The sequence below is a fragment of the Mycobacterium helveticum genome (assembly GCF_007714205.1).
Taxonomy (GTDB): Bacteria; Actinomycetota; Actinomycetes; order Mycobacteriales; family Mycobacteriaceae; genus Mycobacterium; species Mycobacterium helveticum.
The window spans coordinates 1-57,671 of the sequence record NZ_VMQU01000012.1; the positions used below are offsets into that span (position 1 = coordinate 1).

Annotated in this window: 41 protein-coding genes and 3 pseudogenes (1 of these 44 running past the window's edge); 21 read left to right on the forward strand and 23 right to left on the reverse strand. The window is 69.1% G+C overall.

Features of this window, described 5'->3' with window-relative positions:
• Window positions 1-80: 80 nt before the first annotated feature.
• Window positions 81-357 (forward strand): annotated as a pseudogene (locus tag FPZ47_RS04620) (ferritin-like domain-containing protein); the annotation flags it as partial.
• Between the two features lie 367 nt (window positions 358-724).
• On the opposite strand, the gene FPZ47_RS04630 reads toward FPZ47_RS04620, so the two are convergent.
• A complete protein-coding gene (locus FPZ47_RS04630; protein WP_144949086.1) occupies window positions 725-1,741 on the reverse strand; it encodes an acyl-ACP desaturase in 1,017 nt (338 codons plus the stop codon).
• A gap of 148 nt (window positions 1,742-1,889) precedes the next feature.
• Window positions 1,890-3,242, reverse strand: coding sequence for a salicylate synthase (locus tag FPZ47_RS04635; RefSeq protein WP_144949089.1), 1,353 nt, complete (start codon window positions 3,240-3,242; stop codon window positions 1,890-1,892).
• Window positions 3,243-3,627: 385 nt separating this feature from the next.
• Here FPZ47_RS04635 and FPZ47_RS04640 point away from each other — a divergent pair, with 385 nt between their 5' ends.
• The gene (locus tag FPZ47_RS04640) at window positions 3,628-4,869 is read left to right on the forward strand and encodes a sodium-dependent bicarbonate transport family permease (protein WP_144949092.1); all 1,242 of its coding nucleotides are present in this window, start codon (window positions 3,628-3,630) and stop codon (window positions 4,867-4,869) included.
• 3 nt (window positions 4,870-4,872) lie between these two features.
• On the opposite strand, the gene hemW is transcribed toward FPZ47_RS04640, so the two are convergent.
• The 3 genes from hemW to FPZ47_RS04655 are packed head-to-tail and all read right to left on the reverse strand — an operon-like array spanning window position 4,873 to window position 7,184.
• Window positions 4,873-6,045, reverse strand: coding sequence for a radical SAM family heme chaperone HemW (hemW, locus tag FPZ47_RS04645; RefSeq protein ID WP_144949095.1), 1,173 nt, complete (start codon window positions 6,043-6,045; stop codon window positions 4,873-4,875).
• Between the two features lie 33 nt (window positions 6,046-6,078).
• A complete protein-coding gene (locus tag FPZ47_RS04650; protein WP_425461745.1) occupies window positions 6,079-6,471 on the reverse strand; it encodes a transglycosylase family protein in 393 nt (130 codons plus the stop codon).
• Between the two features lie 38 nt (window positions 6,472-6,509).
• Window positions 6,510-7,184 (reverse strand): hypothetical protein, encoded by a 675-nt coding sequence (locus FPZ47_RS04655; RefSeq protein ID WP_144949102.1) that lies wholly within the window; start codon window positions 7,182-7,184, stop codon window positions 6,510-6,512.
• 85 nt (window positions 7,185-7,269) lie between these two features.
• Between FPZ47_RS04655 and FPZ47_RS30585 the strand changes: the two genes are divergently transcribed.
• Window positions 7,270-7,362, forward strand: a complete 93-nt coding sequence (locus FPZ47_RS30585; RefSeq protein WP_425461744.1) for an Ms4527A family Cys-rich leader peptide — start codon at window positions 7,270-7,272, stop codon at window positions 7,360-7,362.
• Window positions 7,363-7,718: 356 nt separating this feature from the next.
• Window positions 7,719-8,465: a phosphoadenylyl-sulfate reductase gene (locus FPZ47_RS04660; protein WP_144949105.1), complete on the forward strand. Its 747-nt coding sequence runs from the start codon at window positions 7,719-7,721 to the stop codon at window positions 8,463-8,465.
• A 193-nt stretch (window positions 8,466-8,658) separates the two neighbouring features.
• Here the strand turns inward: FPZ47_RS04660 and FPZ47_RS04665 are convergent, their stop codons facing one another.
• Together FPZ47_RS04665 and FPZ47_RS04670 are read right to left on the reverse strand one after the other, a co-directional pair.
• Window positions 8,659-9,696, reverse strand: a complete 1,038-nt coding sequence (locus FPZ47_RS04665; RefSeq protein WP_144949108.1) for an extracellular solute-binding protein — start codon at window positions 9,694-9,696, stop codon at window positions 8,659-8,661.
• Between the two features lie 201 nt (window positions 9,697-9,897).
• On the reverse strand, window positions 9,898-10,101 hold the full coding sequence (locus FPZ47_RS04670) for a hypothetical protein (protein ID WP_246133287.1): 204 nt from the start codon (window positions 10,099-10,101) through the stop codon (window positions 9,898-9,900).
• Between the two features lie 121 nt (window positions 10,102-10,222).
• Here FPZ47_RS04670 and FPZ47_RS30885 point away from each other — a divergent pair.
• The 4 genes and pseudogenes from FPZ47_RS30885 to FPZ47_RS04685 all read left to right on the forward strand — a co-directional run.
• Window positions 10,223-10,300: pseudogene (locus tag FPZ47_RS30885) on the forward strand (hypothetical protein); the annotation flags it as partial.
• A 23-nt stretch (window positions 10,301-10,323) separates the two neighbouring features.
• Window positions 10,324-11,292 (forward strand): FAD-dependent oxidoreductase, encoded by a 969-nt coding sequence (locus FPZ47_RS04675; RefSeq protein ID WP_484213791.1) that lies wholly within the window; start codon window positions 10,324-10,326, stop codon window positions 11,290-11,292.
• A gap of 56 nt (window positions 11,293-11,348) precedes the next feature.
• Window positions 11,349-13,400 carry a glycoside hydrolase family 15 protein gene (locus FPZ47_RS04680; RefSeq protein ID WP_144949111.1) on the forward strand — a complete coding sequence of 684 codons (2,052 nt, stop codon included), beginning with the start codon at window positions 11,349-11,351 and terminating at the stop codon, window positions 13,398-13,400.
• 80 nt (window positions 13,401-13,480) lie between these two features.
• Window positions 13,481-14,065 (forward strand): PepSY domain-containing protein, encoded by a 585-nt coding sequence (locus tag FPZ47_RS04685; RefSeq protein ID WP_144949114.1) that lies wholly within the window; start codon window positions 13,481-13,483, stop codon window positions 14,063-14,065.
• Between the two features lie 30 nt (window positions 14,066-14,095).
• Here the strand turns inward: FPZ47_RS04685 and lepA are convergent, their stop codons facing one another.
• The gene (lepA, locus tag FPZ47_RS04690) at window positions 14,096-15,952 is read right to left on the reverse strand and encodes a translation elongation factor 4 (RefSeq protein WP_144949206.1); all 1,857 of its coding nucleotides are present in this window, start codon (window positions 15,950-15,952) and stop codon (window positions 14,096-14,098) included.
• Between the two features lie 129 nt (window positions 15,953-16,081).
• Between lepA and FPZ47_RS04695 the strand changes: the two genes are divergently transcribed.
• On the forward strand, window positions 16,082-16,690 hold the full coding sequence (locus FPZ47_RS04695; protein ID WP_144949117.1) for a type II toxin-antitoxin system PemK/MazF family toxin: 609 nt from the start codon (window positions 16,082-16,084) through the stop codon (window positions 16,688-16,690).
• A gap of 70 nt (window positions 16,691-16,760) precedes the next feature.
• On the opposite strand, the gene FPZ47_RS04700 is transcribed toward FPZ47_RS04695, so the two are convergent.
• Complete coding sequence (locus FPZ47_RS04700; RefSeq protein WP_144949120.1) at window positions 16,761-17,189, reverse strand: CBS domain-containing protein; 429 nt, start codon at window positions 17,187-17,189, stop codon at window positions 16,761-16,763.
• A 131-nt stretch (window positions 17,190-17,320) separates the two neighbouring features.
• Here FPZ47_RS04700 and FPZ47_RS04705 point away from each other — a divergent pair, with 131 nt between their 5' ends.
• Window positions 17,321-18,163, forward strand: coding sequence for a ribonuclease Z (locus tag FPZ47_RS04705; protein WP_144949123.1), 843 nt, complete (start codon window positions 17,321-17,323; stop codon window positions 18,161-18,163).
• Between the two features lie 52 nt (window positions 18,164-18,215).
• Here the strand turns inward: FPZ47_RS04705 and FPZ47_RS04710 are convergent, their stop codons facing one another.
• From FPZ47_RS04710 to FPZ47_RS04720, 3 genes are read right to left on the reverse strand one after another with little or no spacing between them, the layout of a single operon-like run.
• Window positions 18,216-19,055 (reverse strand): transglutaminase family protein, encoded by an 840-nt coding sequence (locus FPZ47_RS04710; protein ID WP_144949126.1) that lies wholly within the window; start codon window positions 19,053-19,055, stop codon window positions 18,216-18,218.
• A complete protein-coding gene (locus FPZ47_RS04715; protein ID WP_144949129.1) occupies window positions 19,055-20,032 on the reverse strand; it encodes an alpha-E domain-containing protein in 978 nt (325 codons plus the stop codon). The genes FPZ47_RS04710 and FPZ47_RS04715 overlap by 1 nt, the downstream gene beginning before the upstream one ends.
• Window positions 20,032-21,690: a circularly permuted type 2 ATP-grasp protein gene (locus FPZ47_RS04720; RefSeq protein WP_144949132.1), complete on the reverse strand. Its 1,659-nt coding sequence runs from the start codon at window positions 21,688-21,690 to the stop codon at window positions 20,032-20,034. Before FPZ47_RS04720 ends, FPZ47_RS04715 begins: the two co-directional genes overlap by 1 nt.
• Window positions 21,691-21,840: 150 nt before the next feature.
• Here FPZ47_RS04720 and rpsT point away from each other — a divergent pair, with 150 nt between their 5' ends.
• Entirely contained in the window at window positions 21,841-22,101 is a 261-nt protein-coding gene (rpsT, locus tag FPZ47_RS04725; protein WP_144949135.1) for a 30S ribosomal protein S20, read from the forward strand.
• 57 nt (window positions 22,102-22,158) lie between these two features.
• Here rpsT and holA read toward each other — a convergent pair whose 3' ends face one another.
• Genes holA through FPZ47_RS04740 form a run of 3 tightly spaced genes read right to left on the reverse strand, consistent with a single transcriptional unit; the run spans window position 22,159 to window position 25,569 of the window.
• The gene (holA, locus tag FPZ47_RS04730; RefSeq protein WP_144949209.1) at window positions 22,159-23,100 is read right to left on the reverse strand and encodes a DNA polymerase III subunit delta; all 942 of its coding nucleotides are present in this window, start codon (window positions 23,098-23,100) and stop codon (window positions 22,159-22,161) included.
• Between the two features lie 14 nt (window positions 23,101-23,114).
• Window positions 23,115-24,683: a ComEC/Rec2 family competence protein gene (locus tag FPZ47_RS04735; protein ID WP_144949138.1), complete on the reverse strand. Its 1,569-nt coding sequence runs from the start codon at window positions 24,681-24,683 to the stop codon at window positions 23,115-23,117.
• Window positions 24,684-24,726: 43 nt separating this feature from the next.
• The gene (locus FPZ47_RS04740; RefSeq protein ID WP_144949141.1) at window positions 24,727-25,569 is read right to left on the reverse strand and encodes a ComEA family DNA-binding protein; all 843 of its coding nucleotides are present in this window, start codon (window positions 25,567-25,569) and stop codon (window positions 24,727-24,729) included.
• 195 nt (window positions 25,570-25,764) lie between these two features.
• Between FPZ47_RS04740 and FPZ47_RS04745 the strand changes: the two genes are divergently transcribed.
• The gene (locus tag FPZ47_RS04745) at window positions 25,765-26,934 is read left to right on the forward strand and encodes an acyl-CoA dehydrogenase family protein (protein ID WP_144949143.1); all 1,170 of its coding nucleotides are present in this window, start codon (window positions 25,765-25,767) and stop codon (window positions 26,932-26,934) included.
• A gap of 74 nt (window positions 26,935-27,008) precedes the next feature.
• The gene (locus FPZ47_RS04750) at window positions 27,009-28,121 is read left to right on the forward strand and encodes an acyl-CoA dehydrogenase family protein (RefSeq protein WP_144949146.1); all 1,113 of its coding nucleotides are present in this window, start codon (window positions 27,009-27,011) and stop codon (window positions 28,119-28,121) included.
• Between the two features lie 179 nt (window positions 28,122-28,300).
• Here the strand turns inward: FPZ47_RS04750 and FPZ47_RS04755 are convergent, their stop codons facing one another.
• Window positions 28,301-30,016 (reverse strand): transposase, encoded by a 1,716-nt coding sequence (locus tag FPZ47_RS04755; RefSeq protein ID WP_144949149.1) that lies wholly within the window; start codon window positions 30,014-30,016, stop codon window positions 28,301-28,303.
• Between the two features lie 71 nt (window positions 30,017-30,087).
• On the opposite strand from FPZ47_RS04755, the pseudogene FPZ47_RS30405 reads away from it, so the two are divergent.
• A pseudogene (locus FPZ47_RS30405) lies at window positions 30,088-30,489 on the forward strand (pyridoxamine 5'-phosphate oxidase family protein); the annotation flags it as partial.
• An 11-nt stretch (window positions 30,490-30,500) separates the two neighbouring features.
• Here FPZ47_RS30405 and FPZ47_RS04765 read toward each other — a convergent pair.
• The gene (locus tag FPZ47_RS04765) at window positions 30,501-41,630 is read right to left on the reverse strand and encodes a type I polyketide synthase (RefSeq protein ID WP_144949152.1); all 11,130 of its coding nucleotides are present in this window, start codon (window positions 41,628-41,630) and stop codon (window positions 30,501-30,503) included.
• 484 nt (window positions 41,631-42,114) lie between these two features.
• On the opposite strand from FPZ47_RS04765, the gene FPZ47_RS04770 reads away from it, so the two are divergent.
• From FPZ47_RS04770 to FPZ47_RS04800, 7 genes are all read left to right on the forward strand, one after another.
• Entirely contained in the window at window positions 42,115-43,536 is a 1,422-nt protein-coding gene (locus FPZ47_RS04770; RefSeq protein WP_144949154.1) for a condensation domain-containing protein, read from the forward strand.
• 84 nt (window positions 43,537-43,620) lie between these two features.
• On the forward strand, window positions 43,621-46,611 hold the full coding sequence (locus FPZ47_RS04775; protein ID WP_144949157.1) for an MMPL/RND family transporter: 2,991 nt from the start codon (window positions 43,621-43,623) through the stop codon (window positions 46,609-46,611).
• A 40-nt stretch (window positions 46,612-46,651) separates the two neighbouring features.
• Entirely contained in the window at window positions 46,652-47,779 is a 1,128-nt protein-coding gene (pe, locus tag FPZ47_RS04780) for an acyltransferase PE (protein ID WP_144949160.1), read from the forward strand.
• Between the two features lie 57 nt (window positions 47,780-47,836).
• Entirely contained in the window at window positions 47,837-49,576 is a 1,740-nt protein-coding gene (locus FPZ47_RS04785) for an AMP-binding protein (RefSeq protein ID WP_144949163.1), read from the forward strand.
• A 93-nt stretch (window positions 49,577-49,669) separates the two neighbouring features.
• On the forward strand, window positions 49,670-50,728 hold the full coding sequence (locus FPZ47_RS04790; protein ID WP_144949167.1) for an NAD(P)H-dependent amine dehydrogenase family protein: 1,059 nt from the start codon (window positions 49,670-49,672) through the stop codon (window positions 50,726-50,728).
• Window positions 50,729-50,899: 171 nt separating this feature from the next.
• A complete protein-coding gene (locus FPZ47_RS04795; RefSeq protein ID WP_144949170.1) occupies window positions 50,900-51,343 on the forward strand; it encodes an MmpS family transport accessory protein in 444 nt (147 codons plus the stop codon).
• Window positions 51,340-54,225, forward strand: a complete 2,886-nt coding sequence (locus FPZ47_RS04800; RefSeq protein WP_144949173.1) for an MMPL/RND family transporter — start codon at window positions 51,340-51,342, stop codon at window positions 54,223-54,225. Before FPZ47_RS04795 ends, FPZ47_RS04800 begins: the two co-directional genes overlap by 4 nt.
• Before the next feature lie 11 nt (window positions 54,226-54,236).
• On the opposite strand, the gene FPZ47_RS04805 is transcribed toward FPZ47_RS04800, so the two are convergent.
• The 6 genes from FPZ47_RS04805 to FPZ47_RS04830 all read right to left on the reverse strand — a co-directional run.
• Window positions 54,237-55,067, reverse strand: a complete 831-nt coding sequence (locus FPZ47_RS04805) for a DegV family protein (RefSeq protein WP_144949176.1) — start codon at window positions 55,065-55,067, stop codon at window positions 54,237-54,239.
• A gap of 55 nt (window positions 55,068-55,122) precedes the next feature.
• The gene (gene octT / locus FPZ47_RS04810) at window positions 55,123-55,872 is read right to left on the reverse strand and encodes a diglucosylglycerate octanoyltransferase (RefSeq protein ID WP_144949178.1); all 750 of its coding nucleotides are present in this window, start codon (window positions 55,870-55,872) and stop codon (window positions 55,123-55,125) included.
• Complete coding sequence (gpgP, locus tag FPZ47_RS04815; protein ID WP_144949181.1) at window positions 55,862-56,536, reverse strand: glucosyl-3-phosphoglycerate phosphatase; 675 nt, start codon at window positions 56,534-56,536, stop codon at window positions 55,862-55,864. The genes octT and gpgP overlap by 11 nt, the downstream gene beginning before the upstream one ends.
• A complete protein-coding gene (gene rsfS / locus FPZ47_RS04820) occupies window positions 56,533-56,913 on the reverse strand; it encodes a ribosome silencing factor (protein WP_144949184.1) in 381 nt (126 codons plus the stop codon). Before rsfS ends, gpgP begins: the two co-directional genes overlap by 4 nt.
• On the reverse strand, window positions 56,910-57,545 hold the full coding sequence (gene nadD, locus FPZ47_RS04825) for a nicotinate-nucleotide adenylyltransferase (protein WP_281291807.1): 636 nt from the start codon (window positions 57,543-57,545) through the stop codon (window positions 56,910-56,912). Before nadD ends, rsfS begins: the two co-directional genes overlap by 4 nt.
• A gap of 92 nt (window positions 57,546-57,637) precedes the next feature.
• Window positions 57,638-57,671, reverse strand: partial view of a vWA domain-containing protein gene (locus FPZ47_RS04830; RefSeq protein WP_144949191.1) — the 3' end only. 1,412 nt of this gene lie beyond the right edge of the window; 34 of the gene's 1,446 nt are visible here — the last part of the coding sequence; its start codon lies beyond the right edge, outside the window; it ends in the stop codon at window positions 57,638-57,640.

The window sequence follows — 57,671 nt, forward strand, 5'->3', positions numbered from 1 at the left end:
GTCGCAGTGGCTCACCCCACAGCGGAACAGTGGCTCACCCAACCCCGGAACGGCGGCTCTCGCCAGCCGTAATATCCGACCCGACTCTGGCCGAGATCGACCGGTACTTCCACGCCGAGGAGCAACGCCACGCCAACGCCGAGATGGCGCTGATGAAGCGCTGGGGCATGCTCGATGACGGTGAGATCCCCGAGCCGAACGTCAACATCCGGCTGGCGATCGAGCGGCTGGACACGTTCGCCGACAGCATGCCGCTGTCGGTGCTGGGCACCGTCATCACCATGCTCGAGGTCGCCCTGGACGGCGCGCTGCTCAAATTCCTGCTGGACTCCGTGGAGGACCCGGTGTGCCACGGCCTGGAGACGGCCATCGTGGGCACCGGGGCCACCGAGAAGCCGCAGATCATGCCGCTCGCCGAAGTCCAACGGCTGGTTGGTGATTCGGGCGCGTGCGAGCGGCTGGTGACGCTGCAGCTGATCCGCGTCGACGGCACCCATGCCACGCTCACCCGGCCCGAACTGATCGACGCGTTCACCGAGATACGCGGCTACGGCATCGGCCCGGACAGGCTGATCGACCTGCACGAGCAGATCGTGCCCGAGGTTGACAAAATCAGCGACAGGCTGGTGCGGGCCGGCGGCGTCGATCCAATCCCACATCGAGTCGCCGGTCAGCCGCATCCTCGCCGACTACCGCGAACGGTCCGCCGAAACCGAGCCGAAGGCTAGTGCCCGCTGAGCGTCAGCGTCCCTTGGGTTTTGAGCACCTTGCTGGCGGTGATCTTCTCGGTCCTGCGGGCCTCGCGCTCCAGGTAGCGCTGCTTGGATTCCTCGAACTTGTCACAGGCCTCCTCGAGCTCCTTGATCAGCAGGCCCAGGTCGTCGCGCATCCAGGCGGCCTCGCCGGTGAAGTCCTCGCGCTCGAAGATGCGCCACTTCTTCAGCACCGGCATCACCACCTCGTCGAGATGGATGCGCGGGTCGTAGACGCCCCCGACGGCGATGATCACCGCCTTGCGCCGGAACTCCGGAACCGTGAAGCCGGGCATCTTGAAGTTGCGCAGGATCCTGTGCACCGACCGGATGGCCTGGTTCGGGGCGATGTCGAGCCCCGCGGCGCTGACATCCCGGTAGAAGATCATGTGCAGATTCTCGTCGTGGGACACCCTGGCCATCAGCTGTTCGGCGATCGGGTCACCGGCCACCTTGCCGGTGTTGCGGTGCGAGACGCGAGTCGCCAGCTCCTGGAACGAGACGTACATGACCGAGTCGAAAATGCTCGCAGCGAACATATCGCCCTGGCGGTTCTGCCCCGGGCTGAAGCCGCGGGTCATTTGCTCCAGGCGAAACTTCTCCAACTCGACCGGGTCGACGGCGCGGGTGACCACCAGGTAGTCGCGCAGCGCGGTGCTGTGCCTGGCCTCCTCGGCGGTCCACCGGTTCACCCACTGCCCCCACGGGCCGTCCATGGTGAAGTTCATCGCGATCTCGCGGTGATACGACGGCAAATTGTCCTCGGTCAGCAGGTTTTGCACGATCGCCACCCGCGCTACGTCGGAGAGCCGGCTCTGGCCGGGCTCCCAGTCCTGGCCGTCGAGCGCGTAGAAGTTCTTGCCGTCCGACCACGGAACGTAATCGTGCGGGTTCCATTCCTTGAACTTCTCGAGATGCCGGTTGAGCAGATTCTCGGCCACGGGCGCGAGCTCGTGAAGTAGCTGCAGATCGGTCATGCCCTCGGACACAAAACCCTCCCACTTATCTGTCTCTGTCAGTAACGCGCAATGTATCTGTGTCATACGGTTACATCAAGAAAGCCACGCCGGGGCACGATTAAAAAGGGTCTTTGGTCCCTATGGGTGTCACGAGCGGGTCACGCCGCCCCGGCACCGGCTACCGACGTGCGATCAGGTAGGGCGCCAGGGTGGACAGCTTCTCGCAGGTCTCCTCGAATTCGCGCTCGGGGTCGGACTCCTCGATGATCCCGGCGCCGGCCCGCAGCCAGGTCTTGCCGTCGCGCTCGTAGGCGGCCCGCAGCGTCAGGGCCGCGTCCAGTCCGCCGTCCGCCGAAACGGTCACGACGGCGCCCGAATACAGTCCGCGCGGGGCGTCGTCGAGGCGCAGGATGGCCTCGACCCCGGCCGCTTTGGGAATGCCCGAGGCGGTGACCGCCGGGAAGAGCGCTTCCAGCGCGTCCATCCGGTCGCTCGACGAGCCCAGGCGCGCGGTGATCGTCGAGCCGAGGTGCTGCACGCTCCCCCGTTCGCGCACCGTCATGAAATCGGTGACGGACGCGGTGCCCGGCTCCGCGATCTCGGTCATCTCCTGCAACGAGCTGCGCACCGAAATGGCATGCTCCACGATCTCTTTGGAGTTCGACTCCAGATCGGCGCGGGCCCGGCGGTCATGGGCCGCGCCCCGGCCGAACGCGCGCGTACCGGCCAGCGGCTCGGTGACCACCGCGCCGTCCTGGTGGACCGCGGCGACCAGTTCGGGACTGTAGCCCAGCGCCCGAATCCCGCCCAGCCGCAACAGGAACGACCGCACCGGCGTGTTGTGCCGGCGGCCCAGCCGATACGTGGCCGGAAAGTCCAGCGCGAAGGGCACTTCCACGGAGCGGGAGAGGATCACCTTGTGGTAGCGCGCCGCGGCGATCTCCCCGATGGCGACCGCCACCCGATCGCGGTATCCCGACGAATCGGCGGTCACGTCGATGCCGCGGGCGTCGCGGAGGTCGGGCACCCCGGCGCCGAGCAATCCCAGCACCGCCTCGCGGTAGCCGGGCGCCGCGCCGGCGAGACGAACTTCGCCGCGCGTCACCAGGATGCGGGTGCGCGGCCAGAACACCCGGGCCAACGGGGTGTGCGGGGCCAGCCGGTCGCCCATCCCGTAGCGGTACACGCCGAACTCGAAGGCAACCCAACCGAACAGCTGATCGGTCTCCAGCAGCAGTCGGTCGACGGCGTCACCGAGGACGGGTGCGGGCCGTCCGGACCATGGGTGGCGCCGGGTCGCCCCGTCGCGGGTCACCCGAAGCTCGTCGGCGTCCAGCTCGATCATCGCCCGCACACCGCTGGCCAGCACCCACTCGCCGGCCCGCTCGTAGAGCAGGTACTCCTCGCCGGCCCGCTCCGGCAGCACCGCGGCCAGTCCGGCCGCCAGGTCGGCGGGGTCGATGTGGGCGGGAAACGGAATCGCCGCTGACGCGCAGTCCGCGGGACTCGTCTCGACGCTGACCTCGGTCACGGTTAGTAAATGTAGCCTAACCTACCTAAGGGGTGGAACCCGGCCTGCTTTTCCCTCGGCCTCCCCGGAGCGCCGGGCCCCCTGTCGGTCGTTTTCCGGGACCGCGCCGGTCCCAGCGCCGACCCCTCAGGAAACTCCCAGCTGATTCACACCGGATTACCACTACACTTCGCGGCCTCGGATTTTCGCCGGCACACCTCTGAGCATGGGTTTTCTGCGCCGAAAGTCGTCTCGCGGCGTGCAATTCGGCCCCGTCGCGCCGGGGTGTCACGAGTGGCGGTTTGGCACCGGCGGGGCTAGATTCTTCACGATCGTCGGGATGTTCGCGGTTTGCTCGCTTGCGGACGGTGCTCCCCCTGATCATTCACGTATCACGGGAGGCATCTTGCTGTACGAGTTCTGGCACAACTTCACCCACAACCTGTTCAAGCCGCTGCTGCTGTTCTTCTACTTCGGTTTCCTGATCCCGATCCTGAAGGTGCGGTTCGAGTTTCCCTACGTGATCTACCAGGGCCTGACCATGTACCTGTTGCTGGCCATCGGCTGGCACGGCGGCGAGGAACTGGCCCAGATCGGCGCCTCCAGCGTGGGGGCCATCGTCGGGTTCATGGTGGTGGGCTTTGCGACGAACTTCCTGATCGGCGTGCTGGCCTACGGTTTGCTCAATTTGCTGAGCTCGATGCGACGGGTCGACAAGGCGACGGTCGCCGGCTACTACGCGTCCGACTCGGCCGGCACCTTCGCGACCTGCGTGGCCGTGCTGGCGTCCGTCGGTATCGCGTTCAACGCCTACATGCCGGTCATGCTGGCCGTGATGGAGATTCCCGGCTGCCTGGTGGCCCTGTACCTGGTGGCGCGGCTGCGGCACCGGGGCATGGACACGGCCGGGTACATGCCCGAGGAGGCCGGCTACACCGCGCCGGTCAAGGCCGGCATCGGCCCGGGCACGCCCGCGCGGCCCGCCGACGGCCGCAGCCTGCAGGCCGAACACGAGCGCGGTGTCGAGCAGGAGATCGAATTTTCGCTGGAGAAGTCGGACCATCCCGAGGATCTAAACCTGGGCGAGCCGCTGCCGGCCGGCAAGAGGTCCTCCCTGTTCACCCGTGAACTGTTCCAGGAAGTCTTCCTCAACCCGGGCCTCGTCCTGCTCTTCGGCGGCATCATCATCGGCCTGGTCAGTGGATTGCAGGGCCAGAAGGTCGTGCAGGACGACGACAGGTTCTTCGTGCTGGCGTTCCAGGGGGTGCTGTGCCTGTTCCTGCTGGAGATGGGCATGACGGCCTCCCGCAAATTGAAGGACCTCAGGTCGGCCGGGCGCGGCTTCATCATCTTCGGCCTGCTGGCGCCGAACATTTTTGCGCCGCTGGGAATCGTCGTCGCCCACCTGTACGCCTACCTGACCCACACCGACTTCAAGCCGGGGACCTATGTGCTGTTCGCGGTGCTGTGCGGTGCCGCGTCCTACATCGCCGTGCCGGCCGTCCAGCGGCTGGCCATCCCCGAGGCCAGCCCGACCCTGCCGCTGGCCGCATCGCTGGGCCTGACGTTCTCCTACAACGTCACGATCGGCATCCCGCTCTACATCGAGATCGCCCACGTCGTCGGGCACTGGTTCCCGGGCACCTGAGAACTACCCCAGCACGCTCCGCACCACCCCGTCGGCGAGCAGGCGTCCGCGCGGGGTGAGGACGAGCCGGTCGCCCCGGGGCGCCAGCAATCCGTCGGCGACGGCGGACTCGGCGCGTCCGCGTTCGGCGGCATCCAGAGCGGCCAGCGGAAGTCCTTGGCGCAGGCGCGTTCTCAACAGGACGTCTTCGGTGTGCAACGCGTCGGGGCCGAGTTGCTCGAAACCCGCCACCGGCAGCGCCGCATCGGCCAGTTTCTCGGCATAGGTGTTGGGGTGCTTGACATTCCACCAGCGCGTGGCCCCGACGTAGCCGTGTGCCCCCGGCCCGGCACCCCACCATTGACCCCCGTCCCAGTAGCCGAGGTTGTGCCGGCATTCACCGCCCGGGCGCGACCAGTTGGACACCTCGTACCAGCTCATCCCCGCCTCGGCGAGGCGGGCGTCGACCAGCTCGTAGCGGTGCGCAAGGACGTCGTCGTCGGGAGCGGCCAGCTCCCCGCTTCGGACCCGCCGGGCCAGCGCGGTGCCGTCCTCAACGGTCAGGGCGTAGGCGGACACGTGGTCCGCACCGGTTTCGACCGCCGTGTCGACGGAACGCAGCAGGTCGTCGTCGCTCTCCCCCGGCGTGCCGTAGATCAGGTCCAGGCTGACGTGTTCGAAGCCGGCCTGCAGGGCCTCGCGGGCCGCGGCCGCCGACCGGTTCGGCGTGTGGATCCGGTCGAGGACTCCCAGTACCCGCGGTGACACCGACTGCATGCCCAGCGACACCCGCGTGTACCCGGCCGCACGGGTCGCCGCGAAGAAGTCCGGCCAGGCCGACTCCGGGTTGGCCTCGGTGGTGACCTCGGCGTCCGGCGCCAGCGCGAAATGCTCGCGCACCATGTCCAGCAGTGTCGCCATGCGCGCGCCACCCAGCAGCGACGGCGTCCCGCCGCCGACGAAGACGGTGTTCACTGTCGGCGCGTCCAACCGCGCGGCCGCCAGCCCGAGTTCCGTGCGCAGCGCCTGCAGCCAGGCATCGGGGTTGACGCCCCCCAGCTCGGCCGGGGTATAGGTGTTGAAATCGCAATAGCCGCAACGGGTTATGCAGAACGGGACGTGCACATACAACCCGAACGGCCGGCCCGGGACCGGCTGCAGCCCGGGCAGGTCGACCGGTTCCTCGCGAAGACTCATGCCAAATGATCCCATGCCCGCGGGCCGGGGCCGTCAGTCCTCTTCCACCCCGGGGCAGCCGCCGCCCTGAGCCTCGACATAGCCGAGGAGGTATGAGAGGGCGCCCACCGGCGCCGCAGCTTGGCTGCATGCCGCGCACCGGGGCCAGGCGCCGGGCCCCTGGGTGGTCATGATCCGGTCCCCGACCTCGACCTGCGCGTCGGGGACGGCGGCCGACGGCAGACCGTTACCGCCGTTGGCATCCCACGTCGGCCGGCTGATCTGCAGGCCGCCGAACAGGCCGTTGCCGGTGTCGGCCGCCCAGTTGCCGCCGGATTCGCATTGCGCGATGGCTTCCCAGTTGACGTCGTCGGCCTTCGAGTCGCTGGTCGATACCGCCAGCGCGGTCACGAACAGGGCGCCCACCATCATGGTCTGAGCCAGCAACGCGGCCACGACGATGCGGAATCCCTCCGGGTTGAACCTCATATCACTCGCACCTTGCTGGCCAGCCAACGGCCGTCGACCTTCGTCATGACCATCTTGACTCGACTCCGCTCGAGGGTCGCTCTGGGATGGTTGCGAGTCTTGACCGACTGGTCGACGAGCATGATGATCACCGCCCTGCTGGTGGTGGCCTTCTTCACCCAGGCCTCCGTGATGGTCCCGCGCACGGTCGTCGCGTTCTCCCTGAGCATCCGGTGAAGTTCCGCGCCGGATTTGCCGTACCCAGCTTTGAAATCGCCGGTCGCGCCGTCGAGGATGTCGCCGTATCTGCCTTCGATCGTCTCGCCGTCGAAGTTGATCAGCTTGCCGATGTAGGCCTGGGCGGCCGCGAGCGCCTGCCTGGCGGCGGTGTTGCGCTCATGCTCCTGATACAGCAACTGCCCGCCCAGGCCCGCCACGGCAAGCGCGACGACGAGGACCCCGGCGGTCAGCCAGCGCAGTGCCGGACGTCTCGGACGGGAGCGGGGAGCCGCGCCGGTGCGGGTCCGGACGATCCCCGGGAGTCGTTCGGTGATCGCGAAATGCGACGCGCCGATGGGTCTTTTGCCGACTGTGTGGGCGACGCTGCCGCCCTCAACCCGCGATCCGTGCACGATGACCTCAATCCCCTTCAGTACCAAGGCGAGGTAATTATCACCGGTAGCGGGTGTCACATCGGTAACGGAGAGGCAGCTTTTTCGCACGCCGATCGGGGCCCCGCGCGGGCGCGGGGGCGTCTTACGTGACATACTCGCTGTCATGATCGTTGCCGAGCCCCGTCTGCGCGTTGCGCTGGTGGCACGTCGGCACATCGATCTGAAGCGCGTCTGCAGCTGTTGTTGTCTCCGCTGACCCCGTAGACCCGCCCACCTATCAGCAGTCGGCGCCGGATCTGCGCCGCCGCCAGGAAATCCGCGGTGAATCGCGCGTCCGCGCCTGCAAACGTTCTTGAAGGACAACGGAGCAATGATCACCACCCCTTGGGGGCGACTTCACGGCGCCGCGCGGCGTGCGCGGGAATATCACAAGGCGCCCAACGGTTGTCCAACTCGTGCGACGGGTACGCAGCGCTGCGTACTGAGCCGCATTGAAAGCGGTAGCGCGCCATGGTGTCTGCGCACGCCTATCCCGTTGGGGAAAACCGGCCACCACATCGATCCTGGTGTGTGCTCTGTCACGCACACCATTTGGACGGAGGAAGATCACCTATGACGACCACCGAAGTGACGAAACTCTCCGAGCCCGAGTTGCGTGCGGTGGCGGCGCGCGGCGCGGCCGAGCTGGAGGGCGCAACCGCCCTCGACGTGCTGCGATGGACGGACGAGACCTTCGGCGGCGTGCGGGGACCGCGCAGCTGGGCGACGTGCAACTACGTGGTCGCTTCCAGCATGCAGGACGCGCTGCTCGTCGAGCTGGCCGCCCGGGTGCGTCCCGGTGTGCCGGTGGTGTTCCTGGACACCGGCTACCATTTCGCGGAAACCATCGGGACGCGCGACGCGGTCGAGTCCGTCTACGACATCCACGTGATCAACGCCACGGCCGAGCACACGGTGGCCGAGCAGGACGCGCTGCTGGGCAAGGATCTCTTCGCACGGGACCCCGGTGAGTGCTGCCGGCTGCGCAAGGTCGACCCGTTACGCAAAGCGCTGCACGGCTATTCGGCGTGGGTGACGGGGCTGCGCCGGGTGGACGCGCCGACCCGCGCCAACGCGCCGGTGGTCGGCTTCGACGAGGCGTTCAAGCTGGTGAAGGTCAGCCCGCTGGTGGATTGGACCGACCAGGACGTCGAGAACTACATCGCCGAGCACGGCGTGCTGGTCAACCCGCTCCTCTACGAGGGGTATCCGTCGATCGGTTGCGCGCCCTGCACGGTGCGGCCCGCCGAGGGGGCCGACCCGCGCAGCGGACGCTGGCAGGGAACCGCCAAGACCGAGTGCGGTCTGCACGCATCGTGACGGCGCGGCGGGATCGGTTGTAGCTCAAGGGCTAAGCCCGACGTCGGCCCGGTCGGAGCCCGACGCGTCGGCGGCACCCGCGTCGCGCGCACCACGCGCGAGGACCCGGCGTGCCGAAGCCGGAACCGGTTGGCGCACCAGGGAACGCGGTGGGGGCCACCGCCGGAATCGCGGCGGCGCGTCGCCGCGGCCGTCATCCGGTCGCCCGCAGGTAAGCCTTGGTGATGGCGCCGGTGCCCTCGTCGAACAGCTGCGAATCCACCGCGTCCCAACCGCCGAGGTCGGCGATCGAGAAGAGCTGAGCGGGCGCCGGGAACCGGTCCGCGAACTCGGCGGCCACGGCCGGGTCGACGGGCCGGAAACCCGCCCGTGCCCACAGCCGCTGCGCCCCGGCGGTGTACTGGAAGTTCTTGAACGCGCTCGCCGCGTCCAGGTGCACGCTGGTGGTCACCACCGCGACCGGGTTGTCGACCTTGACGGTCTGCGGGGGGATGACGTGCTGCACCGGCTTGCCCCGCCGCTCGGTCGCGATCGCCTCGTTCTCGTAGCTGAGCAGCACGTCGCCGCTGCCCTGCACGAAGACGTCGGTGGCCTCCCGCCCCGATCCGGGCCGCAGTTTGACGTGGCCGCTCACCAACTTGTCGACGAAGTCGACGCCGGCTTGCTGATCGCCGCCACCGCGGCTGGCGGCCGCGTACGGCGCGAGCAGGTTCCACTTCGCGGCGCCGGAACTCAGCGGGCTGGGCGTGACCACCTCAATCCCCGGACGCAACAAGTCATCCCAGTTTCTGATGTTCATGGGGTTGCCCGCGCGCACCACCAACGCCACCACCGACCCGAACGGGACGCCCCCGGTGGCGTCCTTGTCCCAGGCGGGAGAAACCTTGCCCGCCTTGACCAGTCGGATGACGTCGGGTTCGACCGAGAAGTTCACGACGTCGGCCGGCTTGCCGTCGGCGACCGCGCGGGACTGGTCGGCCGAGGCCCCGTAGGAGGCGATCACCCGCACCCCCTTGCCGTCCTCGGAGGCATTGAACGCCGCAATCACCGGGCCCCAGCCCGGTTCCGGGACGGAGTAGGCGACCAGATCGATGCTCGTGCGCGCGGCGGCCGGTCGCCCGCCGCCGACGACATCGCCGGCACCGCCGTCACACGCGGCGACGGTAGCGACGACCAGCGCGAGAGCGAGGACGGGCCGCCGACGAGACAAGCCGACGACGTCGTTGAACATTGATGGCCTTCCGGTGCAGGGCTTACGGATGTCGGTCCCGTGGCTGCGGAAAGGCGCCGGAAGCTTCGGTTCGCCCGCCCGCGACGCGGGGCGCGCGGCTACGCCGGGGATGCGGGCCTCAGTGGGTCAGCAACCAGGTGAGGATGACGAGCACCACGAGCGCGACGAGCACCAGCGTCACATGCGAACGGGGCATGGACGTTACCGCGGCGTCGCGTCGGTGTGACGGAGGCGGCGCATCACATCGATGCCCTTGCCGAGCAGCCCGTCCAGCACCAGTGCCGTGAGGTAGGCCACCGCCAGCACGATCGGCATCACCACCACCGCCTGCAGCACGAACGGCAGCCCGGAAAGCCACAGTTCGTTGCCGTCCCACCAGTTCAGGAACGCGGTCACCGGCCCCACCCTATGCGGCCCCCGCCGCCAAAGCCAACGGGCGGCCAACGAGCCGCCCGTGTGCCAGGATCTCCCCATGGCTGCCGCCGACAGGACGACCTGCCTCATCGCCGGCGGCGGCCCCGCCGGCATGGTGCTCGGCCTGCTGCTGGCCCGCGCCGGGGTTGACGTCACGGTGATGGAAAAGCACAAAAGCACGCCGACTTCCTGCGTGACTTCCGGGGAGACACCGTGCACGCGAGCACCCTGCAGTTGCTCGATGAACTGGGATTGGGGCCGCGGTTCGCCGCGGTGCCGCACCGCCTCATCGACACCATCCACATGGAGATCCAGAACCAGCCGGTCAACCTCGACCTGACGCGGCTTCCGGGCGCGCACCGGCACATCGCCCTGGTGCCGCAGTGGGACTTCCTGGAGATGGTCGCGACCGCCGCCGAGGCCGAGCCCTGCTTCCGGTTGTTGCGCAGCACCGAGGTGCTCGGCGTGATCCGGGACGGCGACCGCATCGCCGGCGTCACCTACCGGGACCAGACGGGCGAAACCAAACAGATGCGCGCCGAACTGACGGTGGCCTGCGACGGGCGCTCTTCGACGGTGCGCTCCGCCGCCGGGCCGAACCCGCGCAGCTTCGGCGTCCCGATGGACGTCTGGTGGTTCCGGTTGCCCCGCCGGTCCGGCGATCCGCGAGGTCTGGCCGGGGTGCTGCGCGCCGGGCAGGCCGTGATCGTGATCGACCGCGGCGATTACTACCAGATCGCCTACATCATCCCTAAGGGGACCGACGCCCAGATGCGCGCCCAGGGCATCAAGACACTGCGCGGCGCGCTGGCCGGCCTGGTGCCCTGGCTCGCCGACCGGGCCGGCGCGCTGACGTCGTTCGAGGACGTGAAACTGCTTGACGTGCAACTTAATCGGCTCCAACGATGGTACGACAACGGCGTCTTGTACATCGGCGACTCCGCACACGCGATGTCCCCGGTCGGCGGCGTCGGCATCAACCTGGCGGTGGCCGACGCGGTGGCCGCCGCACGCATACTGGCCGGGCCGCTGCGCGCGGGACGGGTGCCGTCGCGGCGGCTCGCCCGGGTGCAGGCGCGCCGCTGGCTACCGACCCTGATTCTTCAGGCGGCACAACGGTTGATCCACGCCAAGGTCATTGCGGGCGAGCACGCACCGAAATTCGCCGAACGCCGCGGGTGATCCCCGGATCGCGCGAAGCGTGGACGCCGGGCGGGTCGACAGTCGATGATGTCGGCATGGTGCTGCACGCCGAACCTGCCGACCAACCCGCCCCCACCGACCGGCCCGTCGACGTCGCCGACGCGTTGGAACCGGTGCGGGATTCGCCGCCGGCATCACCGATCGACTTCAGCGCGCCGGCGCCCCTGGCGCCCAATGCCGGGCTGCGCAACCCGTTTCCGCCGATCGCCGACTACGCGTTTCTGTCCGACTGGGAGACGACGTGCCTGATCTCCCCGGCCGGGTCGGTGGAATGGCTGTGCGTACCCCGGCCCGACTCCCCCAGCGTGTTCGGCGCGATCCTGGACCGCAGCGCCGGTCATTTCAGGCTGGGGCCCTACGGGGTTTCGGTTCCGTCGGCCCGCCGCTACCTGCCCGGCAGCCTGATCATGGAGACCACCTGGCAGACCCACACCGGGTGGCTGATCGTGCGCGACGCGCTGGTGATGGGGCCCTGGCACGACGTCGAGCGCCGCTCGCGGACCCACCGTCGCACCCCGATGGACTGGGACGCCGAGCACATCCTGCTGCGCACGGTGCGCTGCGTCAGCGGCACCGTCGAGCTGATGATGAGCTGCGAGCCGGCCTTCGACTACCACCGCACCGGGGTGACGTGGGAGTACTCGGCGAACGCGTACTCCGAGGCCGTCGCCCGCGCCGCCAAGCAACCCGACGACCACCCCACGCTGCGGCTCACGACCAATCTGCGCATCGGCCTGGAGGGCCGCGAAGCGCGCGCACGCACCCGGATGAAGGAGGGCGACGACGTGTTCGTCGCGCTGAGCTGGACCAAGCACCCGGCGCCGCAGACCTACGAGGAGGCCGCCGAACGGATGTGGCAGACCACCGAGTGCTGGCGCCAGTGGATCAACATCGGCAACTTCCCCGACCACCCGTGGCGGGCGTATCTGCAGCGCAGCGCCCTCACCCTGAAAGGCCTGACCTATTCGCCCACCGGCGCGCTGCTGGCCGCCGCCACCACGTCGCTTCCGGAAACGCCTCGGGGCGAACGCAACTGGGACTACCGCTACGCCTGGGTCCGCGACTCGACGTTCGCGTTGTGGGGGCTTTACACACTGGGTCTGGACCGCGAGGCCGACGACTTCTTCGCGTTCATCGCCGACGTCTCGGGCGCCAACAACAACGAACGCCATCCGCTGCAGGTGATGTACGGCGTGGGCGGCGAGCGCAGCCTGGTCGAAGAGGAACTGCACCACCTGTCCGGCTACGACCAGGCGCGCCCGGTGCGGATCGGCAACGGCGCCTACGATCAGATCCAGCACGACATCTGGGGCTCGATCCTGGACTCGTTCTACCTGCACTGCAAATCCCGCGAGCAGATCCCGGAAAGCCTGTGGCCGGTGCTCAAGCGGCAGGTGGAAGAGGCGATCAAACACTGGCGCGAACCCGACCGCGGCATCTGGGAGGTCCGCGGGGAGCCGCAGCACTTCACGTCGTCGAAGGTGATGTGCTGGGTGGCGCTGGACCGCGGTTCCAAACTGGCCGAGCGGCAGGGCGAGAAAAGCTACGCGCAGCAGTGGCGCGCGATCGCCGAGGAGATCAAGGCCGACATCCTCGAGCACGGCGTCGACTCGCGCGGCGTGTTCACCCAGCGCTACGGCAGCGACGCGCTCGACGCCTCGCTGCTGCTGGTGGTGTTGACCCGGTTCCTCCCGCCGGACGACCCGCGGGTGCGCAACACGGTGCTGGCGATCGCCAACGAGCTCACCGAGGAGGGCCTGGTGCTGCGGTACCGGGTCGAGGAGACCGACGACGGGTTGTCCGGCGAGGAGGGCACCTTCACCATCTGCTCGTTCTGGCTGGTGTCGGCGCTGGTCGAGATCGGTGAAGTGGCCCGCGCCAAGCGGCTGTGCGAGCGGCTGCTGGCCTACGCCAGCCCGCTGCACCTCTACGCCGAGGAGATCGAGCCGCGCACCGGCCGGCACCTGGGCAACTTCCCGCAGGCGTTCACCCACCTGGCGCTGATCAACGCGGTTGTCCACGTGATCCGCGCCGAGGAGGAGTCCGACGGTTCGGGGATGTTCCAGCCCGCCAACGCGCCCATGTGAACGGGCCGCGTGTGGCCCCGGCGCCAAGGTGAACGGCCCGCCCGCGCGCAACGGCTCGGGCACCGCGATACCATGCGGCAGTGCCTGCCGCGACGCGTCGACCCTGGATCCTGACCGCATTCCTCCTTCTGGCGATCGCCGCCCTGGCCGGGTGCGGTCACAGCGGCAAGCCCGCCGCGACGTCGGGAACCAGCACCTCGGCGGGTTCGCACTGGTCGCGGCCGTCGGCTCCCCCCGACCCGCAGACGTTGCTGCAGGCCGGCGCCCTCGCCGTCGGAAAGGTACCCGGCGGCACGCTGACGTCGATCCGGACCCAGGAGACCGGGAGCTGGCGGGTCCACGTCGTCACCGCCGACGGCACCGAGCAGTCGATGGACGTGTCCTCGGACGGCGTCACGATCCTGGTCGGCCCGACCCCGAAGAACCGGAGCGACGCCGACAAGGCCCAGAACCGCGCCCTGGTGCAGGCCGCGACTCTGAACTACCGCACGGCCGTCGAGAAGTTCCTGGCCACGGTGCCCAACGGTTCGATCACCGAGATGCACCTCGCCGAGACCAACGGCACCACCGTGTGGGAAGCCGTCGTCTGGGACACCTACATCGTCGAGCACAAGATCACGCTCAACGCGGCGTCCGGGGACGTCATCGCGAACAAACAGGTCTAGCGACGGTCGCCGCCGAACACCCTGTGCGGCTTACTTCTTCGCCTTCTCGTCGCCGGTGGACAGCGCCGCGACGAACGCCTCCTGCGGCACTTCCACCCGTCCGATGGTCTTCATCCGCTTCTTGCCCTCCTTCTGCTTTTCCAGCAGTTTGCGCTTGCGGGTGATGTCGCCGCCGTAGCACTTGGAGAGCACGTCTTTGCGGATCGCGCGGATGTTTTCGCGCGCAATGATTTTCGAGCCGATCGCCGCCTGCACCGGCACCTCGAACTGCTGGCGCGGGATCAGCTCCTTGAGCTTGGTGGTCATCTTGTTGCCGTACGCCGAAGCCCCATCCTTGTGGACGATCGCGGAGAACGCGTCGACGACCTCGCCCTGCAGCAGGATGTCGACCTTGACCAGGTCGGCCTCCTGCTCGCCGGCCTCTTCGTAGTCCAGGCTGGCGTACCCGCGGGTACGTGACTTCAGCGAGTCGAAGAAGTCGAAGATGATCTCCCCCAGCGGCATGGTGTAGCGCAGTTCCACCCGCTCGGGCGACAGATAGTCCATGCCGCCCAGCTCGCCGCGGCGGGACTGGCACAGCTCCATGATGGTGCCGATGAACTCGCTGGGCGCGATGATGGTGGTCTTGACCACCGGCTCGTATACCGCGCGGACCTTGCCCTGCGGCCAGTCCGACGGGTTGGTGACGACGACGCCGCCGTCCGCCCCTCCTTCCAGGATCACCCGGTACACGACGTTCGGCGACGTCGAGATCAGGTCCAGGTCGAACTCACGCTCGAGGCGTTCGCGGGTGATCTCCATGTGCAGCAGGCCCAGGAAACCGCACCGGAACCCGAAGCCCAGCGCCACCGACGTCTCCGGCTCGTAGGTCAGGGCCGCGTCGTTGAGTTGCAGCTTGTCCAGGGCGTCGCGCAGGTCGGGATAGTCCGACCCGTCCACGGGGTACAGCCCCGAATAGACCATCGGGCGGGGTTCGCGGTAGCCGGTCAGCGCTTCGGTCGCAGCCCCGCGGTCCCTGGAGAGGCTCGTCACGGTGTCGCCGACCTTGGACTGGCGGACGTCCTTGACGCCGGTGATCAGGTAGCCCACCTCCCCCACGCCGAGGCCCGCGCTGGGCTTGGGTTCGGGCGAGACGATGCCGACCTCGAGCAGCTCGTGGGTCGCCCCGGTGGACATCATCAGGATGCGTTCGCGCGGCACGATTTTGCCGTCCACCACCCGCACGTAGGTCACCACGCCGCGGTAGATGTCATAGACCGAGTCGAAGATCATCGCGCGGGTGGGCGCGTCGGCGTCGCCCCGCGGCGACGGCACCTGGCGGACCACCTCGTCGAGCAGGTCCGCCACGCCCTCGCCGGTCTTGCCGGACACCCGCAGCACGTCGCCGGGCTCGCAGCCGATGATGTGCGCGATCTCCCCCGCGTAGCGGTCGGGGTCGGCGGCCGGGAGGTCGATCTTGTTGAGCACCGGGATGATCGTCAGGTCGCGGTCCAGGGCCAGGTACAGGTTGGCCAGAGTCTGCGCCTCGATGCCCTGGGCGGCGTCGACCAGCAGCACGGCGCCCTCACAGGCCTCCAGCGCGCGGGACACCTCGTAGGTGAAGTCGACGTGGCCGGGGGTGTCGATCAGGTGCAGGACGTAGTCGCGACCCGCGGATTTCCAGGGCAGCCGCACGTTCTGCGCCTTGATGGTGATCCCGCGTTCCCGCTCGATGTCCATGCGGTCCAGGTACTGGGCCCGCATCGAGCGCTCGTCGACGACGCCGGTGAGCTGCAGCATGCGGTCGGCCAGCGTGGACTTGCCGTGGTCGATGTGGGCGATGATGCAGAAATTCCTGATCTGCGCCGGCGCGGTGAAGGTCTTGTCGGCGAAACTGCTGATGGGAATCTCCTGGTGTACCGATGTTCGGGGGTGCGGTGCGCCCGGTCCGCGGGCACGTCCAGGGTATCCACGCGGCGGGCCCGGGACACACTTGGACGCGGTCGGGCCCGGCCGTTCGCGGCTATGCTGCAAAATATGGCTTCTCCCCGGAAGCGCCGGAAGCAGTGGAGGACCTTCCAACGCTTCGCGGAGAACCTCGTCGCCACCGGGGCTCCGCGGCTCGCCCGGCACCTGGAAAACTCGCAGACCGTCCTGCGGGAACTCCAGCAGGCCGTCAAGATCACCGCCAACGTCATCGCCGCGGTCGCGCCGCCGCCACCCGCCGCGATCACCGCGGGCCGGCCGGTGACCAGCAACAGCCTCCCCACCGCGCAGCGGGCCCGCAAGCTGGTCTACGCGCCCGCCCTCAACGGCCGCGCCGATCCCGGGGAGATCGTGTGGACCTGGGTGGTCCACGAGGACGATCCCACCCGCGGCGAGGACCGGCCGGTGCTCGTCGTGGGCCGCGACCGCGACGTGCTGCTGGGGTTGATGGTGTCCGGTGAGGAGCGCCCTAGCGCCGACCCGGGCTGGGTCGGGATCGGGGCGTGCAGCTGGGATTACGAGGGCAGGAAAAGCTGGGTTCGGCTGGACCGGGTGCTCGACGTTCCCGAGGAGGGCATCCGCCGCGAGGGCGCGATCCTGGAGCGCGAGATCTTCGACGTGGTGGCCGCGCGGCTGCGCGCGGACTACTCCTGGAGCTAGGCCGATTGCCCCTGCGTGTTGCCCCTGCGTGTTGCCCCTGCGTGTTAACCCTGCGTGTTAACCCTGCGTGTTAACCCTGCGTGATGTAGGAGTGCAGTTGCTGCTGCTGGGCCTCGAGTTCTTCCATCCGCGTCTTGACGACGTCGCCGATGCTGACGATGCCGATCAGCTTCCTGCCGTCGAGCACGGGCACGTGACGCACCCGCTGCTTGGTCATCAGCACGCTGACGGTATCGACCGTGTCGGCCTTCGTGCACGTCGCGACCGCGGCCGTCATGATCTTGGACACCGGGCGAGACAACACGCTGGCGCCGTGCGCGTGCAGTTGGCGCACCACGTCGCGCTCCGAGACGATGCCGACGACCCCGTCGGCGTCGATCACCACCATGGCGCCGATGTTCTGTTCGGCCAGCCCGGCGAGCAGTTCGTGGACCGTCGCATCGGGGTTGATCGTCACCACCGCCGCCCCCTTGTTCTTCAAGACGTCCGCGATCCGCATCTGGCCTCCCGCCGGGGGTGATCTGGTTCACATCAGGTTACCCCGTCCCGAGCGCCAGGTCGACGGCACGAGCGCGACCCGGAAGCGGCAATCGGGCGCCGCACGCGCGTGCGGCTTGCGAAGATCACGCCATGATCGAGATCACGCTGCTCGGAACCGGCAGCCCCGTCCCCGACCCCAACCGCGCCGGTCCGGCCACCCTGGTGCGCGCCGGCGGCCAGGTTTTGCTGGTGGACTGCGGGCGCGGGGTGCTGCAACGCGCCGCGGCGGTCGGGGTGGGCGCCGCCGGGTTGTCGGCGCTGCTGCTCACCCACCTGCACAGCGACCACATCGGCGACCTCGGCGACCTCCTCATCACCCGCTGGATCAGTACCTTCGCGCCCGATCCGGCGCCGCTGCCGATCATCGGGCCGCCCGGCACCGCCGAAACGGTCGAGGCGACGCTGCAGGCGTTCCGCCACGACATCGGCTACCGGATCGCTCATCACGCCGACCTCGACGTGCCGCCGGCGGTGCAGGTCCACGAGCACACCGACGGGCCGGTGTGGGACCGCGACGGTGTGTCGATCCGGGTCGCCCCCACCGATCACCGGCCGGTGGCGCCGACCATCGGGTTCCGCATCGAGTACGGCGGGGCGTCGGTGGTGCTGGCCGGGGACACGGTGCCCTGCGCCACCCTCGACGGGCTGGCCGCCGGGGCCGACGCCCTGGTGCACACCGTGATCCGCAAGGACATCGTCGCCAACATCGCGCAGCAGCGGCTGCAGGACATCTGCGATTACCACTCCTCGGTGCAGGAGGCGGCGGCGACGGCGGCCCGCGCCGGCGTGGGCACCCTGGTGATGACGCACTACGTGCCGGCGCTGGTGCCCGGCCAGGAGGAGCAGTGGCGGGCGCTGGCGGCCGGCGAGTTCGGCGGGCGCATCGAGCTCGGCGACGACCTGCACCGGGTGGAGGTCAACGGCCGGCCGTGACCGCGGTTCGCCGAAAGTCCCAGCGCCGTAACGGCAACCGGCTGCCGCCCGGTCAGGCCAGGCGGGTGACCTCCACGATGACGTCGAGGTCGGTCGCCCCCTCGCCGGAGTAGATGCCTTTCAGCGGGGCGACGTCGGCGTAGTCGCGCCCGGCGCCCACGCTGACGTACTGCTCGGTGATCTCGCTGTCGTTGGTGGGGTCGTAGCTCCACCAGTCACCGGTCCACGCCTCGATCCAGGCGTGGCTGCGCCCGTCCACGGTGTCACCGACGACGGCGTCGCTCCTGGGGTGCAGGTAACCGGACACATAACGGCACGGGATGCCCATGGCGCGCAACAGCATCAGCGACAGGTGCACGAAGTCCTGGCACACGCCCCTGCCCGCCCTCAGCGCGTCCAGGCCCGAGGAATGCACGCTGGTGGTTCCCGGCAGGTAGTCCAGCTCGCCGCGCACCCACTCGGCCGCGACGACGACGGCGTCGGCGGGCTCGTGGCTTTTCGCGAGCTTCCTGCCCACCGAGCTGAGGCGCTTGCTGGCCGGGGTGTGCGGGGTAGGACGGACCAGTTCGTCGAACCGGTCGATCACGGGCCCGGAACACAGGTCGCTCCAGCCGGCGTCCCTCGACGGCGGCTGGAGCGGCTCCGTCTCGACGACCGACGACGACATCACCGTGAGATCGGCGTGCGGCGCATGCAGGTCGAACGCCGTGACGGCGGTGCCCCAGTAGTCGATGTAGCGGTAGGACCGGCTGGCCGGGATGGTTTCGACGCGGTTGAGGATGACGTTCTGCCTGCCGTTGGACCGCGGGGTCAGCCGGGCTTCGTTGTAGGAGGCGATCACCGGCGCCTGATAGGCGTAGCCGGTGGTGTGCACCACCCGCATTCGCCACATCAGGGCTCCCCCTTTTTGCCGACCAACCCGCCGTTGTGGCCGGCATCCGACCACGCCACCCACGGGGTGATGTGAAAGTACTGCAGCGCCAATGCTTCCCCGACGTCATGACAGGTTCGCTGCAGGCTCGCCAGCCGCGTGTCCAACGACTCGAGCAGCACCCCGGGCTGCACGAATTCCAGCTCGCTGCGGGCCTGACCGAGCAGCCGCTGCGGCTCGATGGTCGCCCCGATCCGGCTTTGCGGATTGTGCAGCAACTCCTCGAGGTTGTGTTCGGCCAGCCGCAGCGAGTAGAAGACCGACCGCGGGAACAGCCGGTCGAGCAACATGAACTCGACCACCCGTCCCGCGTCCAGCACGCCGCGGTAGGTGCGCAGGTAGGTGTCGTGCGCACCCGCCGAGCGCAACAACGTCACCCAGGCCGGCGACGAGGCGCTGTCCCCGACCCGCGACAGCAGCAGCCGCACCGTCATGTCCACGCGCTCGATGGCGCGGCCCAACAGCATGAACCGGTACCCGTCGTCCCGGGAGAGCGTCGAATCGGCCAGGCCGGCGAACATCGCCGCCCGGCCCTCGATGAACGACAGAAACTCGTGCGGCCCAAGGCGTTTGGCGGCACGCTGCCGCTCACCCAGGGCATGGTAGGTGGTGTTCAGGCACTCCCAGATCTCACTCGAGGTCACTTCGCGCGCCGACTTCGCGTTCTCCCGCGCGGCCGTCACCGCGTCGACGATCGAGGATCCCCCGGAAAGGTCGGTGCTGTAGGCGACCAGGTCGGTCAGCGACCACACGTCCAGGTCATGGGCGGGAGGGTCGATGCCCAGCACCCGCAGCAGCAGCCGCGACGCCTGGTCGGGATCGACGCTGGAGTCCTCGAGCAGTTGATGCAGGGCGACATCGAGGATGCGCGCGGTGTCGTCGGCCCGCTCGACGTAGCGGCCGATCCAGTACAGCGCCTCCGCGTTGCGGGCCAGCATCAGCGGGTCCTCTGCGCGCGTTGCTGCTGTTTTTGCTGCGGTTGCTCATTCTGATGCTGCTTTTGCCTCGGGTGGCCCTCGTGCGCCGGGTCCGGCGGGGGCTCGGGCAGCGAACGCACCAACTCGGCGGCGCCCAGCTCACGGTCGGCGGCCGCCGCGCGGGGTGCCAGCACCCAGGTGTCCTTGGAGCCGCCCCCCTGGCTGGAGTTGACCACCCGGGAGCCCTCGACCAGGGCCACCCGGGTCAGGCCGCCCGGCAGCACCCACACGTCGTCGCCGTCGTTGACCGCGAACGGCCGCAGGTCGACGTAGCGGGGGGCCAGTGAGTTGTCCACCTGGGTGGGCACGGTCGACAGTTCCATCATCGGCTGCGCGATCCAGCTGCGCGGATCGTCGCGGATCTTCTTGGCGACGGCGGTCAGTTCCTTCACGGAGGCGTGCGGACCGAACACGATCCCGTAGCCCCCGGACCCCTCGACCGGCTTGAGCACCAGTTCGTCGATCCGGTCCAGCACCTCGTCGCGTTCGTCGTCCAGCCAGCAGCGCAAGGTGTCGACGTTGGCCAGCAGCGGCTTCTCCCCGAGGTAGTACTCGATCATCGTCGGCACGTACGTGTAGACGAGCTTGTCGTCGCCGACCCCGTTGCCGATCGCGCTGGAGACGACGACGTTGCCGGCGCGGGCGGCGTTGACCAGGCCGGCCACCCCCAGCACCGAGTCGGCGCGGAACTGCAGCGGGTCCAGGTACGCGTCGTCGATGCGCCGGTAGATGACGTCGACCTGACGCTCGCCCTCGGTGGTGCGCATGTAAACCTGGTTGTCCCGGCAGAACAGGTCACGCCCCTCGACCAGCTCGACGCCCATCTGCCGGGCCAGCAGCGAATGCTCGAAATAGGCCGAGTTGTGGACTCCGGGGGTGAGGACGACGACGGTGGGGTCCGCCTCGTTGGTGGCCGCCGAGTTGCGCAGTGCGCGCAGCAGGTGCGCGGCGTAGTCGTCGACGGCACGCACCCGGTGGGTGGCGAACAGGTTCGGGAACACTCGCGCCATGGTGCGGCGGTTCTCCATGACGTACGACACGCCCGACGGTGAGCGCAGGTTGTCCTCCAGCACCCGGAAATTGCCCCGCTCGTCGCGAATCAAATCGATACCCGCGACGTGGATGCGGACGCCGTTGGGCGGGACGATGCCGACGGCCTGGCGGTGGAAATGCTCGCAGGACGTGATCAGGCGGCGCGGGATGACGCCGTCGTTCAGGATTTCCTGGTCCCCGTAGATGTCGTCGAGGTACATCTCGAGGGCCTTGACCCGCTGGATGATGCCGCGCTCCAGCCGGCTCCATTCGGGCCCGGAGATCACCCGCGGCACCAGGTCGAGGGGGAATGGCCGCTCCTGACCCGACAGCGAGAACGTGATGCCCTGGTCGATGAACGCGCGGGCCAGCGCTTCGGCGCGGGCCCTCAGATCCGAGGCGTCCGACGGTGCGAGTTCGGCGTAGATGCCCTTGTAGGGGCCGCGGACGGCGCCCTGGGCGTCGAACATCTCGTCGAACGCCATCGAGTAGGAGTCCGAAGTGTCGTACCCGCCGAAGATGTGCTCGGCGGGTAGCAGGCCGCGCGGGCCGCGTTTGGTTTCCTCGAGATGGTTCGCGGCACTCACTGTTCAGATGCTGCCTCACTCGAGGAGATGGCAAGCCGGGGGTTCCCCTTTTGGGGAAAAACGTAACCGACTGATAACCTGGGCAGTCGCTGTCGGGGATATCGGATGCCGGTCCCAAGCAACCACCGAATCGAAGAAGGAAACTCAGGCGTGGCCAACATCAAGTCGCAGCAGAAGCGCAACCGCACGAACGAGCGCGCGCGCCTGCGCAACAAGTCGGTGAAGTCCTCGCTGCGCACCGCCGTTCGCGCGTTCCGTGAGGCCGCCCACAACGGCGACAAGCACAAGGCCGCCGAGCTGCTCGTCGCGACCAACCGCAAGCTGGACAAGGCGGCCGGCAAGGGCGTGATTCACAAGAACCAGGCGGCCAACCGGAAGTCGGCGCTGGCCCGCGCCCTCAACAAGATCTGAGTCTCGCCGGCACGGCCCCCGGCCGGCCTCTCCCCCTGCTTCGCCCGCGCACGGGCCTCAGTCGGCCACCAGCTCGGCCACCCGCCTGACCGCGGATTCCAGCGCGTAGTCGGCGTCCGCGGCGGCCCCCTTCACGTCGGCGTTGAGAGCCGCCACCACCTTCATGGCGGTCGCCACCGTGTCCCGTGACCAACGCCGGGCCTGCTTCTGGGCTTTCTGCACCCGCCACGGCGGCATCCCCAGCTGCGCCGCCAAGCGGTAGGGGTCGCCCGACAGCGGCCCCACCCGGCCTATCGCGTGCACGGCCTCGGCCAGCGCGTCGGCGAGCACCACCAGCGGCTCGCCCCGCATCATCGCCCACCGCAGCGCCTCGGCGGCCCCCGCGACGTCGCCGGCCACGGCCTTGTCCGCGATGTCGAACCCTTTCACCTCGGCCTTGCCGCTGTGGTAGCGCCGCACCGCGGCGGCGTCGACGACCCCGCCGGTGTCGGCGACCAGCTGCGAACAGGCCGACGCCAGCTCGCGGAGATCGGAGCCGACGGCGTCCAGCAGCGCGGTCACCGTCCGCTCGTCGACCTTGGCGCGCAGGGCACGGAACTCCTTGCGGACGAAGTCGACCCGTTCGGCGGCCTTGGTGACCCGCGCACACGGGTGCACCGCGGCGCCGAGCGACTGCAGTTCCTTGGCCAGCGCCTTGGCGCGCCCCCCACCGGAATGCACGACCACCAGCACGATTCCCGACGGGAGGTCGGCGGCGGCCGAGGCGATCACCCCGACCGCTTCCTTGCCCGCGTCGGCGGCGGCCTCGAGCACGACGATGCGTTCGTCGGCGAACAGCGACGGGCTCAGCAGCTCGGCGAGCTCGTAGGTACTGACCTCACCGGCCCGCATCCGGTTGACCGGCACGTCGTTGGTGCCGGCCCGCTTGCGCGCCGCCCGCAGCACGTCGGCCACGGCCCGCTCGACCAGCAGATCCTCGTCTCCCAAGACCAGATGCAACGACGAAACCTCGCTCACCCCACGATGGTGTCACGGGATTCTGACCGGGGAGCGACCAGTCCCGACAGCGACCAGGCCAGCAGGCACAGAAGAAAAAGCCCGCCGGCGTATCCGACCGCCATGCGAAACCGTCGCCGCCCCCCCAGCAGCTTGACCGCGACCAGCAGCACCACCGTGACGCCCCCCACCACCAGCACCCCCGGCACGCCCGACGGCACGGGCACGGCGGCCGCGGGCACCGCGGCCGACCACCGCGCCACGCCCAGGACCCACCACAGCTCGGGGCCCGTGAAGCGGATCAGCAGCCGCGCACCGGTCGGCCACAGCGGGTCCAGCACGGCCGCGGCGCTGCCCAGCACGGTGATCGGTGCGATCACGGGCGCCACCGCGAGGTTGGCCCCGGCAGCGACCAGGCTGACCCGGCCCGAGATGCCGGCCACCAGCGGGGCGGTGACCGCATGGGCGGCCCAGGCGACCGCGAACGCGTCCGCCGCAGGCCGGGGCCAGCCTCTGGCGACCAGGCGCCGCGACCAGGCCGGCGCGATCAGCACCAGCGCGGCCGTCGCCAGCACCGACAGCGCGAACCCCACGTCGACGGCCAGCTGGGGGGCGACGGCCACCAGCACCAGCACCGTGGCAGCCAGTGCCGGGAGCGCCTGGCGCCGGCGCGACGACAGCATGCCCGCCAACGTGATCGCCCCCATCACCGCCGCCCGCAGCACGCTCGCCGTCGGCTGCACGACGATGACGAACGCGACCAACGCGGCCGCGGCGAGCGCAACCGCCGCGCGCGGCCCGATCAACCGCGCCGAGAACAGCACCGCCGCGCACACGATGGTGACGTTGGCCCCGGACACCGCCGTCAGATGCGTCATTCCCGCCGCACGAAACTCCCGGCCGACCTCGGCGGTCACCGCCGAGGTGTCGCCGAGGACGAGGGCGGGCAGCATCGCACCCTGGGCGGCCGGCAGCGCGTCGCGGGCGCCGGCGGCGAAGCGCATGCGCACCGCGTGAGCCGCCCGCTGGACCGCGCCGGCGGTGCCCACCGTCGGCCGCCCCGCGGCGTTGAGCACCGCGACGGTCAAGTCGTGGCGGGCCGGCCGGCTGATCCGGGCGGTGAACCGCACCGGTTGGCCCACCATCAGGTCACCGAATTCGGACGCTCGCGCGAAAACGACTACGCGACCCGACATTTCTTCTGCCCCCAAGCACACGAGGCCGGCACGGAACATCAGCCGTCCGCCGCCCAGCGCTATCGGGCTCTCGGTGGGGGTGACCGTCACCGGTGCCGCCGTCCCGAAGGCGGCGGTGATCGGGTGCCTGCCCAGCGCATCGCAGCGCAGGGCGATCGCGAGGCCGAATCCCGCACCCACGACCGCGACGGCGAGCAGCCCGGCACTGACCGCCCGCACGCGCGGGTGCTCGCCGGAACGGCCCCCCGCATAGCAGGCCAGCACGCCCGAAGCCGCGAGCAGCACGACGCAGCACCACGCCAGCGCCCGACCCACCGGCCACACGATCCCGGCGGCGGTCACCACCCAGCCGGTGAGCGCGGCCGGCACCAGGCGAACGTCGACGCGCATCGGCGCCGGCTCGCCGGAGGTGGGTGACCCGGACCGGCCAACGTCAGACGCGGACCAGGGCACGCAGCTTCTCCAGCCGTGCCGGGCCGATGCCGTCGACGTCGGCGAGCTGGTCGACGCTGGTGAACTTGCCGTTGGCCTGCCGCCACGCCACGATCGCGGCGGCGGTGATCGGTCCGACACCCGGGAGGGTGTCGAGCTGCTCGACGGTTGCGGCGTTGAGGTCGAGCACCTGGCCCGGCTTCGGCTTCGCCGGCCCCGAGGCCGGCCCCGAGGCCGGGGCCGGTACCGGGCCGGAGGCCACCGAACTGCCCAGCCCCGCCGGCCGGCCCGGAGCGGGTGCCAGCCCGACCACGATCTGTTCGCCGTCGCCCAGTGGGCGGGCCATGTTCAGCCCGATGGTGTCCGCCCCGGCCACCGCGCCGCCGGCGGCCTGCAGCGCATCGGCGATACGCGCGCCCGGCGCCAGGGTGACCAGCCCGGGAGTGTGCACCAGGCCGACGACGCTGACCACCACCGGGTGGTCGGCGTCGGCCGGCGCAACGGCGCCCGGGCCGGCCGACGACCGGGGCGTGCCCGGGGACGTCTTCTCCACCGGGGGGAGTTTGGCCGACATCACCGGTGCGGGCCGGTCACGCAACAAGGTGAACACGGTGACCAGCACGGCCAGCGCCGCCACGACCGCCAGCGCGATGGCACCGGCCCGGCCCGGATCGGCGCGCACCCTGGCCACCCAGCTCGGACCCGGCGACGCCGCGGGAAGCCACCGCGGCAGCAGCGAATCCGGGTCCTCCGCGGGCGCGCCGCCCGCATCGGCGGGCGGGTCGGCGTCGGGGTCGGCGGCGAGTCGTCGATGTAGTCGCTCGGCGGGAAGGTCTGTGCGCATGCGCCGACCGTAGGCGCGCCGGCCGACGAAACGAGCCCGGCGAACGTCGTCGGCGAGCGAATTTGTGGATTAATCCGAGTCTGTGGACAACACTCGCACTCGATAGGTAAAGATGTAAGCCAAGCGAACGACCTTGGTCGGGAAATGTCACTCCTCGGCGGGTCGCCACGTTCCCCGAGAGGACAGGAGGCTGCCATGCAACTGGCGCTCACACCGGACGAGGCCGCGTTCCGCGACGAACTTCGCACGTTCTACACGACGAAGATCCCGCAGGAGCTGCGCGCGCGGGCGCGCGAGGGCGCGGCGTCGGTGCGCCGCGAGGACATCGTCACCAGTCAAAAGATCCTGCACGAGCACGGCCTGGCGGTGCCGAACTGGCCGGTCGAGTGGGGTGGCAAGGACTGGACTCCCACCCAGCACCAGATCTGGGCCGACGAGATGCAGCTGGCGAGCGTCCCGGAACCGCTGAACTTCAACACCAAGATGGTGGGCCCGGTGATCGCCGAATTCGGCTCGGAGGAAATCAAACAACGTTTCCTGCCGCCGACGGCCAGCCTCGACATCTGGTGGTGCCAAGGTTTCTCCGAGCCCGAGGCGGGTTCGGACCTGGCGTCGCTGCGCACGACCGCCGTCCGCGACGGCGACAGCTACATCGTGAACGGCCAGAAGACCTGGACGACGCTCGGCCAGTACGCGGACTGGATCTTCTGCCTGGTGCGCACCGACCCGCAGGCACCCAAGCGCCAGGCCGGCATCTCGTTCCTGCTCTTCGACATGAAGACGCCGGGTATCACCCTGCGGCCCATCAAGACGATCGACGGCGGCCAGGAGGTCAACGAGCTGTTCTTCTCCGACGTCCGGGTCCCCGCCAACCAGCTTGTCGGAGAAGAGAATCAGGGCTGGACCTACGCGAAATTCCTGCTGGGTAACGAGCGCACCGGCATCGCCGGGGTGGGGCGGACCAAGGTGCGCCTGGCCGAGGTGAAGAAGTACGCGGCCGAAACCGGAGTGCTCGACGATCCGCTGTTCGCGGCCCGGCTGGCCGAGGCCGAAAACGAGCTCCTCGCACTGGAACTCACACAGTCGCGGGTGGTGTCGGATTCGTCGGGCGGCAAGCCCAACCCGGCGTCGTCGGTGCTCAAGCTGCGCGGCAGCCAGTTGCAGCAGCTGGCCACCGAACTGCTCGTCGAGGTGGCCGGGGCCGATGCGCTGCCGGCCGACGGCCCGGATATCGACGACATCTCGTCGCCGGCCTGGGCGCAACACAGCGCGCCGCACTACCTCAACTACCGCAAGACGTCGATCTACGGCGGCAGCAGCGAAGTGCAGCGCAACATCATCGCGTCCACCATTTTGGGCCTGTGAAGATTTTGGGCCTGCGAATATCTTGGGCCTGCGAATATCTTGGGCCTGTAACATTTTGGGATTGTGAGGCAGCCATGGACTTTCAGTTGACCGAAGAGCAGGCACTGCTCCGCGACACCACCCGCGACCTGCTGGCGCGCACCTACGACCCGGAGACCCGCAACAAGGTCATCGGCTCCGATCTCGGCTGGAGCCGCGAGGTCTGGAGTCAGCTGGCCGACACCGGAATCCTGGGCCTGGGGTTCGACCCGGACGAGGCCGGCCAGATCGAGATCATGGTCGTGCTCACCGAGGCCGGCCGCCGGCTTGCGCCCGAACCGGTGCTGCACGCCGCGCTGGGGCCCGGCGCGTTGATCGCCGCGCTGGGCGGCCGGCAGCAGCTGCTCGACGACGTCGCGGCCGGACAGCGGTTGCTGGCCTTCGCCCACCTCGAGCCGGGTCACCGTGCGCCGTCCGCGGAGGTCGACACCAAGGCTGTGCGGCAGGGCGATTCGTGGACCGTGAGCGGACGGAAGAACCCGGTGCTGGCCGGCGACTGCGCCGACACGCTGGTGGTCAGCGCCGCGCTGCCGGACGGCGGCACCGGGCTGTTCCTGGTCGACGCGGCCGCGGAAAACACCTCCGTGGCCCGCCACCCCTACCGCACCTTCGACGGACAGCGCGGTGCCCAGATCGACCTGGACTCCGCGCCCGCCGAACCGCTGGGCGAAGCGGCCGACGCGTCGGGCGCCATCCGTGACGCGATCATCCGCATCCAGTCGGCGTTGTGCGCCGAGGCGGTCGGTGCCATGGAGGAAGCGCTGCGGCTGACCACCGATTACCTGAAGACCCGCAAACAGTTCGGCGTCACGCTCAGCAAGTTCCAGGCGCTGACCCAGCGGGCCGCCGACATGTACGTCTCACTGGAACTGGCCCGCAGCATGAGCCTGTACGCCGCGATGTCCATCGCCGACGGCAACCTCGACCCGCTCATCGCCTCGCGGGCCAAACTGCAGATCGGCCGCTCCGGCCGGCACATCGCGCAGGAGTCGATCCAGATGCACGGCGGCATCGGCGTGACCGCGGAATACCCGATAGCCCACTATGCGGCGCGGCTCACCGCGATCGAGCACACCCTGGGCACCTCGGGCGACCACCTGCACAACCTGATCGACCACCTCGGCGAGTACGACCTGGCCCGGCTCTAGGTGGCTGGTGTCGAACGGCCTTTGTGGGGGCGTTGGTTGACCGGTTGGGCTGTAGGGCGGTGCGCGCGTGGTCGTGAGTGGTTCTAGTTCAGGTGAATTCGGTTGTTGTGGTTGGCGATTCCGCTGCTTGGCTGGTCGGCAGGCTGTCCTGGTGGGCTGGTTGGTTTCGCCGACCGGCCTCAGGTCGTGGCCGCGGCCCAGTTTCCGCCTGTTCGATGTAATCCGAGCACACCCAGGCGTGCGAGGTTGATCGCGGCGGCCAGCAGGGAGAAATCGGCGGCGACTTTGGTGGTGCCCCGGACGCGGGCGCGGTGGCCACCGTGGCGGCGGCGCATCAGGTGTCCGATCTTGCGTTCCACTTTCGGGCGGGTGGCCTTGTAGTCGGCGACCCAGGCCGGATCTTTTTGGGTGGTGCGAGCGCGGGTGAGTTCGGTCTCATAGCGGCTGATCGTGATGGTGCGCCCGGCGGTCGAGCTGGTGCACTGGGTGGCCAGTGGGCAGGAGGCGCACGCCGGGCCGAACACCGCGGTGCCGCCACCGGCGGTGGCCGGGCGGATCGGCACGGTCACCGCGCCCGGGCAGGTGACCGTGCCCGCGGCCAGGTCGATGGCGAAACGGTCCTTGGCGAACCGGCCGCCCGGCGCGGTCGGCGGCTGCACCTTGGTGAAGATTTCCGCGCCCGCGGTTTCCAACCTGGCCAGCAGCTGGCCCGTACCGTAGGCGGCATCGCCATAGACCGCCGGCCCCTGCTGGTCTGCGGCGCCGCGCACGCTACGGGCATCCCCGTCACCGTGCCCGGTCGCACCGGCCGTGGTCGTCGTACCGGCACTTGCACCCAGGCTCGAGTCGTCCTGAGAATCAACGCAATCGCCGTCGGCAACGTTGGTGTCGCCGGCGATCGGGGTGGGTAGGTCGTCGGTGAGCAGATCGGCGGCGGGTTCGGCGTCGCCGGCGTTGCCCGCGGTGACCTCGGTGGCGGTGATGATCTCGGCGTCGGGGTCGATCGCGATGTGGCCCTTGTATCCGTCGAACCCGCGCGCGGAGGTCTTGTGCCCATGGCGGGCGGCCGGGTCCACCGTGGAGATCACCCGATCGGGCGCGACGCGGCGCGCGATGCGGAACATCCCGTCATCGGCGTCTTGGTCGAGGTCTTGACCGACCACGGTGGCCAAAAGCTTTGCGGCCTTGTCCAACCCGGGCTCCAGCTGCTGCTCGTCCAGGCAGGCCAGCAGCGCGTACGCGTCGCGGGCCAGCGCGTCCACCAGTTCATCGCGCGCTGTCGCGTCGTCGTAGTCGCACACCGGTTTTCCCGCCCGCGCGTAGTCATCGTCGCGGGACAGCCGCGCCCGTAGCCGAGCCTCCAAGTCAGCGTCGGCCACCGCCAACACTGCCCGGATTGCCGAGCGGATCAGCGTGACCGTGTCCATGGTGGCCACCGCGTCATAGAGCGGGGTCGAGTCCAGCACCCGCTTGCGTCCGACCAGCCCGGCAGCCTTGGCCGCCTCCAAGGTGACCTCAAAGATCCGGTCCGGCCGATCCGAGCGCGCCAGCCGGGCGCGCATGTCCACCAGCACCGTGTGCACAAACCCCGGATAATCGAAGTCCAGCCCGCCGGCGGCATACTTCCACCGCGCGTCGAAGGCGAACCGATCCACCGCCTCCCGATCCGACAGGCCCTCGATGCGCTGCAACACCATCACCACCGCCACAATCATCGGCGGCACGCTGCGTCGACCCACATCCGTGAACAAGTCAGCGAACATCTCATCCGGGAACAAGTTGAAGCACTCTCGGTGCAGCACGCTGTAAATCGAGTCCGGAGCCACCCGGCCCTCGCAGAAATCCACCGTCGTCCGCCACAAATCCGCCTGTTTCGGCGTCAAACCCAAACTCACCCAATCATTCTCGTCCACCACGCCCGACTATCGGGTCAACGCCACGCGAAAAACACCAGCCACCTAGCGGCATGGCCGGGCGGCTCGAACTCGCCGGGGAAGTCGTCGAGTTCCGGCGCGGCCGGCACCCCCGCCGGGATGCGCGATTATGCGGCCGCGCCCGTGTGGTTCGTCGTCGACGACGGACCGCTCGTGGTCAACACCGGCCGTGACACGTAAAAGGCCTTGCGCTGGCGCGTGATCCGCGCGTCGTGTGGTGCGTCGACGACCCGCATCCGCCCTACTCGTTCGCGGCAGGGTGCGGGTTGCAAATAAAGAAGCCACGGTGAGCCAGGACCCGCGAGGCCTGCTGGACACCCCGGTACATGGGCAAAGCACGCGCGGCGGAGTTCGTCCGCCGCAACGCCGTTCCGGGCGAGCCGGCGGTGCGCGTGCGCCCGGTCAGGGTCGTCACCGGATTCGATATCGCCGACTGCCCCGGGTGTCAACCCGGCTCGGGCGACCCGACAGCGTCCGGGCCCGGCTCGGGCGCCGCGGCGGGTTGCGGGCCCGGCTCCGGCGCCGCACCCGGTTCCGCCTCGCCCGCCGACTCGGGCAGCTGGCCGGCCAGATACTCGGCGAGCCCGCCGATTGTCGGATAGTCGAACACCGCGGTGGCGTTGATCGTGAACGCCCCACCGAACTGGCTGTGCAACCGGTTGCGAAGCTCGACCGCCATCAGCGAATCCGTACCGAGGTCCAGGAACCGGCTGGTCGCGGCCGGCGGTTGCGCGAGCCGCAGGAAGCCCTGCACCTCGCGCTGCAGGAATTCGGTGATGAAACCGGCGCGCCGGGCGGCCGGTATCTCCTGCAGTTGCCGGAGCAGCTCACTGTCACCGGTCGTCTCCCCGACGGCGCTCGGCAGCACGAGGTCCAGGATCGGCGGACGAGAACTGCCCAGCACCTTCGCGGCGCGCTGCCAGTTGGCCTTGATGACGGTCGCCTGCCCCGTCCCGTTGGCGACGACCTCGGCGAGCGCAGCGAGTGCGGCGGAGGGGTCCAGCGGAACCAGGCCCTGCGCGCCGATATTGGCGCGCGCGGCTTCCGACGACGCCATGCCCCCCTGCGCCCAGGGGCCGAAGTTGAGACCGGTCGCCGGCAGGCCCTGCGCCTTCCGCTGCGCGACCAGCCCGTCGAGCCATGCGTTGGCCGTCGAGTAGTTGGCCTGGCCGGGTGAACCCAGCAGGCTGGACACCGAGGAGGACACGATGAAGAAGTCGAGATCGTCGTCCTTCGTGGCGCGGTCCAGGTAGCAGGCGCCGAACGCCTTGGGCGCCAACGTGGTCCGGAAACGCTCCACGCTCTGCTGGGACAGCAGGGCGTCGTCGAGCACGCCCGCCAGATGCGCCACCCCCGCAAGCGGCGGCAGCTCCGCGCGGATTCGCTGTACCAGCTCCGCGACTTGGGATTCGTCGCCGACGTCGGCCGCGAAGGTGTGGATGCGGCACCGGTAGCGCTCGGTGATGTCCTCGATGGCCCGCTGCGCGGCCGCGTCGGGCGCGCGCCGGCTGGTCAAGACGATGTCCCCGGCACCGAATTGGGCCAGGTAGGCCGCCATGTGCAGACCGATCGCCCCGAGTCCACCGGTGACCAGATAGCTCCGGTCGCCCCGCGGCTGGAGCGGGTTGGCCATCTGCAGCACGATCTTGCCGATGTGCCGCGCCTGCTGCATCCGGCGGAACGCCGTCCTGGCCTCCGTCAGCGGGTAGATCTCGGCGGGCAGTGGCGTCCATTCGCCGCGGGCCAGCCCGTCCGACACCTCGGTCAGCAAGCCGCGAATGCGCTCGGGCTCTTCGAAAGTGGTCACGTCGAGCGCGACGATCTCGTAGGCGATGTCGGGACGCGCCGACGCCATCTGCTCGGGACTCCAGATGTCCCGCTTGGCGATCTCGGCGAATCGGCCGTTCTGGGCGGTGGCCCGCACCGTCGCTTCGACAAACCCCTCGTTGGTCAGGCTGTTGAGCACCACGTCCACGCCGGCGCCGTCGGTGTCTGCGAGGATCTGGTCGGCGAAATCCGTACTGCGCGAGTCGTAGACATACCGCACACCCAGCTTGCGCAGTGTCGCGCGTTTGTAGGTGCTCGCGGTGGCGAAGACGATCGCGCCGTGCTGCTGCGCCATCTGGATGGCGGCCAGCCCGACACCGCCGCTGGCGGCGTGGATGAGCACCCGGTCACCGGGCTTGAGCTGCGCCCAGTCGAACGCGAGCCGCGCCGTGAGCGCCGCGGCGGGAATGGTCGCCGCGTCAACCGCACTCACGCGAGCGGGAATCGGCGCCAGCAACTGGGCCGGCACATTGAAGCGACTGGAGAACGCGCCCTGCATGAAGCCATAGACGCGTTGGCCGACCTCGAGTCCGGTTACCCCGCAACCCAACTGGGTGACGACGCCCGCGAAGTCGCCGCCGATCGGGCCCGGGTCGCCGGGGTAGAGGCCCAGCACATTGAGCACATCCCGGAAGTTCAGGCCGGCGGCCTCCACCCGCACCTGCACGTAGCCGTCACCGGGCGGCGGTACTTCGGTCTCGGTCAGCCGCAGGTTGTCGATCGCGCCGCGCTCGGTGGGGGCCAGCGCGTAGTCGGCTGCGCGCGGCACCGTGAGGTGGCCGCTGCGCGACCATTGCAGTAACCGGGGCACCAGTAACTTCCCTTGGCGCAGAGCCAGTTCGGGTTCGTCGACCGGTGCGCCGAGCAGACCCGCCAGCGAGCGCACGGCCTCTTGCGAACCGTCGTGGTCGACCAGCCTGCAGTGCAGGGCCGGCTCCTCGTTGACGATGGTGCGGCCCAGGCCCCAGAGTGCCGCCTGCACCGGGTCGACCGGCTCGCCGGATTCGGTTGCCACGGCCCGCTCGGTGATGATCCACAGGCCACCGGGCAGTTTGACCGGCGCCGAGTCGTCAGCGGCCGTCAGGGTGTGCACGGCGCCGAGCAGCTGGGCGACCTCGGCTTCCAGCCGCGCGACGGAGTCGGCGCTCGACTCCGCCGCGCCCGGTCCGGCGCTGCGCCAGACGATGCCGCAGAACGGCATCCCGCGCTCGCGGGCCTGCGTCAGCAGCTGGCTCACGGGCTCCGGATCCGTCACACGGTCGAAGGGGATGCAGCCCGGCAGTTCGGCCGCCAGTTCGTCGAAACCCGCGACCAGCCAGGTGCCGGCCATGCTTGTCGCAGCACCGCTCGGCGGCGGCGCCTCGTGCCAGCCCAGGGTGTACAGCAGCCGGGTGACATCGCCGCCGAGCCCGCGCAGCAACGCCTCCCGGGGCGCGCGTTTGACCGTGAACTCGCGAATCCCGCCGAGGCGGCGGCCATCGCGGTCGAGGAAATCGAGGTCGAAGACCTGGGTTTCGCTGTCGAGGGCGGCGCCGTGCCACTTGGCGCGGCAGTAGAACCGGCGGGGCATCTTCTCCCGCAGCTCCACCTGCCCGTACCGCAGCGGCAGGAAGAGGTCGCTGACCCCCTGCTCGGCCGCAAGCAGTGCCGGGAACGCCGGGAAGGCGACGCCCGTGCACAGGTCGAGCAGCACCGGATGCATGGGCTCGGTACCGAGATGTTCGGCGAGTTCCTCGCCCACGGTGATGTCACCGATCGCCTCGCCCTCGCCCAGCCACAACGACTTCAGGGAACCGGACCAGTTCGGCCCCCAGGCCAGCTCCATGTCGGCGAACGTCTCGAACAGCTGCTGCGGACGCATGCGCTCCATCCGCTCGATGGCCGCGTCGATGGGTTCCGCGGCGTCGGATGCCGGCTCCTCGTCGACGCCGGCGGCACCGTTGACGACCGTGCCGTCGGCGTTCAGCGACCATTCGGCATCACTGACACCGTAGGGGCGGCTGTGCACCCGGAAGCCCCAGCCCGTCCCGTCCTGCGAGCCGTCCTCGAGCGGATGCAGAGTCAACTGCACCTCGCGAGAAGCCTTCTCGGTCAGAATAATCGGCTCGTAGAAGAAGACGTCCTGCACCCGCGCCGGCGTCCCGGCGGCGGCCAGCGCCATCGCCGCGTAGGTCGCCCCGGGAACGACGACGGTGCCGTAGATGACGTGATCGGAAAGCCAAGGCTGCGACTTGACCGACAGCCGGCTGGTGTAGACGGCGTCGCCGGAGGCGAGATCTTTTGCGCTACCCAGGATTCCGGATACCGCACCGCCGTGTCCCTCGAAGCCGGCGATGCCGGACGCCTTGGGCCAGAAGCGACGGCGCTGGAACGGGTAGGTGGGCAGCTCGAGTCTGCGGCGAGGTTGACGATGCAGCGCGGCGAACTTGGGCCGATGGCCGCTGACGTAGGCCGCGGCCAGCGCTTCGGCGATCTGGCGGCGGTCGCCGACGCCCTTGCGCAGAGAGACGATCGCACGCGGCGCGGCCAAATGTTCGGGCCACACCTGCACCGCGGCCCCGGTCAGCACCGGTTGCGGGCCGATCTCCATCAACACCGAGCAGCCCAGCGCCGCCACCGTGCGCACGCTTTCGGCGAACTGCACCGGCTGCCGGGAGTGCCGCCGCCAATACGGCGCGTCCAGCGGGGTTTCGGGCGTGAGCACGGCGCCGGTGCGGTTGCAGACCAGCGGCAGCGTCGGCACGGCGAACTCCAACCGCGCTGCGTACGACTCGAATTCATCAAGCACCGGCTCCAGCAACTCCGAATGGAAGGCGTGGCTGGTTTCCAGCCAGCTGCACCGGACCCCGTCGTTGCCGCACCGGGTGACGATCCGTTCCAGATCGGCACCCGGGCCCGAGAGCACCGTGTTGGGGCCGTTGTAGGCGGCGACCGACACCATGGGGAACTCGTTGGCGAGCTCTTCGACGAACTTCGGGTGGGCGAACACCGCCGCCATCCGGCCGCCGTCGGGCAGACCGCCGAACAGCCGGCCGCGCTCGGCCATCAGCCGGGCCCCGTCCTCGAGGCTGAAAACCCCCGCCACGCACGCCGCCGCGTACTGGCCGACACTGTGCCCCAGCACCACGTCGGGCTCGACGCCCCACGACTGCCACAGCCGGGCCAGGCCCGTCTCGACGGCGAACAGTGCGGGCTGGGCAAACGACGTGTGCCGCAGCGTTTCTCCGGTGTCGCGGTCGGCGGCGAACAGCACCTCCAGCAACGGGCGCGGCAGGATGCCGTCGACCGCGGCCGCGCAGCGTGTCACCGTGTCCGCGAAAACCGGCTCGGCGGCGAACAACTCGCGCGCCATTCCCGGGTACTGGCTGCCCTGCCCGGTGAACAACCACGCCGTCGTCGGCGGGTCGGTGCACTCGCCGCGTACCACTCCCGATCGCATCCGGTTCTCGGCCAACTCGGCAAGCAGCTCGCGGGCACCCTGCACCGAGTCCACGACCAGCGCCGCCCGGTGCTCGAAGTGCGAACGCCCGGTCCCGGCCGTGAAGCACACGTCGGCGACGTCGACCTTCGGGTGGGCGTTGAGCCAGTCCCCGTATCGCTGCGCGAGCGCCACCAGCGACTGCGGCGACCGCGCGGACAGCGGCAGCACGTCGACCCGCTCCTCGTGAGCGTCACCCTCCGGCGCCGCGTTGACGTCGTGGGAGGCGTCACCCGTCGAGTACTCGTCGTCGGCCGCCGATTGCGGTGGCGCCTCCTCGATCAGCACGTGGGCGTTGGTGCCGGTGAACCCGAAGGAGCTCACACCGGCGCGGCGCAACCGGCCGTTGGCCTGCCATGGAGTCGCCTTGTCCACCACCCGCACCGGCAGCGAGCCCCACGGGATGTGCGGCGACGGTGTCTCGAAGTGCAGGCTCTGCGGCAGCATTTCGTGCTGCAACGACAAGATGACCTTGATCAGGCCGGCGACCCCGGATGCCGCCTCGAGGTGGCCGATGTTGGTTTTGACCGATCCGATCAGCAACGGCCGGTCCGCGTCGCGGGCGCCGCCGTAGGCGGCCCCGGCCGCCTGCACCTCGATCGGGTCGCCCAGTGCGGTGCCGGTCCCGTGCGCCTCGAGGTAGTCGACGTCCCCGCCGGCCAGGCCGGCGCGCGCCAGCGCCATGGCGATAAGCCGTTGCTGCGCACCCCCGTTGGGCACCGTCAGACCGCTGGAAGCGCCGTCCTGGTTGACCGCGCTGCCGGGGATGACCGCGCAGATCCGATCGCCGTCGCGGACCGCGTCGCTCACCCTCTTGAGCACCAGGATCCCGCAGCCCTCGCTGCGCACGTAGCCGTCGGCGGAAGCGTCGAAGGTCTTGCACCGCCCGACGGGGGAAAGCATCCTGGCGCGCGAGGCGGCGATGATGGACACGGGGCTCAGCAAGACGTTCACCCCACCGGCCAGCGCCAGGTCGCAGTCGCCGGAATGCAGTGCCTGGCAGGCCTGATGGACGGCCACCAGCGACGAGCTGCACGCGGTGTCGACGGCCACCGCCGGGCCCTCCAGCCCGAGCGCGAAGGCGACCCGGCCCGCAATCGCGTTGAGCGCGTTGCCGGTGATGAAGTGCGGCTCGAGCTTGTCGACCGACTCGGCGGACAGCAGGTGCGAGTACTCGTTGGCGCCCACCCCCACGAAGACGCCGCTTCGGCTGCCGCGCAACGCCCCCGGGGAGTAGCCCGCACGCTCCAGGGCCTCCCACACCGTTTCCAGCATCACCCGCTGCTGCGGGTCCATCCACACGGCTTCCCGTGGGGAAATGCCGAAGAACTCCGGGTCGAATCCGCCGATCTCGTCCAGGAACCCGCCGAAGCGGCTGTAAATCTTGCCCGGCGCGTCGGGATCCGGGTCGTAGAACTCGTCGATGTCGAAACGGTCGTCCGGGACTTCCCGGATCGCATCGACACCTTCGGACAACATCTCCCAGAAGGCTTCGGGATCGGGTGCGCCGGGAAAACGGCACGCCACCGCGACGATCGCTATCGGCTCGTCGGCGCGTGCCGTCATGACGGGGGCCGCGGGCAGCTTGCCGGCGGCCTGTTCGGCGAGGCCGAGCACGTCGCCGAGCAGGTAGTCCGCCACGTCGGACAGACGTGGGTAGTCCATCGCCAGGGTTGCCGGGATTTCCTTGCCGACGCCTTGCTCGATGCGTTGCCGCAATTCGATGGCCATCAGGGAATCCATGCCGAGGTCGAAGAATCCGGCGTCCTCGCGGATTTCCGCGGCATCGACTCTGGTCACCCCCGCCACCGCCTCGCGCAGGTAATCCACGAGGATCTTCCTGCGCCGCTGTACCGGAGCGTGGGTGAGCTGCTCGACCAACTCGGTCTTTCCGGAGAGAGTTGCGGGCGCCGCGACCCCCGTCGTCCGGCTGGGCACCTCGCGCTCCAGTTCGGCGAGAAACGACCGCCTCCCGGCTTGCTGGTACAGCGGCAGGAAGCGGGCCCAGTCGATCCGGGCCACCACCCCTTGCGCGGCACCCGGCAGCTCCCCCGGCGCGCACGAAGCCGCCATGACGTCGGCCATACCCGCCAGCGCGTCGACGGCGGACAATGTCCGCACCCCGCGCTGCGCCAGTCGCGCACGAGCCTCCTCGTCGGCCATGCCCGCCGACCAGGGGCCGAAATTCACGCTGACGCCCCCCTGCTCGCGCAGCCGCCACGACAGCCCGTCGAGGAAGGCGTTGGCCGCGCCGTACGCGGTCTGGCCGAAGCCGCCCCATACCGAGGCGATCGAGGAGATGCTGAGGAAGAAATCCAGCTGCAGGCCCGCCGTCGCTTCACTCAAATGCCAAGCACCCCATACCTTCCCGGCGAAAACCCGGTCCACTTCGGCATCGTCGAGGGTGCGCAGCGGGGTGGTGCCGATCTCGCCCGCGGCGTGCACGATGCCGGCCAGCGGCGGCAACTCGGCCCGCACCGTGGCCAAGAGGCGCGCGACGTCGTCGACGTTCGCGACGTCGGCCGCGACGGCCATGACTTCGCAGCCGTGCTGTTCGCGTAACGCGTCGATGCGCCGTTGTGCGGCGTCACCGGGTGAGCGCCGGCTGGTCAGCACCAGATGCCGGGCGCCGTGCGCGGCCAGATAGCCGGCGATCTCCAGCCCGAGCGCACCCAGCCCGCCGGTCACCAGATACGTTGCGTCAGCACGCAATGCCGGCGGTGTTGCGCTCGGTTGCCGAAGCCGGCGAACCAGCCGGGGCACATAGACCGCTTGCTCACGCAGCGCAACCTGGTCTTCCCGCGCGGACGGGCCGCGCGGTGCCGCCGCCAGCCGGTCGATCAACCGCGACCATTCGTCGGCGGTCCCTTCGGCCAAGTCCGCCAGTCCACCCCACACCTGCGGATGCTCCAGCGAGGCGGCGCGACCGAACCCCCAGAGGCAACTCTGGTCCGGCGACACGGCGTCGGAGTCGGTGACTCGCTGCGCGTTGCGGGTCACCACCCAGATGGGTCTGCGCAGTTCGGCGGCGACCGCGGCGCGGAAAAGTCGCCGTGTTCCGCCCAGGACCCGGTGCTGCATCCGCGACAGCGACCCCGTCGTCGGTGTTGTGTCGGAGTCAAGGGCCGCGACATGCAGGATGTGCAGCGTCGGCTCGTCCGCCGCGGCGGCGCGTAACGCGGCCTCGAGTTCCTCCTCGTCCGCGTCGGACATCGGCAGCCCGAGCATCCGATGCCGGTGTCCACGCGCGGTCAGCGCGTCGACCAACGGCGCAACCACCTCGGCGTCATCGCCGACAAGAACCCAGTACGGTCCCTCGCCGCCTTCCGTCTCGGAGACGGCGGTGGTGGATTTCTCCCAACGAATCTCATAGCGGTCATCCGCGATCGATCGAGTCGCACGCTGCCGGTTGTGTTGCGCGGCAAGCTTGGTCAGCACATCCACGGTCTGCTGGCTGCCACTCGCACCGTCGAGAAGCGCGGCCAGTTCCTCGATCCGATCGTCTTCGAGAAGCCGGACCGTTTCGCTACGGGCGGCGGAGCGCTGTTGCTGGTGGGGTCGTTCCCAGTTGTCCCGATACCAGTACTCGCGATGCTGGAACGGGTAGGTGGGCAGATCGAGCTTACGCGCCGGTCCGATGAGGGCGCCGAAGTCGGGCAGGTGTCCCAGGACGTACGCCTCGGCGAACGCTTCGGCGATCTGACGGTGGTCGGCGGTGTTTTTACGCAACGACGCGATCGCCCGCGGCGCGGTGGCCGGGTCGGGCCACGCCCGCAGTGCCGCCGCGGTGAGCACCGGCTGCGGTCCGACCTCTACCAACACTTTGCAGCCCAGATCGGCGAGGGTGCGCACGCTCCCGGCGAATTCCACGGGTTGACGCGCGTGACGACGCCAATAGGCGCCGTCGATTTTCACGCTCCTGCCGAGCGCGGCGCCGGTGCGGTTGCACACCAGGATCTGTTCGGGTGCGCTGAACTCGAACCGGTTCGCATACGACTCGAACTCGCCCAGGATCGGGTCCAGCAGCGCCGAGTGGAACGCGTGGCTGGTGTCCAGCCACTCGCACCGGACCCCGTCGGCCACCGGCCCGGCGATCGCCCGGTCCAGATCGGGTGCGGGTCCCGACAGCACCGTGTTGGCGCCGTTGTAGGCCGCCACCGACAGGCTCGGGAACTCATCGGTGAGGCTCTCCACACGCTCGGCGGCGGCGAAGACCGCGACCATCCGGCCGCCGGCGGGCAGGCTGCCGAACAGCCGGCCGCGCTCGGCCATCAGCAGCGCCCCGTCCTCGAGGCCGAACACCCCCGCGACGCAGGCCGCCGAATACTGGCCCACGCTGTGGCCCAGCACCACGTCGGGTTCAAAGCCCCAGGACTGCCAGAGCCGGGCCAGGCCCATCTCCACCGCGAACAACGCGGGCTGGGCATAGGTGGTCAGCCGCAGCGTCTCCTCGTTGTCCGGGCCATCCGCATCGAAAATCACGTCCAACAGCGGCTTTTCGAGCACATCGGCGACCGCCTGCGCGCACCGGGTCATCGTCTCGGCGAACACCGGCTCGGTCTCGAACAACTCCCGGGCCATCCCGGCGTACTGGCTGCCCTGACCGGTGAACAACCACGCCGTCTTCGGTGTCCGGTCGGAAACCCCGCGCACCAGGCCGGGTGCCGGCCGATCGTCCGCAAGCGCACCGAGCAGCTCACCGGCGGATTCCGTCGAATCGACCACCAGCGCGGCCCGGTGCTCGAAGTGTGCTCGCCCCACCCCCGCGGTGAAGCAGAGATCGGCCAGCGTGGCCTCCGGGTGCGCGCCCAACCAGCTGCGGTAGTGGCCGGCCAGCTGCGCCAGCGCGGCCGGCGTGCGCGCCGACAGCGGAAGCACGCTGAACCGTCGATCCCCGGGCCGCTCGACCGGACCCGGTGCCACGGCGAGCTGACCGGCCTGATCGGGCGCCCCCGGAGCTTCTTCGATGACGACGTGCGCGTTGGTCCCGGCGAAGCCGAACGAGCTGACCCCCGCGATGCGGGGCCGGCTGTCACGTTCCCAGGCGGTGGCCTCCCGCACGACCTGCAGCGCCAGCCGGTCCCACGGAATGTGCGGCGACGGATTGCGGAAGTGCAGGTGCGGCGGCAGCACGTCGTGCTCGAGCGACAGGATGACCTTGATGACGCCCGCGATCCCCGCGGCCGCCTCCAGGTGACCGATGTTCGTCTTCACCGACCCGATCAGCAGCGGCCGGTCGGCGTCGCGCCCCTCGCCGAACACCGCGCCCGCGGCCTGGGCCTCGATCGGGTCGCCCAGCGACGTCCCGGTCCCGTGCGCCTCCAGGTACCCCACGTCGCGGGGTGCGATGCCGGCCCGCCGCAGCGCCTGGGCGATAACCCGTTGCTGTGCAATGCCGTTCGGCACCGTCAAACCACCCGATGCGCCGTCCTGGTTGATCGCGCTGCCCCGGATCACGGCCCGGATCCGGTCGCCGTCGCGGATCGCGTCCGCGAGCCGCTTGATGACGATGACACCGCAGCCCTCGCCGCGCACGTACCCGTCCGCGGCCGCGTCGAAGGTCTTGCACCGGCCGTCGGGCGCGAGCATGTGCGCGTGGGAGAAGGTGATCATGGTCGCCGGGGTGAGCAGGACATTCGCGCCGCCGGCCAGCGCGAGGTCGCATTCCCCCAAAAGCAGCGCCTGGCACGCCTGATGGATCGCCACCAACGACGAGCTGCACGCCGTGTCAACGGCCACCGACGGGCCCTGCAGCCCCAGCCGATGGCTGATCCGGCCCGCTGCTGCGGCGTTCGACGTCCCGATTGCCATGTAGGCCTCGATCTCGGGGTACGTCAGCTCGCCGGAGGCCATCCCCAGGTAGTCATGGGTGGCCAAGCCGACGAAGACGCCGGTGTTGGTGCCCGCCAAGGCCGTCGGTGCGGTGCCCGCATGCTCCACCGCGCGCCACGCCGTCTCCAGCAGGAGTCGGTGCTGCGGGTCCAGCAACCTGACCTCGCGCGCCGACATCCCGAAAAACGGAGCGTCGAATCCCGTTACGTCGTCGACAAAACCCGCCCGGCGGGTCACGATCTTGCCGGGCGCATCGGGATCCGGGTCGAAGAACTCGTCGACGTCCCACCGGTCGGAGGGCACCTCGGATACCGCATCCCGGCCTTCGGCCAGCACCTGCCAGAATTCGTCCGCATCCGCGGCGCCCGGAAAGCGGGCCGCATAGCCGACGATCGCAAAGCCCGACGCTCGCTCAATCGGGTCATCTGCGGATGTCATGCGGTTGTCCTAACTGTCGCGATCGGACGCTCTGATGCCCGCGGGCACGTGCGGCGCCGGGGCCGTGGGTCGTCCCAGACGGGTTCCGGGCTGCTCACCGCGCCCACCCTAGACCGAACCCGGCTAGCGCAACTCCCCCGGCAATTTGCCCCCAGACACCATCGTTGGGGAATGTACACATGCCCCGCCGGATCGCGCAGCCGAATCACCCCCGCGGGCACGTATGGCAAGCACGCGTACACGTGCTCGGCGGCGCGGCGCGGCGCGCCAGAATCGTCGGGCACGCCCGACCGCCGGGCCTTGGGCGCCGGGCCGGTGGCGCATCACAACTGCCCGCCGAAAACTGCCCGCCGAACCCGGTCGGCCGTGACGGGAGTGTCCGCCCATGCCGCCGGCGTTGCTCGCCGCAAGGGTTATCTTGGTCTCGTGACCACCGCGGCGTGGCTGCCGCCTTGGAAAACGTTGTAAAACCGGGGAGAAACTCTTGCGAATCGGGCAAATAACGATCGGCTCACTCGACGATTGGACGCCGACCCCAGGCGCGGTCATCTCCTGGCACCCGACCACCGCGGCTGCCGAAAAAGCCCGGCAGGCCCCGGTCAGTTCTGTACCGATCAGCTACATGCAGAGCCAACATCTTCGCAATTATCAGGAACGGACGGTCGCGGGCCTGGGCTTCTCGCGGCAGATCATCGGTACCTGCGACGTTCCCGGCCGGTGCGATGTCGCGGCCATGGACCGCGCCCTCAACACCTATCTGCGTCGACACGACACGTTTCGCAGCTGGTTCGACCACACCGGTGATGGAAAGTTCGTCAGGCGAGCCATCGGCGACCCCGCGGATATCGAGTTCGTGCCGATCGACCACGGCGCAATGACGGTTGACGAAATGCGCGCCCATCTCGTGGCCCTACCGAATCCGCTGGAGTGGGGCTGCTGGACCTTCGGGATCGTGCAGAGCGAAGATCATTTCACTTTTTTTGCCGCCATGGATCACGTCCACGGGGACGCGACCTTGATCGGCACGACGATGCTCGAGGCCAACGGGATGTATACGGCGTTGAGCGGAGGCGGTGCGGCCCTGGCGCTTCCCGATGCCGGCAGCTTCGACGATTTCTGCTCCCGCGAGCGCCAGTACACCTCGACGTTGACCGTGGATTCGCCTCAGGTACGCGCATGGATCGACTTCGCCGAGAACAACAACGGTCGCTTTCCCGAGTTCCCGCTCCCACTGGGTGACCCGCTGCAGCCCGGCGGCAGCGACATGGTCTCCGAACTGCTGATGGACGCGGAACAGACGGAGCGGTTCGAATCGGCCTGCACGGCGGTCGGCGCGCGCTTCGTCGGCGGGTTGTTCGCCTGCATCGCCCTGGTGGAGCACGAGTTCACGGGTGCCCTGACCTATTACGGCCTCACCCCCAGGGATACGCGCAAAACCACGGATAATTTCATGACGCAGGGCTGGTTCACCGGCCTGGTGCCGATCACCGTGCCGATAGCTGCGGCCTCTTTCGGCGATGCCGCCTGGGCGGCGCAGTCGTCTTTCGATTCGGGTCTGCACCTGGCGAAGGTGCCATATTACCGCGTATTGGAACTCGCGCCGTGGTTGAACTGGCCACAGCCGAATTTCCCGGTGTCGAATTTCTTGCACGGCGGCGCCGCTCCGCTCAACGCCGTGCTTGCGGCAGCCGACCTCGGTTATGCGAACAACATCGGAATTTACTCCGACGGCCGGTTTTCCTATCAGCTCACCATTTATATATTCCGCTACGGGGCGGGCACGGCGATGGCGATCATGTATCCCGACAATCCGGTGGCCGAGAAATCAGTTGTCCGCTATCTGGAGGCGATGAAGTCCGTGTGCACGCGGGTCGCCGACCGCGGGCACTGGGGGCGCGTTGCCTAGCGTGTCGCCGGGCGACCCGACTCAGGCGTCGGCGCGGGTCGCCGGCGAGCGCACGCGATCGCGCCGACGGGGGTTGAGGACGATATGCGACGGCTAGCGGATCTTGTGGTGCGGTGGCCCTGGGCGGTGATCGGGCTCTGGATGGCGATCGCGGCCGCCCTACCGCTGACACTCCCGTCCCTGGGCGAGATGGCCCAGAAGCATCCGCTCACCATGCTGCCCGGCGATGCACCGTCGAACGTCACCGCCAAAAAGATGACCGAGGCGTTTCACGAATCGGGCTCCGACGACCTGCTGCTGGTCGTCCTGACCGACGACAAGGGGCTCGGCCCCGCCGACGAAGCCGCCTACCGCAAACTGGTGGACGCGTTGCGCCAGGACACGCGCGACGTCTTGATGCTGCAGGATTTCGTCAGCGCGCCGCCCCTGCGTGCGGTCGTCACCAGCAAGGACCATAAAGCCTGGGTGCTGCCGGTCGGCGTGGCCGGGGAACTGGGCACCCCGCGGTCCTATGCCGCATTCCGGCGGATCGGCGACATCGTCCGACACACCGTCTCCGGCACACCCCTGACGGCAAACCTCACCGGCCCCGCGGCAACCGTCGCCGACCTCACGGTCGCGGGCGATCGGGATCGGCCTCTCATCGAGCTGGCGATCGCCGTTCTGGTGCTCATCGTCCTGCTGATGGTCTACCGCAGCGCGATCACGATGCTGCTGCCATTGGTGACGATCGGGTTGTCGCTGGTGATCGCCCAGGCGTTGGTGGCAGGCTACTCGCAAGTGACCGGCTCGGGCGTGTCGAACCAGTCGATCGTGTTCCTGAGCGCGATCATGGCCGGCGCCGGAACCGACTACGCGGTGTTTCTCATCAGCCGGTATCACGACTACCTGCGTTCGGGCATGGACTTCGATCAGGCGGTCAAAAGGGCGATGATCTCGATCGGGAAGGTGATCACCGCATCCGCCAGCACCGTGGGAATCACCTTTCTCCTCATCAGCTTCGCGCGGATGGGGGTGTTCAAGACGGTCGGGTTCTCGGCGGCGATCGGGATCGGCGTGGCATTCCTGGCCGCGATGACGTTGCTGCCGGCGATCGTGGTGGTCGCGGGTCCACGCGGCTGGGTCAAGCCACGGCGCGAACTGACCGCCCCGTTCTGGCGGCGTTCCGGCATCCGCATCGTGCGCCGGCCGGCGGTGCATCTGGTTGCCAGCCTGCTGGTGCTGGCCATCCTGGCCGGCTGCGCCGCCTTCGTTCGCTATAACTACGACGATCGCAAGGCCCTGCGGTCTTCCGCTCCGAGTTCTCTCGGGTATACCGCGCTGGATCGCCACTTCCCCGTCAACCAGTCCATCCCGGAGTACATCCTCGTCCAATCGCCGCACGACCTTCGCACGCCGCGGGCGCTGGCCGACCTGGAACAGATGGCGCACCGGGTCAGCCAGCTGCCGAATGTCGCCGCGGTCAGCGGCATCACCCGTCCCACCGGAAACGTGCCGGAACAGTTCCGGGCCACCTATCAGGCGGGTGCCATCGGCACCCTGCTGGCCGGCGGGTCCACCCTGATCAGCGACCACACAGGCGACCTCAACCGCCTGGTCGAGGGGGCCGGCACGCTGGCCGACAACCTCAGCCACGTGCGCAGCCAGGTCGACCAGCTCGCCGCCGGCGTGCACGAACTGGAAAATGTCTTTTCCTCGGCGAAGAACCAGTACAGCGGCGACACGCTGGTCAAAGAGGTCGACATCGCGGCCCAACTCGTCGACCATGTCAACTCGCTCAGCAACGCCATGGGCTGGAACTTCTCGGCCGCCAAGAACATGTTCGGCTGGATGAGCCCGGTGCTGGCGGCGCTGCGGGGTAACCCGGTCTGCGATGCCGACCTGTCGTGCAGCGACACCCGCGCGACATTGGAGCAACTGACCGGTGGGCGCGATCAGGCGGACCTCGACGCGATCAACGATCTGTCCCACCAACTGCAGGAGTATCCGGACAAGCGGGCCCTGAAAGCGTCCACCGACCGCCTGCGCCATGCACTGGAGAAGCTCGCCGGCGTGCTGAAGTCCATGGGGCTGGACCAACCCGGCGGCCTGCAGGCGAACGTGAACGGCCTGCAAAGCGGCGCCGACCGATTCGCCGGCGGGAGTCGGCAGGTGGCCGACGCGGTGGCTCAACTCGTCGAACAGGTCAAACGGCTGGGTGCCGGGCTCAGCGAATCGGCGGAGTTTCTGTTGTCGCTCAAACAAGACGCGGCACAACCGGCGATGGCCGGGTTCAACATCCCGTCGCAGCTGCTGCATCTGCAGGAGTTCCAGAACGCCGCCAAGGTGTTCATCTCGCCGGACGGCCACTCGGTGCGGTACTTGGTGCAAACCAAGCTCAACCCGTTCGGCAACGCGGCCATGGACCAGGTCAACGCGATCAGCGCGACGGCTCGGGGAGCCCAGCCGAACACCGCCTTGGCCGACGCCACGGTGTCGATGGCGGGCTTCACCGTCGGCCTGAAGGACACGCGCGACTACTACGAAGATGACATCCGGTTCATCATCGCGGTGACCCTGCTCGTGGTGCTGCTCACCTTGATCGTGCTGCTGCGTGCGATTGTGGCGCCGCTGTATCTGGTTGCTTCCGTGGTCGTTTCGTACTTGTCGGCGGTGGGTGTCGGCGTGCTGGTGTTTCAGTTCCTGCTCGGCCAGCATCTGCATTGGAGCGTGCCGCCGCTGGCGTTCGTGGTGCTGGTCTCGGTGGGGGCCGACTACAACATGCTGCTGGTCTCGCGGATGCGCGACGGATCTACCCACAGCATGCGGTACAGCATCATCCGCACCCTGAGTTCGACGGGCGGTGTGATCACCGCGGCGGGTCTGATCTTCGCCGCCTCGATGGGGGGTCTCCTGTTCTCCAGCATCGGCACCGTGGTCCAGGGCGGCTTCGTGATGGGTGTGGGAATCCTGCTCGATACCTTCCTGGTCCGCACCATCACGGTGCCCGCCATCGCCGCGCTGGTCGGTCAGGCGAACTGGTGGCCGTCACGGGCGGGCAGGCCGAGGCGCAACCGGGTTGGCGCGCGAACTTGATGTTGTGTGAGACTAGAGGATCCGAGGGTCAGGGGTAGGGATGAAGAAGCTGGTCGCGGGAGTCACCGTACTGGTAACAGTCAGCGCCACAACATGTTTCGGTGTCCCCACCGCATCGGCGGACGACACGCCCATCGGCGGGCCGCCGACACCGGGGGCGCCGGGCGACCAGACCGCGTACGCACTCGGGGGCGCCCACGTGCTGGGCATCCCGTACGACGAGTACATCCGCCAGGAGGGCGCCCAATGGTTTCCCGGCCAGCAGCGCAAAATTGTCGGCTACCCGGCGGGACAGGTTCAGGGCCACGTGCTGGAGCGACTGTTCCCGGGCATCGGCAAGCTCGATGAGAACTTCCCGGGCCTGGGTCTGGACGGACCCAGCGTCGGCGAGTCGGTCGACGTGGGCATAGACAACCTCGTCGGGGAGATCAAATCCGGTCGGCCCGGCACCGCGATCGGGTTGTCCGAGGGCGGGTTCGTGGTCGACGGCGCGCAGGCTCGACTGGCCGCTGACCCGGCCGCTCCCCCGCCGGACACCCTGAACTTCGCCACATTCGGCGACCCGATCGGGCGGCACGCCTTCGGTCAGAGCTTCCTGTCCGCCATGTTCCCCGTCGGCAGCGTTGTCCCCGCACTCGACTACACCATGCCACCGCCGTACGAGAGCCAATACGACACCGACAAGTTCGTGGCCGCCTACGACTCCATCGCGGACTTCCCGGACCGGCCGGACAACATGTTCGCTCTCGCCAACACGGTCATGGGACTGGCCACGGGTCACACCGCGGTGGCCTTCACGAACCCGAGCATGGTGCCGCCGCAGAACATCAGGACGACGGTCAACTCCAGGGGCGCGAAAGTCACGACGGTCATGGTCCCGCAAAAGCACCTTCCGCTGGTCACGCCGCTGGCCTACATCGGCATTTCGGAGGACACGCTGAGCAAGCTCGACGCCATCCTGATACCCCGGGTGAACACGGGCTATGCGCGCAACGACGACCCGTCGACCGCACCGGTTCAGGTGGACCCGGTGCACGGCTTCGACCCCGCGGAGGTCACCGCGCCGGCCAACCAGGCCACGTTCGGCGGCGGGGCCGACCCGTTTTCGCAGATTCTCGCCGGTGCCTTGTCCGTGTTGTCCCACGGCGCAGGACAGGCCGACCGCTGACTTCGATGCGACGCTTCGGACACATCGGTACGGACGTGTTGTGACGCCATGACGTCGATGCCCCAGCCATCAATCCTTTCGATGCTGCGCGGACGTGCCAGCCTGCGGCCCGACGACGTCGCGTTCACTTTCACCGATTTCGACGACGACTGGGCGGGCGTTCCCGAGAGTCTCACGTGGTCGCAGTTGTCGCGCCGGACAATGAATTTGGCGCGCGAGCTCAGCCTGCACGGCTCGGCCGGGGACCGGGCGGTGATCCTCGCTCCGCAGTCCCTCGACTACATTGCGGCATTCCTGGGATCCATGCAGGCCGGCCTGATCGCGGTTCCGCTCCCGTTGCCGCACCGCGGCTCGACCCATGAGCGGGTGAGCGCGGTCCTCACCGACACGTCGCCCGCGGTTGTCCTCACCACGTCCGCGGTCGCGGACGACATCACCGAATATGTCGATCGGGCACGCCTGGAGGCCGTGCCGAAGATCGTCGACATCGATGCGCTGAATTTGGATGCCGATGGCGGAACATCGCTTCCGGCAACCGATTTGCCCGGCACCGCGTATCTGCAGTACAGCTCGGGCTCCACCCGGCTGCCGACCGGGGTCATGATCTCGCACCGCAACCTGCAGGTGAACTTCGAGCAGCTGATGCGCAGCTTTTTCGTCGACTCCAACGTGAAAGCCCCGCCGGATCTCACGATCGTCTCGTGGTTGCCCTTCTACCACGACATGGGTCTGGTGCTGGGCGTCTGCGCACCGATCCTGGGCGGCTATCGCGGGGAACTGGCGACCCCGGTTTCGTTCCTGGAGAGGCCGGCCAGGTGGGTGCGGTCCTTGGCCGCCACTCCCCATGCCTTTTCGGCCGCGCCGAACTTCGCGTTCGACCTGGCCGCCCGCAAAACCAGCGACAGCGACCTGGCCGGTCTCGACCTCGGCGGCGTGCTGGGCATCATCAGCGGCGCCGAACGTGTCGAGCCGGCCACCTTGCAGCGCTTCGTCGATCGGTTCGCTCACTTCAACTTCCGGGACCACATGGTGCGCCCGTCGTACGGCTTGGCGGAGGCGACCGTCTTCGTGACGGCCGGCACCTGGAGCGAGTCGTCGGGTGCGGTGCGCTTCGATGCCGATGAGCTCTCCGCCGGGCGCGTTGCGCCGTCTGCGGCCAGGACCGGCGCGGCGCTGGTCAAGTACCGCGTGCCGCGCTCACCCACGCTGCGGATCGTCGACGCCGACACGAACCGGGAGTGCGCGCCCGAGGTGGTCGGCGAGATCTGGCTGCACGGCCCCAACGTCGCCGACGGCTACTGGCGCAAGCCGCCGGAGGAGCAGCGCTGCTTCGGCGCGACGCTCGTGGACCCGTCGCCGGGCACGCCGGAGGGCCCCTGGCTGAGAACCGGCGACCTGGGTTTCCTGTTCTGCGGTGAGCTGTTCATCGTCGGGCGCATCAAGGATCTGCTGATCATCCGCGGGCGGAATCACTACCCCGAGGACATCGAGGCGACGGTCCAGCAGATCACCGGCGGCCGGGTCGCGGCGATCTCGGTGCCGGTGCACAGCACCGAGGAGCTGGTCACCGTCATCGAGCTCAAGGAGCGAGTCGACTCCGGCGAGGAGGCGCTGCGCCGGCTCGCCCGCGTCCGCAGCGACGTCACGTCGGCGATATCCAACGCGCACGGCCTCAACGTCGGCGATCTCGTCCTGGTGTCGCCGGGCTCGATCCCCACCACGACGAGCGGCAAGATCCGGCGCGCCGCCTGTGTCGAGCAGTACCGCGAGGACCGCTTCGCCCGGCTGGACGCCTGAAAACACACCAGCGGGCGCAAGGGACGCCCGCCCCGCGTGCGCACGGACCGGTTGCACATAATGAGTCCCAGCGCACCGGCAAAGGAGCCCCCGATGAGCACGATCGGCACAGACCGTCCCCTCCGCGTCATCCAGTGGACCACCGGCAACATCGGGCGCCGCTCGCTGCACGCCATCATCGGCAGGCCCGACATGGAGCTGGTCGGGGTGTACGCGCACGGGGCGGACAAAGTCGGCGTCGACGCCGCCGAGCTCTGCGGCCGGCCCGAACCGACCGGCGTGCGCGCGACCAACGACATCGACGCGCTGCTCGCCCTGAACGCCGACGCGTGCTGCTACAACCCGTTGTGGCCCAACGTCGACGAGTTGGTGCGGCTGCTGGAAGCGGGTGTCAACGTGTGCACCAGCGCGGCCTGGATCACCGGGGGCAAGCAGACCCCGCAGGACCGCCGGCGCATCCTGGACGCGTGCGAGCGGGGGCAGTCGACGATCTTCGGCAGCGGCGCCCACCCCGGGATGACGAACATGGTCGCGATGGTGCTGTCCGCCTCCTGCGAGCGGGTCGACGAGATCCGGATCACCGAGTCGGTGGACTGCTCGACCTACGAATCGGCGGAGACGCAGACGGCGATGGGCTTCTCCCAGGATCCCGACACCCCGGGCCTGGCGGAGAACGTGCGGGCCGAAAGCGAGGTCTTCGCCGAATCGGCGGCGATGATGGCCGACGCGATCGGGGCGAAGCTGGACAGGATGACCTTCGACGTCACGTTCACCGCGGCCACCGGCGACTCCGATCTGGGCTTCATGAAGATCCCGGCGGGAACGGTCGGCGGCGTCTACGGGTACCACCGGGGCTGGCAGGGCGAACGCAACGTCGTCAGCGTCGGCTTCAACTGGACGATGGGCAACCACGTCGCGCCGCCCAAACCGCTCGAGCACGGCCACGTCATCCAGGTGTTCGGGCTGCCCAACATGCGCACCGTCCTGCACTGCCTGCCGCCGAAGGAGTGGACGGAGCCCGGGTTCATGGGCCTGGGCATGATCTACACCGCGATGCCGGTGACCAACGCGGTCCCGGCGGTGGTGGCGGCGCGGCCCGGCATCGCTACGCTCGCCGACCTGCCGCCGGTCACCGGCCGCGTGGCGCGCTGAACCCATGCCGTGCGCCACACCAAACCGGCCCGGAGGAACGGCTCCGTGCTTTAAGGTTTACGATACTTAGCTGAGCAAATGTTCTGGTGACCTGGCTGGTCGGCGACGGTGTCGAACCTTCCGTTCCGGCAGGACGGTGGGGACCCGCAGCGGTGAGTGGAAGGCGGTGAAATGAGCTCGGTTTCCATTGGCGGCCACCTCAAGCGCGCGTGGATACCCCTGGTGCTGGTGTGTGTCCTGGGCGCCTCGGGCCTGGTCGTGTCGCGACTGCACAGAATCTTCGGTTCGCAGGACCTCAATGCCAACGCCGGCGCCGGGATCGAGATCGTGCAGTTCAATCCCAAGGTCGTCACCTATGAGATCACCGGTCCGCCCGGGTCCACCGCGAACATCAACTACTGGGACGCGGACGCCAACACGCACCAGGTCAACGGCGCGCCGTTGCCGTGGTCGTACACCCTGTCGACGACCCTGCCCGCGGTGAGCGCCAACATCATGGCCCAGACCGACGCCGACCAGATCGGCTGCCGGATCACCGTCGACGGTACGGTCCGCGAGCAGCGAAACGCCGACGGCGTCAACGCGCAGGCCTTCTGCCTGGTGAAGTCCGCATGACCGCCCCGGGCACCCCCGAGCGCGTCCACCGCCCCTTCATCCCGCACTTCATCCGCATCTTCGCGGTGCCGATCATCCTGGGCTGGGTGGCGCTGACGGTCCTCGTCAACGTGGCGATCCCGACGCTGGAGATCGTCGGTGAGGCGCACTCGGCGCCGATGGCCCCCCTGGATGCGCCGTCGATGAAGGCCATGATGCGGCTCGGCCACAACTTCAAGGAGTTCGACTCCAACAGCACGGTGATGGTCGTGCTGGAAGGCCAACAGCCGCTCGACGACGCCGCCCACCGCTACTACGACGAGATCGTCAGCAAGCTGCGGCAGGACCCCGAGCACGTCCAGCACATCCAGGACTTCTGGGGTGACCGGTTCACCGCGGCGGGCGCGCAGAGCGCCGACGCCAAGGCGTCCTACGTCATGATCAACATCGCCGGCAACCAGGGCACCACGGCGGCCAACGACTCCGTCGAGGTCGTGCGCAAGGTCGTCAAGGACACGCCGGCGCCGCCGGGGGTGAAGGCCTACGTCACCGGGCCCGCGGCCCTGTCCGACGACATGCACGTCATCGGCAACGCCAGCCTGGCCAAGATCACCCTGTTCACCCTCGGCGCGATCGCGATCATGCTGCTGCTGGTGTACCGCTCGATCGTCACCACCCTGGTCCAGCTGTTCATGACCGGTATCGCGCTGGCATCGTCGCGCCAGATCGTCGCCGCGCTGGGCTACGTCAACGCGTTCGGGCTGACCACGTTCGCCGCCAACATCCTCACCATGCTGGCGATCGCCGCGGGGACCGACTACGGCATCTTCCTGGTCGGGCGCTACCAGGAGGCGCGGGCGGCCGGCGAGGACCGGGAAACCGCCTACTACACCACGTTTCACGGGGTGGCCCCCGTCGTGCTCGGTTCGGGACTGACCATCGCCGGCGCGACGTACTGCCTGAGCTTCGCCCGGCTGCCCTGGTTCAACACGATGGGCGCGCCCGTGGCGATCGGGATGCTGGTCGTCGTGCTGGCCGGCCTGACGCTGGGCCCGGCGGTGATCTTCGTGGGCAGCAAGTTCGGCCTGTTCGAACCCAAGCAGGCGGCCAAGGGCCGGCTGTGGCGCCGCGTCGGCACGGCGGTGGTGCGCTGGCCGCTACCGATCTTCGCCGTCAGCGGCGCGGTCGTGCTCATCGGCATGCTCGGCCTGCCCGGCTACGTCACCAGCTACAACGACCGCTACTACCTGCCGGAATCGGCCCCGGCCAACCTCGGTTACACGGCGGCGGACCGGCATTTCTCCCAGGCCCGGATGAACCCCGACATGCTGATGGTCGAGGCCGACCACGACATGCGCAACCCGGCCGACATGCTGGTGCTGGACAAGGTCGCCAAGAACCTCATCCGCACCCACGGCATCGCCATGGTCCAGGACATCACCCGGCCCCTCGGGATCCCGATCCAGCACAGCTCGATCCCCTTCCAGAACAGCATCCAGGGCCAGACGACCATGCAGAACATGGACTTCCTCAAGGAACGCATGGCCGACATGCTCAAGATGGCCGACATGATGCAGTTCCAGATCGAGACCATGGAACGCATGTACCAGGTCACCCAGCACCTCTCGCACGCCGCCGACGACAGCGCGCGCACCACGGCCGAAACCTCGGCCATCACCGACCAGGTGCGCGACCACCTGGCCGACTTCGAGGACATGTGGCGGCCGATCCGCAGCTACTTCTACTGGGAGAAGCACTGCTACGACATCCCCATCTGCTTCTCGCTGCGGTCGATCTGGGACACGATCGACGGTTTCGACAAGCTCGCCGAGAAGTTCCACGACCTCTCCGGCGACATCCAGCGCACCGCCGACGCGACGCACGAGATGGAGGCGCTGATCCCGCCGATGATCGCCACGATGAAGACCACCAAAGCCTTGACCCTGACGATGCACAGCACCTTCGAGGCGATGATCAACCAGATGGACGCGATGAACGACACCGCGATCGTCATGGGGCAGAGCTTCGACAAGTCCAAGAACGACGACTTCTTCTACCTGCCGCCCGAGGCGTTCTCCAACCCGGAGTTCATCCGCGGCATCAAGATGTTCTTCTCCCCCGACGGCAAGTCCACGCGATTCTTCATCACCCATCAGGGCGACCCGATGACCCCGGAGGGCATCTCACGGGTCGACTCCGAGCGCCTGGCCGCCCAGGAGGCCCTCAAGCAGTCGTCGCTGTCGGAGGCCAAGGTGTATCTGGGCGGCACGGCGGCGACCTTCAAGGACATGCACGACGGAGCCAAGTACGACCTGATGATCGCGGTGGTGTCGGCGCTGACGCTGATCTTCATGATCATGCTGCTGCTGACCCGCAGCGTCGTGGCCGCCCTGGTCATCGTGAGCACCGCGGCCAGCTCGATCGCCGCCTCCTTCGGGCTGTCCGTGCTCATCTGGCAGGACCTGTTCGGTTTCAAGATCCACTGGATCGTGATGGCGCTGTCGGTCATCATCCTGCTGGCCGTCGGGTCCGACTACAACCTGCTGCTGGTCTCCCGGTTCAAGGAAGAGATCCACGCCGGGCTCAAAACCGGGATCATCCGGTCCATGGCGGGCACCGGCACGGTGGTCACGTCCGCGGGGCTGGTGTTCGCCTTCACCATGGCGGCCATGCTGGGCAGCGACCTGACCGTGCTGGGACAGTTCGGCTCCACGGTCTGCATCGGTCTGCTGCTCGACACCCTGGTCGTGCGCACGCTGCTGATGCCCTCCATCGCCACCATGCTCGGGCGCTGGTTCTGGTGGCCGCAGGTCGTCCATCCCCGGGGCGACTACGGGCGACTACGGCGGCCGGCGGCCAAAGAGGCGGACACCTCCCCGATACCGGTGTCGGCGCTCCGCTGACCCGCGCGGCGCTACCCGGGCAGCTGCACGCACACCGCGACGGCGCCGGCGCCGACGTGCAGCGCCAGCACCGGCCCCAACGGGGTCACCAGCGCGGGTCCGCACGCCGGCAGGCGGCGCGCCAGCGCCGCAACCACCCGCTCTGCGCCGTCGGGGTTGGCGACATGGTGCACCGCCAGCGCCGCGGACTGCTCCCCCACGATCTCGCAGACCCGGTCGATCATCGCCTCGGTCGCATTGTTGACGGTGCGCACCCGTTGGGCCAGAACGAGTTTCCCGTCCTCGATGCGCAGCACCGGCTTGAGCGCCAACGCGGTGCCCAACCACGCCTTGGCCCCGCCGATCCGTCCGCTGCGGCGCAGGTTGTCCAGGCGGTGGACCACGATGAAGGCATGGCTGCGGGACACCGCCGCGCTCGCGGCGTCGGCGACGGCGTCCAGGTCGGCGCCCGCGGCCGCGGCCCGGGCGGCGGCCAGCGCGACGAAGCCGGTGCCCATCGCGGCCGACCTCGAGTCGACGACCCGCACGGCCGGGCCCAGCTGTGCCGCGGTGCGCTGCGCGGCGGCGCAGGTTCCCGACAGCCCCGACGAAATGTGCACCGCCACCACCCCGTCGCCGCCGCTGTCGGCCACCGCCCGCCGGTAGGCGGCCGCGAGTTCGGCCGGGGTGGCCGCCGCGGTGGTGGCGTGACGCTTGTGGACGTCGTCGGGTATTGCGTCGACGCCCTCGCGCAGGTCGACGCCGTCGAGCAGGATGTGCAGCGGGACAACGCGGATCGCCCACCTCTCGCGCAGGTCGGCCGGCAGCCGCGACGACGCGTCGGTCACCACCACGACGGTCATGAGCGCCGCTCCTTCTCATCGCTGCGCTCTGCATCGTCGTCGGCGCGGGTCATGGTCACTCACACGGCTTCTCGGCCGCCGCTTGAGCCTTTTGCAAGGCCTCGGCCAACGCCTTGAGCACCAACTCGGCGACCGCCCGGTGGGCTTCGAAGTTCCAGTGGATGCCGTCGGGGTTGCCCCGCCCGCTCGTGACCTGTTCGGCCACGGCGGCCTTGAGGTCCGCCAGCGGAACGTCGTGGCTTTGCGCCCATTCGGTGATCGCCGCCACGGTGCCCGGGCGGCCGTGATGCGCCTTCCCGTAGGTCTCGGCGATATGCACGGACGGCAGGGAGGCCACGATCGGGATGCCCGGTCGGTTGAAATCGATTGCGGCGCGGGTTTTTTCGAGATAGCCGGCACTCAGGTGCGGAGGCAGCGCGGGCCTGGCCACCGGCGAGAGCCGGGGCTGCACCCAGCCGTACCCGTCGCGCACCCAGCGGCGCAGCCACGACGGGCGCACGTAACGGATCAGCTCGCGCAGCGCCGTCGGCAGCACCGACGGCAGCGAGTCCATCCCGCCGGTCGCGAAGATGACCGCGCCCGCCCTGGGCAAGGCCGCCCAGGCGCGCGGGTCCTGGGTCGCCGCCCACCAGATGTCCCGGCAGGTCCAGCCGATACGGCCGATCAACTCTAAGTCCCAGTCGAGCTGTGCAGCAACGAGATTGGGCCAAATCCGCGGGTCGTCGGCGGGCAGCCCCCCGGTGGGCCCGTAGTAGGCCAGGGAGTCGGCGAACACCAGCAGCGCGGGACGTGCCTCAGAGGACATCGCCGAACACCTGCGCCGAAGCGTTCCAGACATCCAGCCGCCAGCCGATGGCGTCGAACCCGTCGCCTTCGCCGCGGGAGTGGCCGGACAGTTGCACCCAGCTCGCGTTGCCCATGCCGCCCAGGACCGGCCAGTTGCCGACCGGCAGCCTCAGCAGCGCGGCCGACAGCGCGGCGATCAGCCCACCGTGGGCGACGAGCACCACGGGCCGATCCGGCTGGTCGGGGTCGCCCCACTCCGGGTTGGCGGTGACCAGCTCGGCGACCAGCGGCAGGCTACGCGCGGCCACATCCACCCGGCTTTCCCCGCCGTGCGGCGCCCAGGTGGCGTCTTCGCGCCACGCCAGCCGGGCCCCCGGCGCCTCGGCGTCGATCTGGGTGTGCGTCAACCCCTGCCAGTCCCCGAGATGGGTTTCGCGCAGCCGCTCGTCGACCCGGACGTCCACGCCGGCCCGCTCCCCCAGCGTCACCGCCGTGTCGTAGGCGCGCCGCAGGTCCGAGGAGACGATCAGCAGCGGCTGCTGCTTGCCCAGCGCCTCGGCGGCGGCGACCGCCTGCGCCCGGCCCAGCTCACTGAGCTCGGTGTCCAGCTGGCCCTGCATCCGGCTACCGAGGTTGTAGGCGGTCTGGCCGTGCCGCACCATCACCAGGCGACGGATTCTCATCGCGGATCCACCGGTTCCGCCGACAGGTCCACCGGCACCACCGGGCAGTCGCCCCACAGCCGGTCCAGCGCGTAGAAGTCGCGGTCGTCCTGATGCTGGATGTGCACCACGATGTCGCGGTAGTCCAGCAGGGTCCAGCGGCCCTCCCGGGTGCCCTCGCGGCGCGCGGGCTTGTAGCCGGCCCGGCGCATCTTCTCCTCGACCTCGTCGACGATGGCGTTGACCTGCCGCTCGTTGGACGCCGAGGCGATCACGAAGCAGTCCGTGATGACCAGCTGGCCCGAGACGTCGATGACGATGACGTCGTCGGCGAGTTTGGCGGCGGCCGCACCGGCGGCCACGGTCGCCATGTCGATGGCTTCCTGCGTGGCGCTCATGTGTCGTTGCCCGTGGCCGGTCCGGCCTGTTCGGTCGCGCAGTAGAGGCCGCGCTTGGAGACGTACTGCACGACGCCGTCGGGCATCAGATACCACAGTGGGCGCGCCTCCCCGGCGCGCCGGCGGCAATCGGTCGACGAGATCGCCAGCGCCGGGACCTCGACGAGGGTCAGCGCGTCGGCGGCCAGCTCGCCCAGCACCCCGGTGACGTGCTCACCCTGCAGTTCGTAGCCGGGGCGGCTGACGCCGACGAAGTGGGCCAGGCCGAAGGCCTCCTCCCAGCCGCGCCACGACAGGATGGAGGCCAGCGCGTCCGCCCCGGTGATGAAGTACAGCCGGGCATCCGGGTTGACCGCGTGCAGGTCGCGCAGCGTGTCCCGGGTGTAGGTGGGTCCGGCGCGGTCGATGTCGACCCGGCTCACCGAGAACCGGGGATTGGACGCGGTCGCGATCACGGTCATCAGGTAGCGGTCCTCGGCGGCCGACACCGGCCGGCCCTTCTGCCAGGGCTGGCCGCTGGGCACGAACACCACTTCGTCGAGGTCGAACAGGTCGGCGACCTCGCTGGCGGCAACCAGGTGGCCGTAATGGATCGGATCGAACGTCCCACCCATCACCCCCAGCCTGCGCAGCTCCTTTTGCACGGTTTGCCAGCTTACTTGAGCCGGCGGGGACGGCCGATTTCCCGGCAGGCGGCCGGGCCGTCACCCGCGGGCGCGCCGGGTCACACGGGCAGCAGCTGGTCGATCACCGTGGCC

Excerpts from the sequence above, each read along its gene's own strand:
- FPZ47_RS04790 (WP_144949167.1), top strand. The coding sequence starts at position 49,670 with ATGAGCACGATCGGCACAGACCGTCCCCTCCGCGTCATCCAGTGGACC.
- FPZ47_RS04800 (WP_144949173.1), top strand. The coding sequence starts at position 51,340 with ATGACCGCCCCGGGCACCCCCGAGCGCGTCCACCGCCCCTTCATCCCG.
- FPZ47_RS04775 (WP_144949157.1), top strand. The coding sequence starts at position 43,621 with ATGCGACGGCTAGCGGATCTTGTGGTGCGGTGGCCCTGGGCGGTGATC.
- pe (WP_144949160.1), top strand. The coding sequence starts at position 46,652 with ATGAAGAAGCTGGTCGCGGGAGTCACCGTACTGGTAACAGTCAGCGCC.
- FPZ47_RS04705 (WP_144949123.1), top strand. The coding sequence starts at position 17,321 with ATGATCGAGATCACGCTGCTCGGAACCGGCAGCCCCGTCCCCGACCCC.
- FPZ47_RS04740 (WP_144949141.1), bottom strand. The coding sequence starts at position 25,569 with ATGCGCACAGACCTTCCCGCCGAGCGACTACATCGACGACTCGCCGCC.
- rsfS (WP_144949184.1), bottom strand. The coding sequence starts at position 56,913 with ATGAGCGCCACGCAGGAAGCCATCGACATGGCGACCGTGGCCGCCGGT.
- FPZ47_RS04695 (WP_144949117.1), top strand. The coding sequence starts at position 16,082 with ATGGCTTCTCCCCGGAAGCGCCGGAAGCAGTGGAGGACCTTCCAACGC.
- FPZ47_RS04795 (WP_144949170.1), top strand. The coding sequence starts at position 50,900 with ATGAGCTCGGTTTCCATTGGCGGCCACCTCAAGCGCGCGTGGATACCC.
- FPZ47_RS04715 (WP_144949129.1), bottom strand. The coding sequence starts at position 20,032 with ATGCTGGCCCGCAACGCGGAGGCGCTGTACTGGATCGGCCGCTACGTC.
- FPZ47_RS04660 (WP_144949105.1), top strand. The coding sequence starts at position 7,719 with ATGACGACCACCGAAGTGACGAAACTCTCCGAGCCCGAGTTGCGTGCG.
- FPZ47_RS04765 (WP_144949152.1), bottom strand. The coding sequence starts at position 41,630 with ATGACATCCGCAGATGACCCGATTGAGCGAGCGTCGGGCTTTGCGATC.
- FPZ47_RS04665 (WP_144949108.1), bottom strand. The coding sequence starts at position 9,696 with ATGTTCAACGACGTCGTCGGCTTGTCTCGTCGGCGGCCCGTCCTCGCT.
- FPZ47_RS04785 (WP_144949163.1), top strand. The coding sequence starts at position 47,837 with ATGCCCCAGCCATCAATCCTTTCGATGCTGCGCGGACGTGCCAGCCTG.
- octT (WP_144949178.1), bottom strand. The coding sequence starts at position 55,872 with ATGTCCTCTGAGGCACGTCCCGCGCTGCTGGTGTTCGCCGACTCCCTG.
- FPZ47_RS04700 (WP_144949120.1), bottom strand. The coding sequence starts at position 17,189 with ATGCGGATCGCGGACGTCTTGAAGAACAAGGGGGCGGCGGTGGTGACG.
- FPZ47_RS04745 (WP_144949143.1), top strand. The coding sequence starts at position 25,765 with ATGCAACTGGCGCTCACACCGGACGAGGCCGCGTTCCGCGACGAACTT.
- FPZ47_RS04735 (WP_144949138.1), bottom strand. The coding sequence starts at position 24,683 with ATGCGCGTCGACGTTCGCCTGGTGCCGGCCGCGCTCACCGGCTGGGTG.
- FPZ47_RS04680 (WP_144949111.1), top strand. The coding sequence starts at position 11,349 with ATGGTGCTGCACGCCGAACCTGCCGACCAACCCGCCCCCACCGACCGG.
- FPZ47_RS04750 (WP_144949146.1), top strand. The coding sequence starts at position 27,009 with ATGGACTTTCAGTTGACCGAAGAGCAGGCACTGCTCCGCGACACCACC.
- hemW (WP_144949095.1), bottom strand. The coding sequence starts at position 6,045 with ATGAGTCTTCGCGAGGAACCGGTCGACCTGCCCGGGCTGCAGCCGGTC.
- FPZ47_RS30585 (WP_425461744.1), top strand. The coding sequence starts at position 7,270 with ATGATCGTTGCCGAGCCCCGTCTGCGCGTTGCGCTGGTGGCACGTCGG.
- gpgP (WP_144949181.1), bottom strand. The coding sequence starts at position 56,536 with ATGAGAATCCGTCGCCTGGTGATGGTGCGGCACGGCCAGACCGCCTAC.
- FPZ47_RS04710 (WP_144949126.1), bottom strand. The coding sequence starts at position 19,055 with ATGTGGCGAATGCGGGTGGTGCACACCACCGGCTACGCCTATCAGGCG.
- FPZ47_RS04805 (WP_144949176.1), bottom strand. The coding sequence starts at position 55,067 with ATGACCGTCGTGGTGGTGACCGACGCGTCGTCGCGGCTGCCGGCCGAC.